53 protein-coding genes (2 of these 53 running past the window's edge) are annotated in these 56934 nt (G+C 69.9%); 35 read left to right on the top strand and 18 right to left on the bottom strand.

Going from position 1 to position 56934, the window contains the following annotated elements:
* Positions 1-1726 carry the 3' portion of a hypothetical protein gene (locus AB0B96_RS29850; protein WP_362903931.1) on the top strand. The gene continues 2024 nt to the left of window position 1, outside the view, so the window shows 1726 of its 3750 coding nt (coding positions 2025-3750); the start codon falls outside the window, past its left edge; its stop codon occupies positions 1724-1726.
* A gap of 135 nt (positions 1727-1861) precedes the next feature.
* Here AB0B96_RS29850 and AB0B96_RS29845 read toward each other — a convergent pair whose 3' ends face one another.
* The 4 genes from AB0B96_RS29845 to AB0B96_RS29830 form a co-directional block, all read right to left on the bottom strand.
* Complete coding sequence (locus AB0B96_RS29845; protein ID WP_362903929.1) at positions 1862-4273, bottom strand: GH1 family beta-glucosidase; 2412 nt, start codon at positions 4271-4273, stop codon at positions 1862-1864.
* A 355-nt stretch (positions 4274-4628) separates the two neighbouring features.
* On the bottom strand, positions 4629-5432 hold the full coding sequence (locus AB0B96_RS29840) for a hypothetical protein (protein WP_362903927.1): 804 nt from the start codon (positions 5430-5432) through the stop codon (positions 4629-4631).
* 4 nt (positions 5433-5436) lie between these two features.
* The gene (locus tag AB0B96_RS29835; RefSeq protein WP_350942321.1) at positions 5437-6078 is read right to left on the bottom strand and encodes a response regulator transcription factor; all 642 of its coding nucleotides are present in this window, start codon (positions 6076-6078) and stop codon (positions 5437-5439) included.
* Positions 6069-7307: a histidine kinase gene (locus tag AB0B96_RS29830; RefSeq protein ID WP_362903924.1), complete on the bottom strand. Its 1239-nt coding sequence runs from the start codon at positions 7305-7307 to the stop codon at positions 6069-6071. Before AB0B96_RS29830 ends, AB0B96_RS29835 begins: the two co-directional genes overlap by 10 nt.
* A 390-nt stretch (positions 7308-7697) precedes the next feature.
* Here AB0B96_RS29830 and AB0B96_RS29825 point away from each other — a divergent pair, with 390 nt between their 5' ends.
* Entirely contained in the window at positions 7698-8660 is a 963-nt protein-coding gene (locus AB0B96_RS29825; protein WP_362903961.1) for an asparaginase, read from the top strand.
* 159 nt (positions 8661-8819) lie between these two features.
* Here the strand turns inward: AB0B96_RS29825 and AB0B96_RS29820 are convergent, their stop codons facing one another.
* On the bottom strand, positions 8820-9329 hold the full coding sequence (locus AB0B96_RS29820; protein ID WP_362903922.1) for a VOC family protein: 510 nt from the start codon (positions 9327-9329) through the stop codon (positions 8820-8822).
* A gap of 72 nt (positions 9330-9401) precedes the next feature.
* Between AB0B96_RS29820 and AB0B96_RS29815 the strand changes: the two genes are divergently transcribed.
* The 10 genes from AB0B96_RS29815 to AB0B96_RS29770 all read left to right on the top strand — a co-directional run bounded on the left by AB0B96_RS29815 (position 9402) and on the right by AB0B96_RS29770 (position 15522).
* Positions 9402-9854, top strand: a complete 453-nt coding sequence (locus AB0B96_RS29815; protein WP_350942326.1) for a MarR family transcriptional regulator — start codon at positions 9402-9404, stop codon at positions 9852-9854.
* Between the two features lie 237 nt (positions 9855-10091).
* Positions 10092-10286: a DUF5999 family protein gene (locus AB0B96_RS29810; protein WP_350942327.1), complete on the top strand. Its 195-nt coding sequence runs from the start codon at positions 10092-10094 to the stop codon at positions 10284-10286.
* Positions 10270-10833, top strand: coding sequence for an ATP-binding protein (locus tag AB0B96_RS29805; RefSeq protein ID WP_362903919.1), 564 nt, complete (start codon positions 10270-10272; stop codon positions 10831-10833). Before AB0B96_RS29810 ends, AB0B96_RS29805 begins: the two co-directional genes overlap by 17 nt.
* 339 nt (positions 10834-11172) lie before the next feature.
* Entirely contained in the window at positions 11173-11403 is a 231-nt protein-coding gene (locus AB0B96_RS29800; protein WP_362903917.1) for a hypothetical protein, read from the top strand.
* A complete protein-coding gene (locus tag AB0B96_RS29795; RefSeq protein WP_362903915.1) occupies positions 11400-11822 on the top strand; it encodes a PIN domain-containing protein in 423 nt (140 codons plus the stop codon). Before AB0B96_RS29800 ends, AB0B96_RS29795 begins: the two co-directional genes overlap by 4 nt.
* Positions 11823-11964: 142 nt before the next feature.
* A complete protein-coding gene (locus AB0B96_RS29790; protein WP_362903913.1) occupies positions 11965-12567 on the top strand; it encodes a MerR family transcriptional regulator in 603 nt (200 codons plus the stop codon).
* An 847-nt stretch (positions 12568-13414) separates the two neighbouring features.
* Positions 13415-13882 (top strand): hypothetical protein, encoded by a 468-nt coding sequence (locus AB0B96_RS29785; RefSeq protein WP_350942330.1) that lies wholly within the window; start codon positions 13415-13417, stop codon positions 13880-13882.
* The gene (locus AB0B96_RS29780; protein WP_362903911.1) at positions 13879-14235 is read left to right on the top strand and encodes a hypothetical protein; all 357 of its coding nucleotides are present in this window, start codon (positions 13879-13881) and stop codon (positions 14233-14235) included. Before AB0B96_RS29785 ends, AB0B96_RS29780 begins: the two co-directional genes overlap by 4 nt.
* A 274-nt stretch (positions 14236-14509) precedes the next feature.
* Positions 14510-14965: an excisionase family DNA-binding protein gene (locus AB0B96_RS29775; protein WP_362519972.1), complete on the top strand. Its 456-nt coding sequence runs from the start codon at positions 14510-14512 to the stop codon at positions 14963-14965.
* A 2-nt stretch (positions 14966-14967) separates the two neighbouring features.
* Positions 14968-15522: a PIN domain-containing protein gene (locus tag AB0B96_RS29770; protein ID WP_362903909.1), complete on the top strand. Its 555-nt coding sequence runs from the start codon at positions 14968-14970 to the stop codon at positions 15520-15522.
* 450 nt (positions 15523-15972) lie between these two features.
* Here the strand turns inward: AB0B96_RS29770 and AB0B96_RS29765 are convergent, their stop codons facing one another.
* Positions 15973-17271, bottom strand: coding sequence for a helix-turn-helix transcriptional regulator (locus tag AB0B96_RS29765; RefSeq protein ID WP_362903907.1), 1299 nt, complete (start codon positions 17269-17271; stop codon positions 15973-15975).
* A gap of 175 nt (positions 17272-17446) precedes the next feature.
* On the opposite strand from AB0B96_RS29765, the gene AB0B96_RS29760 reads away from it, so the two are divergent.
* The 3 genes from AB0B96_RS29760 to AB0B96_RS29750 are packed head-to-tail and all read left to right on the top strand — an operon-like array spanning position 17447 to position 18841.
* On the top strand, positions 17447-18187 hold the full coding sequence (locus AB0B96_RS29760; RefSeq protein WP_362903905.1) for a hypothetical protein: 741 nt from the start codon (positions 17447-17449) through the stop codon (positions 18185-18187).
* On the top strand, positions 18184-18606 hold the full coding sequence (locus AB0B96_RS29755; protein WP_362903903.1) for a hypothetical protein: 423 nt from the start codon (positions 18184-18186) through the stop codon (positions 18604-18606). Before AB0B96_RS29760 ends, AB0B96_RS29755 begins: the two co-directional genes overlap by 4 nt.
* Positions 18590-18841, top strand: a complete 252-nt coding sequence (locus tag AB0B96_RS29750) for a hypothetical protein (RefSeq protein ID WP_350942354.1) — start codon at positions 18590-18592, stop codon at positions 18839-18841. Before AB0B96_RS29755 ends, AB0B96_RS29750 begins: the two co-directional genes overlap by 17 nt.
* Before the next feature lie 178 nt (positions 18842-19019).
* Here AB0B96_RS29750 and AB0B96_RS29745 read toward each other — a convergent pair whose 3' ends face one another.
* On the bottom strand, positions 19020-20213 hold the full coding sequence (locus tag AB0B96_RS29745) for an ROK family transcriptional regulator (protein WP_350942355.1): 1194 nt from the start codon (positions 20211-20213) through the stop codon (positions 19020-19022).
* 78 nt (positions 20214-20291) lie between these two features.
* Here AB0B96_RS29745 and xylA point away from each other — a divergent pair, with 78 nt between their 5' ends.
* The 6 genes from xylA (at position 20292) to AB0B96_RS29715 (ending at position 27271) form a co-directional block, all read left to right on the top strand.
* Positions 20292-21443 carry a xylose isomerase gene (gene xylA / locus AB0B96_RS29740; RefSeq protein ID WP_362903901.1) on the top strand — a complete coding sequence of 384 codons (1152 nt, stop codon included), beginning with the start codon at positions 20292-20294 and terminating at the stop codon, positions 21441-21443.
* Positions 21440-22822: a xylulokinase gene (gene xylB, locus AB0B96_RS29735; RefSeq protein WP_362903899.1), complete on the top strand. Its 1383-nt coding sequence runs from the start codon at positions 21440-21442 to the stop codon at positions 22820-22822. Before xylA ends, xylB begins: the two co-directional genes overlap by 4 nt.
* Before the next feature lie 396 nt (positions 22823-23218).
* On the top strand, positions 23219-23869 hold the full coding sequence (locus tag AB0B96_RS29730) for a DUF998 domain-containing protein (RefSeq protein ID WP_362903897.1): 651 nt from the start codon (positions 23219-23221) through the stop codon (positions 23867-23869).
* 139 nt (positions 23870-24008) lie between these two features.
* Positions 24009-26255 carry an ATP-binding protein gene (locus AB0B96_RS29725; RefSeq protein ID WP_362903895.1) on the top strand — a complete coding sequence of 749 codons (2247 nt, stop codon included), beginning with the start codon at positions 24009-24011 and terminating at the stop codon, positions 26253-26255.
* A gap of 258 nt (positions 26256-26513) precedes the next feature.
* Positions 26514-26903 carry a roadblock/LC7 domain-containing protein gene (locus AB0B96_RS29720; RefSeq protein WP_350942366.1) on the top strand — a complete coding sequence of 130 codons (390 nt, stop codon included), beginning with the start codon at positions 26514-26516 and terminating at the stop codon, positions 26901-26903.
* Positions 26900-27271 carry a DUF742 domain-containing protein gene (locus AB0B96_RS29715; RefSeq protein ID WP_362518451.1) on the top strand — a complete coding sequence of 124 codons (372 nt, stop codon included), beginning with the start codon at positions 26900-26902 and terminating at the stop codon, positions 27269-27271. The genes AB0B96_RS29720 and AB0B96_RS29715 overlap by 4 nt, the downstream gene beginning before the upstream one ends.
* Before the next feature lie 82 nt (positions 27272-27353).
* Here the strand turns inward: AB0B96_RS29715 and AB0B96_RS29710 are convergent, their stop codons facing one another.
* From AB0B96_RS29710 to AB0B96_RS29695, 4 genes are all read right to left on the bottom strand, one after another.
* On the bottom strand, positions 27354-27929 hold the full coding sequence (locus tag AB0B96_RS29710; protein ID WP_350942370.1) for an ATP/GTP-binding protein: 576 nt from the start codon (positions 27927-27929) through the stop codon (positions 27354-27356).
* On the bottom strand, positions 27910-28257 hold the full coding sequence (locus AB0B96_RS29705; protein WP_350942372.1) for a DUF742 domain-containing protein: 348 nt from the start codon (positions 28255-28257) through the stop codon (positions 27910-27912). The genes AB0B96_RS29710 and AB0B96_RS29705 overlap by 20 nt, the downstream gene beginning before the upstream one ends.
* A 67-nt stretch (positions 28258-28324) precedes the next feature.
* Positions 28325-28732 (bottom strand): roadblock/LC7 domain-containing protein, encoded by a 408-nt coding sequence (locus AB0B96_RS29700; RefSeq protein WP_344914882.1) that lies wholly within the window; start codon positions 28730-28732, stop codon positions 28325-28327.
* The gene (locus AB0B96_RS29695; protein ID WP_362903892.1) at positions 28729-31266 is read right to left on the bottom strand and encodes a nitrate- and nitrite sensing domain-containing protein; all 2538 of its coding nucleotides are present in this window, start codon (positions 31264-31266) and stop codon (positions 28729-28731) included. Before AB0B96_RS29695 ends, AB0B96_RS29700 begins: the two co-directional genes overlap by 4 nt.
* A 120-nt stretch (positions 31267-31386) precedes the next feature.
* Between AB0B96_RS29695 and AB0B96_RS29690 the strand changes: the two genes are divergently transcribed.
* Entirely contained in the window at positions 31387-32193 is an 807-nt protein-coding gene (locus tag AB0B96_RS29690) for an SDR family NAD(P)-dependent oxidoreductase (protein WP_350942376.1), read from the top strand.
* A 336-nt stretch (positions 32194-32529) separates the two neighbouring features.
* Positions 32530-33558: an acyltransferase family protein gene (locus tag AB0B96_RS29685; RefSeq protein ID WP_362903889.1), complete on the top strand. Its 1029-nt coding sequence runs from the start codon at positions 32530-32532 to the stop codon at positions 33556-33558.
* 139 nt (positions 33559-33697) lie between these two features.
* Here the strand turns inward: AB0B96_RS29685 and AB0B96_RS29680 are convergent, their stop codons facing one another.
* Positions 33698-35722, bottom strand: coding sequence for an NAD(P)-binding protein (locus tag AB0B96_RS29680; protein WP_362903887.1), 2025 nt, complete (start codon positions 35720-35722; stop codon positions 33698-33700).
* Between the two features lie 447 nt (positions 35723-36169).
* Between AB0B96_RS29680 and AB0B96_RS29675 the strand changes: the two genes are divergently transcribed.
* The 5 genes from AB0B96_RS29675 (at position 36170) to AB0B96_RS29655 (ending at position 40554) form a co-directional block, all read left to right on the top strand.
* The gene (locus tag AB0B96_RS29675) at positions 36170-36397 is read left to right on the top strand and encodes a hypothetical protein (protein WP_362903885.1); all 228 of its coding nucleotides are present in this window, start codon (positions 36170-36172) and stop codon (positions 36395-36397) included.
* 48 nt (positions 36398-36445) lie between these two features.
* Positions 36446-38116 (top strand): SPFH domain-containing protein, encoded by a 1671-nt coding sequence (locus AB0B96_RS29670; RefSeq protein WP_362903883.1) that lies wholly within the window; start codon positions 36446-36448, stop codon positions 38114-38116.
* Between the two features lie 380 nt (positions 38117-38496).
* Complete coding sequence (locus AB0B96_RS29665) at positions 38497-38769, top strand: GlsB/YeaQ/YmgE family stress response membrane protein (RefSeq protein ID WP_350942387.1); 273 nt, start codon at positions 38497-38499, stop codon at positions 38767-38769.
* Between the two features lie 581 nt (positions 38770-39350).
* On the top strand, positions 39351-39938 hold the full coding sequence (locus AB0B96_RS29660; protein ID WP_362903880.1) for a helix-turn-helix domain-containing protein: 588 nt from the start codon (positions 39351-39353) through the stop codon (positions 39936-39938).
* Positions 39939-39963: 25 nt separating this feature from the next.
* The gene (locus AB0B96_RS29655) at positions 39964-40554 is read left to right on the top strand and encodes a dihydrofolate reductase family protein (protein WP_362903878.1); all 591 of its coding nucleotides are present in this window, start codon (positions 39964-39966) and stop codon (positions 40552-40554) included.
* Positions 40555-40719: 165 nt separating this feature from the next.
* Here the strand turns inward: AB0B96_RS29655 and AB0B96_RS29650 are convergent, their stop codons facing one another.
* From AB0B96_RS29650 to AB0B96_RS29640, 3 genes are all read right to left on the bottom strand, one after another.
* On the bottom strand, positions 40720-41184 hold the full coding sequence (locus AB0B96_RS29650; RefSeq protein ID WP_362903876.1) for a hypothetical protein: 465 nt from the start codon (positions 41182-41184) through the stop codon (positions 40720-40722).
* 48 nt (positions 41185-41232) lie between these two features.
* The gene (locus AB0B96_RS29645; RefSeq protein WP_362903874.1) at positions 41233-42480 is read right to left on the bottom strand and encodes a DUF418 domain-containing protein; all 1248 of its coding nucleotides are present in this window, start codon (positions 42478-42480) and stop codon (positions 41233-41235) included.
* Positions 42481-42846: 366 nt separating this feature from the next.
* Positions 42847-43416, bottom strand: coding sequence for a CGNR zinc finger domain-containing protein (locus tag AB0B96_RS29640; RefSeq protein ID WP_362903872.1), 570 nt, complete (start codon positions 43414-43416; stop codon positions 42847-42849).
* Between the two features lie 72 nt (positions 43417-43488).
* On the opposite strand from AB0B96_RS29640, the gene AB0B96_RS29635 reads away from it, so the two are divergent.
* Positions 43489-44244, top strand: coding sequence for a class I SAM-dependent methyltransferase (locus AB0B96_RS29635; RefSeq protein WP_362903870.1), 756 nt, complete (start codon positions 43489-43491; stop codon positions 44242-44244).
* A gap of 602 nt (positions 44245-44846) precedes the next feature.
* Here AB0B96_RS29635 and AB0B96_RS29630 read toward each other — a convergent pair.
* Positions 44847-46904, bottom strand: coding sequence for a glycosyltransferase (locus tag AB0B96_RS29630; RefSeq protein WP_362903868.1), 2058 nt, complete (start codon positions 46902-46904; stop codon positions 44847-44849).
* Between the two features lie 63 nt (positions 46905-46967).
* Positions 46968-48137: a UDP-N-acetylglucosamine 2-epimerase (non-hydrolyzing) gene (wecB, locus tag AB0B96_RS29625; protein WP_350942396.1), complete on the bottom strand. Its 1170-nt coding sequence runs from the start codon at positions 48135-48137 to the stop codon at positions 46968-46970.
* 206 nt (positions 48138-48343) lie between these two features.
* Here wecB and AB0B96_RS29620 point away from each other — a divergent pair, with 206 nt between their 5' ends.
* From AB0B96_RS29620 to AB0B96_RS29600, 5 genes are all read left to right on the top strand, one after another.
* On the top strand, positions 48344-50359 hold the full coding sequence (locus AB0B96_RS29620; RefSeq protein WP_362903865.1) for a glycosyltransferase: 2016 nt from the start codon (positions 48344-48346) through the stop codon (positions 50357-50359).
* A 129-nt stretch (positions 50360-50488) separates the two neighbouring features.
* Positions 50489-51754, top strand: coding sequence for a nucleotide sugar dehydrogenase (locus AB0B96_RS29615; RefSeq protein ID WP_362903863.1), 1266 nt, complete (start codon positions 50489-50491; stop codon positions 51752-51754).
* 19 nt (positions 51755-51773) lie between these two features.
* Positions 51774-52862 carry a glycosyltransferase gene (locus tag AB0B96_RS29610; protein ID WP_362903861.1) on the top strand — a complete coding sequence of 363 codons (1089 nt, stop codon included), beginning with the start codon at positions 51774-51776 and terminating at the stop codon, positions 52860-52862.
* Between the two features lie 78 nt (positions 52863-52940).
* Complete coding sequence (locus tag AB0B96_RS29605; RefSeq protein ID WP_362903859.1) at positions 52941-54782, top strand: DUF4434 domain-containing protein; 1842 nt, start codon at positions 52941-52943, stop codon at positions 54780-54782.
* A gap of 19 nt (positions 54783-54801) precedes the next feature.
* Entirely contained in the window at positions 54802-55470 is a 669-nt protein-coding gene (locus AB0B96_RS29600; RefSeq protein ID WP_362903857.1) for an NUDIX domain-containing protein, read from the top strand.
* A 71-nt stretch (positions 55471-55541) separates the two neighbouring features.
* Here the strand turns inward: AB0B96_RS29600 and AB0B96_RS29595 are convergent, their stop codons facing one another.
* On the bottom strand, positions 55542-56177 hold the full coding sequence (locus tag AB0B96_RS29595; protein WP_362903854.1) for a Uma2 family endonuclease: 636 nt from the start codon (positions 56175-56177) through the stop codon (positions 55542-55544).
* 80 nt (positions 56178-56257) lie between these two features.
* On the opposite strand from AB0B96_RS29595, the gene hisC reads away from it, so the two are divergent.
* A protein-coding gene (hisC, locus tag AB0B96_RS29590) for a histidinol-phosphate transaminase (RefSeq protein ID WP_350942408.1) crosses the window boundary here: on the top strand, positions 56258-56934 show its 5' portion. Its footprint extends 385 nt past the window's final position; only the first 677 of its 1062 coding nucleotides appear in the window; the start codon lies at positions 56258-56260; the stop codon falls past the right edge of the window.

Here is a 56934-nt window from a genome sequence, read left to right as displayed (position 1 = left end):
ACACGACGGCGAGGCGTGGAACCCGGTGTTCAGCCCCGACGGACGCTACGTGGCCGCCGGGGGCGTCGACGGGACGGTGCGGGTGTGGGACCTGACGGGTGTGGAGGCGCCCGAGGTTCTGCGAGGACACGAGGGAGCGGTGTGGAACGTGTCCTTCAGCCCCGACGGGCGGCGCCTGGCCGACGCCGGCAACGACGGCACGGTGCGGGTGTGGGACCTCGCCGACGGCGGGGCGCCGAAGGTCCTGCGCGGGCACGAGGGGCGGGTCCTGGGGGTGGCGTTCAGCCCTGACGGCAGGCGCCTGGTCACCGGGGGCGGCGACGGCACGGTACGGCTGTGGGACCCGGAGGGCGAAAAGCGGCCCACGGTGCTGCGCGGACACGAGAACTCGGTGGAGAGCGTGGCGTTCAGCTCGGACGGCGACCGCCTGGCGAGCGCGAGCACCGACGGCACCGTGCGGACGTGGGAGGTGCCCGGTGCGGGCGCGGGCGGGCACGACGGCACCTCCAAGGTCCTGCGCGGGCACGACGGCACCGTCGAGGGGGTGGCGTTCGGCCGTGACGGGCGGATCGCGAGCGTCGGCAACGACGGCACGGTCCACGTCTGGGGCGCGGGCGGCTCCATCGCCCCCCTGGTGCTGAGCGGTCACCGGGGCACCGTGTGGAGCGCCGCGTTCAGCCCGGACGGCCGCACGCTCGCGAGCGCGAGCGACGACGGCACCGTACGGATGTGGGACGTGACGGCGGCGGGTGACGCCGCGATCGTGCGCGGTCACACCGGGGAGGTGTGGAGCGCCGATCTCAGCTCCGACGGGCGGCGGGTGGCGAGCGCCGGCAGCGACGGTACGGTCCGCGTCGGGAACGTCACCGGCGAGGGCGACGCGGTCGTGCTGCGTCCGAAGGGCGGGGAGGTCCTCGACGTCGCGTTCGGCTCGGACGGGCGGCGGGTGGCGGGCGCGCTGGAGGACGGCGTGGTCCGCGTCTGGGACGCCTCGGGGCGCGGGGAGCCCGTGCTCCTTCGCGGTCACCTCGGGATGGTGTGGAGCGTCGCGTTCAGCCCGGACGGGCGGCGGGTCGTCAGCGGCGGCAACGACGGCACGGCCCGCGTCTGGGACGCCTCGGGAGCAGGGGAGCCGCTCGTGCTCCGCGGCCACCGGGGAGTGGTCAGGTACGTCGCGTTCAGTCCGGACGGGCGGCGGGTCGCGAGCGCGGGTGAGGACGGCACGGTCCGGGTGTGGGACGTCTCGGGACACGATGAGCCGGTGGTGTTGCGCGGGCATCAGGGTCTGGTGTGGAGCGTGTCCTTCAGTCCCGACGGGCTGCACGTGGCGAGCGGCGGCAACGACGGCACGGTCCGGGTGTGGGACGTCTCGGGACGCGGCGAGCCGGTGGTGTTGCGCGGGCATCAGGGTCTGGTGTGGAGCGTGTCCTTCAGTCCCGACGGGCTGCACGTGGCGAGCAGTGGCAACGACAACACCGTCAGGATCTGGACGGCCGCGGGCCGAGGCGAGCCCGTGGTCTTCCAGGGGTACGGCGCCTCCGTCGAGAGCGTGGGGTTCGGGCGCGACGGCCGCCACCTGGTCACCACGCACGGCGACGCCACTGTCCGGGTCTGGCGGTGCGACGTGTGCGGCCCGATGGAGGAGGTTCTGAAGCTCGCCCGCGACCGCACCGTCCGCGAGCTCACCGCGGACGAGCGCAAGGTCCTCCTCCAGACCCCCGGCTGACCGTCGGGCCTCCCGCCCGCGTCCCTGCGCCCCCGGTCCGCGAGGCGCCCCCGGTCCGCGAGGCGCGTCCGGGGCGCGGGCCGCCGGACGCGGCTCGCGGTCAGCGCGTCGGGTACGTCCAGCGTCTCGAACAGCTCAGGTGGACTCCCGGACGACCAGCTCCGTGGGCAGGATCGTCGACGACATGGGCCCGCCGTCGATCTGGCGGAGAAGCAGGCGCACCGCCACCCGTGTCTGGTCCTTCGTGGGCACGCGCACCGTGGTGAGCGCGGGCACGGTGTAGGAGGCGGCCTCGATGTCGTCGAACCCCACGATCGCGACGTCGTGCGGCACCCGCCGTCCCGACTCGCTCAGCACCCGCAGGGCGCCGATCGCCATCAGGTCGCCCACCGCGAAGACCGCGTCGAGGGCCGGATCGTCGCGCAGGAGCTGGCGCATCGCCTCCGCGCCCGAGGCGAGGGTGAGGTCGCCGACGGCGATGATCGACCGGTGCCCGGTGTCGCGCAGCGCCTTGCGGTATCCCTCAAGCCGCTCCCCCGCGCCGATCGCGTCCGGGGGCCCGGAGATCGCGGCGATCCGCCGCCGTCCCCGGTCGAGGAGGTGCCTCACCGCCGAGGCGGCACCGCCCACGTTGTCGATGTCGGCGTACGAGATCCGCGTCTCCATCGCGGACCTGCCCAGTGACACGACGGGGACGCCCGTGCGGGCCAGCGCGGCGGGCAGCGGGTCGCTGCCCCGGGTGGACACGAGCACCACCCCGTCGACGTGCCCCGAGGCGGCGTACCGCTCCACCCGGAGCCGACCGGCCGACGAGTCGGCGAGCATGAGGGTGACGCGCTTGCCCGACTCCTCCAGTTCCCCGGTGACCGAGCGGACGATCGCGGAGAACAGCGGGTCGTCGGCCCTGACCGAGGCGGGGGAGCCGGAGACGACGAGCGCGATCGAGTCGGTGCGCCGGGTCACCAGGCTGCGGGCCGCCGAGTTGGGGACGTAGCCCAGTTCGTTCACGGCGTTCATCACGATGGCGCGGAACTCGTCGCTGACCGTGCCCTCACCGTTGATCACCCGGGAGACGGTCGACCTCGACACGCCCGCGCGGGCCGCGACCGCCTCCAGGGTGGGACGCTTGGCGCGCTCGCGGTGCAGCCCGTTGTGCCGGATCACCTCGCGGTACCACAGCGCGCTGTCCTTGGGCAGCCGACGCTGCGTCTCGAAGTCGACGTGCACGATCCCGAAGCGCTTGTGGTAGCCCTCGGCCCACTCGAAGTTGTCCATCAGCGACCAGACCAGGAAACCGCGCAGGTCGGCGCCTGCCTCGATCGCGGCGTGCGCCGCTCTCAGATGGCTCTCGAAGAACGCGGTCCTGTCGGCGTCGTGCACGCGGTCGTCCTCCACCACGTCGTCGAAGGCGGCGCCGTTCTCGGTGACGAGCAGGCCGACCTCGGGGTAGTCGCGCGAGAGCCGGGTGAGCAGCTGGGAGAGACCGGTCGGCACGATCGCCCAGCCCATTGCCGTCGTCGGGGCGTGGGCGCCGCTGAACAGGATGTCCTCGCTGCCGGGGTAGGCGGCGTTGGCGGGCTCGCCCGGCCGGGACCGTACGACGCAGGGGGTGTAGTAGTTGATCCCGAGCAGGTCGACGGGCTGGTTGATCGTTTCGAGGTCGCCGTCGCGGATGTGGTCGATCCCGCCCATGCGTTCCATGATGGCGAGCGCCGGGTCGGGATACTTCCCGCGCAGGGCGGGGTCGAGGAACTGCCGGTTGATGAGGCAGTCGATCCGCTCCACCGCCTCGGCGTCCTCGGCGGAGGGGACGAGGTCGGGGTCGTTCACCTGGCCGGGCGTCATCACCGGCGTGAGGTTCAGGGTGAGGGCGATCTCGCGGGCGCCCGCCTCGCGCAGCACCTGGGCGCCCAGTCCGTGGGCGAGCAGGAGGTGGTGGGAGGCGCGGAACGCCTCCGCCGCCGACGCGCGGCCCGGCGCGTGGATGCCGATGCCGTACCCCAGCACCGCCGACACCCACGGCTCGTTCACCGTCATCCACGTCCCGACGCGGTCACCGAGCCGGTCGTGCATGATGCGCGCGAAGTCGGCGAAGCGGTAGGCGGTGTCGCGGTCGGTCCACCCACCCCGATCCTCCAGCGCCTGGGGGAGGTCCCAGTGGTAGAGCGTCACGTAGGGCGCGATGTCGGCCGCGAGCAGCTCGTCCACCAGCCGGTCGTAGAAGTCGAGCCCGTCGGCGACGGCGGGCCCGGAGCCCGACGGCTGGATCCTGGGCCACGCGACCGAGAACCGGTAGGCGCCGAGGCCCAGCTCCGCCATCATCCGGACGTCGTCGGTGTAACGGTGGTAGTGGTCGCAGGCCACGTCGCCGGTGTGGCCGTCGGCGATCCTTCCGGGCGTGCGGGAGAACGTGTCCCAGATCGACGGGCCGCGCCCGCCCTCTCGCACGGCGCCCTCGATCTGGTAGGCGGCGGTCGCCGCCCCCCAGACGAAGCCCTGGGGAAAGGCCAGGGTCTCGCCCCGGGCCGAGATGGTCGTTGCGGTCATGCTTCGAAAACCCCCCGTCGGTTCTCGCGACTGCCGGAACGCGCGGGGTGGCGGGTCGCCGTCGTCCCGGTCGGTGGAAGCGTTCCACCGCCATCATGAGCACGGTCGCGGCCCGGCGTCGAGAGGTTCCCTCAATGCGTGGGAACGCTCCCACTCTAGGGGGAGAGGGTGGACCAGGACGGGAAGGGAGTACGGTTCGTCCCCTTCCGGCCAGGGGGGTGGATCGGAAGGGGAAGATGCGTGGCTCGTCCCCGCCGGTCAGGGGGATGGGACAGAAGGGGAGGATGCGTGGCTCGCCCCTACCCGTCAGGGCGGGAGGATGTGCGGTTCGTCCTTTTCCGGCCAGGGGGATGGGTCAGAACGGGAAGATGTGCAGCGCACCGCTCCCGGTCAGAGCGGTGATCCGACGAGGTGCGGCCGGGTCGCGCCGCACCTCGACGACCGCGTGCCCCGGGCCGGTCCGCACGTCGTAGCCCTCCCGGTACTCCTCTCCGTCCGGCACCCTCACCCTCACGTCGCCGGTCGTCCTCGCCACGGCGCCGACGTCGCCGGGCGGGACCGTGAACCCCAGGTCGACGTCTCCCGTACCGGTCTCGACGTCGGCCTTCGTGGACCCGAGGTCGATGCCGATCACGTCCCCCGTCCGCGTCCGTGCCCACAGATCGCCCTTCGTACCGTCCACGATCACGTCGCCCACGGTGGTGGAGAGGCGCAGGTCACCGTCGATGTCGCTCGCCATGAGGGTCCCGAAGCGGCGGGACTTCACCTCGACGTCGGTGGCGGCGGGTACGCGCAGGATGTAGTCGGCCTGGCAGGCGGGGTCGCCGGGACGGTCGACGCCGGGGCAGCGGACGTCGAGCCTGAGCGTCCGCCCGTCCCACTCCTCGGTGACCACGGGCCGGTCCCCGGCCCAGGAGAGCATCCGCTCCAGGTCCAGCCGCTTCACCGCTCCAGGCGCGACCGAGATGTTGACGTGACTCGCGCTCTCCACGACGATCCCCGGCGCGGTGAGCGCCCAGGACCGCGCTGTGGTCTCGGTGGTCCGGCGGGGCGCCGTGATCTCGGCCCACGCCCCTATGGCGGTGAGGGCGACGGCGAGCGCGGTGAGCGCACCGCCCGCGACCAGCCAGGCGATCCGCACGTTGTTTCGTATCGGCATGCTTTCAAACCCTCAGAAATCGCAGGACGGCGAGTACCCGGCGGTGGTCCTTGTCGGCGCCGGAGAGATCGAGCTTGGTGAAGATGTTGTTGATGTGCTTGCCGACCGCGCTCTCCGAGACCACCAGGGCCTCGGCGATCCCGGTGTTGGAGCGGCCCTCCGCGATCAGTGAGAGCACCTCGTGCTCCCTGCGAGTGAGCCGGTCCAGCGGGTCGCTGTGCCTGCGCAGCAGCAGCTGGGCGACCACCTCGGGGTCGAGGGCGGTGCCTCCGGCGGCGACCCGGCGCAGCGCGTCGAGGAACTCCTCGACGTCGGCCACCCGGTCCTTGAGGAGGTAGCCGATCCCGCTGGTCGCGGTGGACAGCAGCTGGGTGGCGTAGCGCTCCTCGACGTACTGGGAGAGCACGAGGATCGCGAGCGTCGGCCGCTGGCGGCGCAGCACGAGCGCCGCGCGCAGACCCTCGTCGGTGTGCGAGGGCGGCATCCGCACGTCGGTGACGACGAGGTCGGGGACATGCTCGTCCACGGCGCGCAGCAGCCCTTCGGCGTCGGACACCGCGGCCACGACCTCGATGCCCGCCGAGCCGAGCAGGCGGACGAGCCCCTCCCTCAGCAGCACCGAGTCCTCGGCGAGCACTACGCGCACGGCAGCTCCACTCTGATCGTCGTCGGCCCGCCGAGCGGGCTGTCGACGTACAGGATGCCGTCCACCGAGCCGACCCGGCGGGCGAGGCCGCGCAGGCCGGTCCCGGCGTCGGGGTCCGCGCCGCCGTGGCCGTCGTCGCCGACGGCGACGTGGAGGCGGTCACCGACGCGTTCGACGACGACCTCGGCGCAGGACGCCCCCGCGTGCTTGGTGATGTTGGTGAGCGACTCGGACACGACGAAGAACGCCACCGCCTCGACCGTGGGAGAGACCCGTTCGGCGATGTCGACGCTCAGCCGTACGGGGAACGGCGCCCGCACCGCGAGGCCGGACAGCGCCGCGTCCAGGCCCTGGTCGTTGAGCACGGCCGGGTGCAGCCCCCGGACGAAGTCGCGCAGCTCCTTGAGGGCCTGCTTCGCCTCCTCGTGCGCCTGCACGATCACCTCGCGTGCGGGTTCCGGCAGGTCGGTGAGGGTGGCGCGGGCCATGCCCAGGTTCATCGCGAGCGAGACCAGCCGCTGCTGGGTGCCGTCGTGCAGATCCCGCTCGATGCGGCGGCGCTCGGCGTCCGCGGCGTCGACCACCTCGGCCCGGCTCTCCTGCAACGTCTCGACCCGCTGGACGAGCTGGTCGCTCAGGCTGGGCCCGAGCAGGGCCTCGGCGGCGATCACGTCCAGCAGCGCGAACCCGCGGGCCACCCACGGCGCCGCGACGAACAGGGTCCCCGAGACGAGGACGAACGCCACGCTCCGCCAGCTCTCCTCCAGTGCCCAGTACCGCACGGCGAGCGCGGCGGTGACCAGGCCGCCCGCCCACGCCCCGACGACGGAGAAGGCGCCGATGCCGCTGATCAGCGGGGCGAGCAGGTGGTATCCGAGCCGGCGCCAGGCGCTCAGCGTCCTCGCCTCCTGAACCAGCCGCCTGAACGGGTTCATGCTCAGGGGGCGGCGCGCGACCGGGAGGATGTCGACGTCGAGGAAGGCGGCGAACCGGGACCGCTGCACCCGGGTGAGCAGCCGGACGACCACGAAGGACAGCAGCAGCGCGACCACGGGGACCACCACGGTCCACACCAGCAGCACCGACGCCGCCACCAGCGCCAGGATCGTCCACGCGCCCAGCAGGGCGATCGGTGCCCCCACCACCAGGTGCGCGGTGCGGAGCCAGGTCCGTGCGGACCAGTGGGCGCTGATCCTCTCCCAGGGGGTGGTCATCTCGATGGCGGTCATACGACCACGGTAGAGATCGGGACGGCCGGGACACAGGGGCGAGGTATCCCAGAAAAAGGTAGGGCAAACCCCACCTTCGGCGCGGCCCCTTCCGGTGCGGCTCCCTCAGCGGTTCTCTTGGCGGCCCCTTCCGGTGCGGTCCCCTCGGCGGTCCCTTCCGGTGCCGCTCCTTCAGCGGTCCCCGCCGGTGCGGCCCCTTGACGGTTTCCCGCACCGGTCTTTCTGGCGGCCCTCGTACGCCTCCGCGTCCAGCCGCCCCGAAGGCATCCGCCCCCGACGACCTCTCCTGACATCGCACGACCTCGAAGATAACCCCAATGGGGGTAGTCCTGGGTTATAAATGGAGGAGACCCGAACACGGCCCATCGAAGGGACCGCGCCTTGAAGCGTGTGCTGCTGCTGGCGACCGGCGATCTCATCGCCTACTCCTACGCGCCCGGCCGCCCGGGGTTCTCGTCCGGGGCCGAGCTCCTGCGGGCACTCCCGCCCGGCGCGATCGCCGCGGACGTCGTGGTCGAGGACGTGATGGCGGAGCCCAGCTGGGACATGTCGACCTCGACCATGCTGGACCTGGCCCGCAGGGCACGCTCGGCCGTCCTGGAGCGCGGGTTCGACGGCGTCGTGATCACGCACGGCACCGACACGCTGGAGGAGACCGCCTATCTCGTGGACCTGCTCGCGGGCCGGGCGGCGGAGCGCGGAACCATCGCGCTGACCGGGGCCACGCGCTCCCTGGACGAGCTGTCCCCGGACGGGCCGCGCAACCTCGCCTCCTCCATCACGGCCGCCGCCGACGGCGCCTTGCGCGGTGCCGGGGCCGTCGTGTGCGTGAACGACGAGATCCACGCGGCCCGCTGGGTCACCAAGGTCGACGCCACGAGCGTCGCGGCGTTCTCGTCGGGCACCTTTCCCGTGCTGGGCCGGGTGGTCGGCGGCCGGGTCGAGCCGCTGTCGGCCCCGCCGCCCCGGCCGCCCGCGTTCGTGGGGGACCCCGCGTCGGACGTGGCCCTGATCAAGACCTATCCGGGGATCGGTCCCGCGTCGCTCACCGCCGTCGTGGACGCGGGGGCACAGGGCGTCGTGCTGGAGGGAACCGGCCTGGGCAACGTACCGGTCGAGCTCTTCACGACGATCGCCGAGCTGACGGAGTGGGGGATCCCGGTGGTCGTCGCGTCGAGGTGCCGCACCCACGCGACCCCGCTCGACGAACTGCGCCTGGGCGCGGGGCTCGCCGCTCGCGTCGGGGCGATCGGCGCCCGCGGCCTGGCGCCGTCGAAGGCGCGGTACGCGCTGATGGTCGCGCTCGGGACCGGCGGGATCGACGCCGTACGCGACTGGTTCGGCAGGCTGTGACCCTCGGTGAGGGGATATACGGATAGGTAAAAAACACGAAAAAGGGGAGTATTGCCCGACTTTGCGGGCACGTCGGTGGATGCGAAGTCCGTGATCCGGTGAAGGGCTGGGGAGGCCTTCACCGGATCACCCTTCTCTTCCCCGCGCCACCAGGAGTGCTCAGGCGGGGATCGAGACCCCGAGGCCGCCACGCGTCTCGGCGCCGTACCGCTCCTTCTCCCTCGCGATGTCGAGGGGCTTGATACGGGAGCGCCCGTTCAGCGTCTCCTCGGTGAGAAGCTCGGCGGGAACGAGCCAGGAGACCTCGAACTCCAGCCCGTCGGGGTCCTTGGCGTACAGGGCCTTGGTGGTGGAGTGGTCGGAGGCGCCGACGAGGGCGTTGAGCTCGCCGAGTTTGAGGGCGATCCGCTCCAGTTCGGCGAGGGTGTCGACCTCCCAGGCGAGGTGATAGAGGCCGACCGTCGATCGCCCGGCCCCCGTGGGGCCCGCCTGCGCGCCGACCTCGAAGAGGCCGAGGTCGTGGTCGTTGCTGGATCCCGAGGCCTGAAGGAACGCGGCGCCCGGCATGCCCATGACCGTCCTGAAGCCGAGCGCCTCCTGGTAGAAGGCGACGCTGCGCTCCACGTCGCGGACGAAGAGAACGGCGTGGTTGAGTCGCTGGACCGGCATGGTTCCTCCCAAAAACTTGAACTCTCAAGTACATTACCTCCGTTTCATTGAGAGCTCAAGTAAGATGGCCCCGTGACGCGATGGCTGGACGACGACGAGCAGCGCACCTGGCGCGCCTACATGGCCGCCTCGCAGCTCGTCCTGGAGGAGCTGGACCGGCAGCTGCAGCGAGACTCGGGCATGCCACACGCCTACTACGCCGTGCTGGTGAAGCTCTCCGAGGCACCCGAGCGCATGATGCGGATGAGCGAGCTGGCGGCGGAGGTCAACTCCTCCCAGAGCCGCCTGTCCCACGCGGTGAAACGGCTGGAGGAACGCGGCTGGGTGCGACGCGAGCCGTGCGCCGCCGACAAGCGCGTGAGCTGGGCGATCCTCACCGACGAGGGCTTCGCCGCCCTCACCGCCGCCGCCCCGGGGCACGTCGAGGTCGTACGACAGACCCTCTTCGACCGCCTGACCCCCGACCAGCTCCGCCAACTACGAGAGATCTGCACCGCGATCCTCCCCGCCCAGGACCCCTCGTAGCCGAATACGCCGGTAGGGGCGGGGCTTTGCTTGGGCATTGCGGTTAGCAGGTATGCCAGGGGGGTCGTTGGCATGGGGCGGGAACGGGTGCTGCCAGCGCAGACAGCGGGCGGCGGGCGCGGCATCGTAGGGGGTGAAAGCAGCTCACCGGACCGGAAAAGCCGACGATGAACGTCAATCCGGAAGCGGTGGCTCCCGAAGACTCTCCCGCGAGAGTCAAGGATCGAGGTAACGGCCATGTGTCAGCACCAGCCTCAGTGCCCATCCGCGAACGCTCCTGACCACGACGCGGCCCGCCTGGTGGCCTTCCACCCCGAGCAGGGGTGGGGACTCCTCTGCAACGGTGTGGTGCTGTTCGAGGACAACGGCGAGCTTCTGCCCGACGGACGCAGCATCCCGGCTCACCGGGGTTCCTATGCCCAGGCGGCCTGAGCTCATGCGCCAGGGCTCCGCGACCAAGCAGACGGCACCCGGCCGGCCGGTCTCTCCGGCCCGACCGGGAAACGTCCGTCCGCCGGGATGGCGGCGCCTCCTGCGCGGGCTCGGCGAGCCGGTGATCCGAGCCGCCCGCGCGGCGCGCGTCCGGCGGGTCTCCTGGACGCTGTCGCCCGCCATCTCCTCGACGCCCCTGGCGCGGCGTCTCGTCCGAACCCAGCTCGACGACTGGGGATGCACGGGGGAGAGCGACATCGCGGAACTGCTCGTCAGCGAGCTGGTCACCAACGCCGTGCTCCACGGGCGGGGAGCACCGGTCGTCACCCTCTCCTGCCGGGAGGGCACGCTGCGCTGCGAGGTCGAGGACGAAGATCCATCCCTCCCCCAGGTGCGCGAGGAATCCGACGAGGGTGAGAACGGTCGCGGGCTGTTCCTCGTCGACACCCTGTCCCGGTCCTGGGGCACCGGCCGCACGCGCACGAGAAAGTACGGAAAGGCCGTCTGGTTCGAGCTGCCCGCCCACCAGGCGCGCCAGGCTTCCTGACCGTCCATCCGCGATGGGATGATCCCCCTAGCTTTGAGGTTCCCCATCTGTACAAGAACCCGGACAGCTACTGCGGCATCGGCGGCACCAACGTCAAGCTAGGTGACCCGTCCGAATGGGCCGCCTGCCGGACGGGCCTGGCCCCGACCGAGGAGTAGCGCCGACTTCACCGGCACGGCTCGCGCCCGGTTTCCGAGCGCGGGCTCGCTGTTGTCCCTTCGTCGATCCGGAGAGCCGACGAAGCCGATCGCTTCAGGCGACAGGACCTGAACGCATCGCTTCGGGGCAAGTGTGCTGGTAGATCGGTGCTTTCCGGCAGGGTTGGCGTAGACTCCGGCTATGACCGCTGCTCCTGAAGAGTACGAGGACATGCATCGGCTGGTCGATCGACTGACGCCGGACCAGCTCCATGAGGTGCGCGCGCATACCCTGCGTCTCGTCCACTCCGGTGAGGGTGAGCCGGGTCAGGAGTGGCCTCCTTCCTGGTTCGGATCGGTGACCACCGAGCGGGACGACATCGCCGAACGCACTGAGGATCTCCTGCGCCAGGGGTATGGTCACGAAGTGTGATCGTTGTTGACACCGGCCCCATCGTCGCCGCTGCCATCCGAAATGACCGCAGGCACGATGTCTGTGTAGAGGTGTTCAACCAGTTCCGCAGAGAACGACGCGAACTCCTCGTTCCGGCTTTCGTGGCAGGTGAGGTCTCCTACATGCTCGGCAAGATCGGCGGAGCCAAGGTGGAGGCCGGATTCCTACGCTCGCTGAGATCCGGAATCTTCGCCCTGGTCGATCTCACAGACGATGACCTCAACCGTATCGCCGACCTGGTGGAGCGCTATTCAGACCTTCCTCTCGGATCGGCGGACGCCTCGGTGGTCGCCGTCGCCGAGCGTCTTCGCATCGCCGAGGTGTTCACCCTGGACACCAGGGACTTCTCCGTGGTGCGGCCCGCGCATGTCACCGCCTTCACCCTGGTGCCCGGCTGACCGCTCCATGCCACCGGCTACATCGCGTTGGTAGGCACCAACGTCAAGCTAGGTGACCCGTCTTGCCGAAAGATCAAAGCCTGACTCCCGGTTTTGGGCCTGAAACAGGGAGTACCCTGAAGAGGGAAGGAGAACCATCCTCGTGACCGATGTCAGGCCTCGGAAGGCTTCAGCCGGAACGGCTAAGAAGCGAAAGCATCGGACGCTCCCGCCGCAGAGTGATTGTGAGACGGGTGCCACAGTGCAGGCTCCTCGCAGAAAAGAGATCGAGGAGCGGGCTGCGCTGCTCTTGTTCGAGCAGGCACAACGGCTGGACGAGGTGGCCGCCAGCACTCGTGAGACCGGCACCCGTGACACGGTCCGGGAGGTCGTCCAGGATCTGCTCGCTCACGCCGAGCCGGTGCGGGCGACGATCGCGTCGAAGATTCTCGGTGTTGACGAGAAGACGGTTCGCGCGTGGGCCAAGGAAGGGCTACTCGTCCCGGTCAGGGGAAGGCCCCGCCTGATGCTTGAAGCCGAGCGTCTGTACACCGTGGCAACGCTCGTCCAGGATCTACGCCAGGCCGGCCGCACCCGGAATCTGGTCGAGGCGGTCTGGCAGCGCCTGCAGGACCAGGAGCTTCTGGAGAACGATCAGCTGACCGACGGTCTTCGGCAGATGCAACAGGGCGAGGGCCGTCCGTGGCGAGAGATCAGGGCAGAGTGGAGTTCCAAGAATTCGGAGCTGACCGCCGGTGAAGACTGAGGTCTATCTCTCGGTTCTCGCGGAGAAGCACGCTGAGACCTTGCGCGGAGCAGATCTCAGGTCATTTGTCGCTTTTGTCGGTGATCTGGAAGTGCGCGGTTGCGCGGCCCTTGGATATCGGCTCACGGGGGAACTCCCGGTGAGTCGGCTGTGCGTCAAGCATCTGAGAGGCGCCATGCGCGTCGTGGTCGCCTTCAAAGAGCCGGGTCACGCATGGGTTCTAATGCTGGGACCCCATGATGAGCGCAACCGGACGCACGATGTCTATACCTCGTCTATACCTCGCTGTGGGAGGTGTGCGGGCTGGACGCGCCGCCGGTGGGTGAGCGTACCAAGCCCGCCTGTTGTGACGACGGCGGCGCGGATCCGAACCTGCCGGAAATAGATGATCTGGTGACTCGTTGCCGTGATCTCGCCAAGCCGCCTCGTCGGCGTAAGCGCCCAAGCTGACAAACTCCGGACTTAACGGCCGTTGCACGCCAAGCGGCACCAACGTCAAGCCAGGTGACCCATCCGAGTGGGGCGCCTGCCAGACAGACCTGGTCCCGACCGAGGAGTAACGCCGACTTCACTGGTACAGCTCGCGCCTGGCTCCTGGGAGCGGGCTGTGCCCGCTTGCGGGGCTCGCCTCTGACTTCCTGGTCGTGAGTCATGTCCGTCTGCGAGGCTTCGCCGTTGCTCCTTCATCGAGCTGGGAATGCTTTGGGGCTGCCGTACGATTCATGGCTGTTGTTCGCGCCGAGGGGCGTTTGGCGGCTCGGTCCGGTCTGCTTACCGACAGGCGATCGTGTGATGCTCCTTCTCCGGTTCACCGACTTCAGAATGTGTTCTGACTTACGATGGGAGGGTGAGCAGTAACGCCGACGCCGTCACCTTCTCGGACCTGTCGAGAAACCCCCGAGCCGTCGCCGAACGCGCCGCGCGCCTCGGACGAGTACGCGTCACTCACCGCGACGCCCCAGACTTCTACCTGACCGCCGTTGATCGTGAGGATCGGCGCGAGCAGACCCTGGCTACGGCATCCCGCCTGTTCCTCGCGCTCATCAAGCACGATCCGACCGCCCGCACACTGGTCATCGCCATGCCCGAAGTCTTCCCCTGGGTGCGCCACCTCACCTCCACCGAACTGCGTGCCTTCACCCTCGAACTGGTGGAGGCGCTCTCCGACGCCGCCGAACTCGATGTCGATGTCACCACGCAGGAAGTCATCGCGGGCTGGCGGGCGACCGCTCGAATCAAGGCCGACCCCGCCCATTACGCCCAGGCTCGCAAGGCCACAAGCGGCGACTATGGAGCGGTAGAGGTCTCAGCGTGAGCCCAAAGCGGGGTGACCGGGTCACGGTCCCGCCTCCGGATGACGAATGGGACATCCGGTTCGGTACCGGTGACGCGGTCAGGGGGTGGGAGGAGCTGTGCCGCCACGCCCTGGGCAACACACGCCGATGTTTCGAGGCGTTGCGCGCTGATCCGCGCTCACGTGCGGATCACGAGCGTCAACATCGCCTACGCGGTGACCTCGCGACTCATCGTCATAATGGCCAGGACCTGGAGCAGTGGGAGTTCGAGGTCACCAGTGGCGGGCGTGTCCGCTATGTCATCGATGACGCCACTCGCACCGTCTGGATCGTCTACGCCTCCCCCCGGCACCCGAAGGACACCGACGCCTGAAGCCTGAGGGCGGGGAGCCGATCAGGTGATCTCTTGTCCGGACCGCGACAGCCTCCCGAACCCTGGTGGCCGCTGCGGCATCGGCGGCACCAACGTCAAGCCAGGTGACCCGTCGGGGTGGGCGGCCTGCCAGACGGGCCTGGTTCCGACCGAGGAGTAGCTCCACAGCTCTCGCTGTACGGCTCGCGCTCAACTCTGAGCGCGAGCCGTATGCTGTAGGCGTCGCTTGCGTTTATTTCGTTTGTTGCGGATACTGCGAGAAGGAGGTACGGCGATGACAGATGTGCAGGCCAAGCGAGTGCAACCCGGAAGCATCGATGCTGAGATGGCCGGCCGTGCCGTGCGCCGCATCAAGGACTACCTCATGCGATCTCACGAGCAGCCGGTCATCCGTGTCGTCGGCGAACATGGTGCGGAGGACCCGCTGATCTTGCCTCGGGAAGCCGTAAGTCTGCTCGCCTTCATTCTCGCCCAGGCGGCCGAAGGGCGGGGAGTGACAGTCATCCCCTCTCACGCCGAGCTGACGACACAGCAGGCGGCGGACATGCTGAATGTCTCACGTCCCTACCTGATCAAGCTACTGGAGGAGGGGGAGATTCCCTTCCGCCTGGTTGGTAAGCACAGGCGCGTCACATGCGAAGACCTTCAGGAGTACAAGCGCCGCGATGACGCCAGGCGTCGTACGGCTGCCGATCAACTTGCCGCGCTAGGCCAGGAGCTAGGCATCTGAGCATGAGCTTTGTGGTGGTCTATGACGCGAATGTGCTTTATGGCAACACGCTTCGCGACCTGCTCATCCGCCTGGCCATGACAGGACGGCTCCAGGCCAAGTGGACCAGCAGGATTCTCGACGAAATGCAGCGCAACCTTGCGGCCAATCGTCCAGACATTCCGGAGGAGAAGCTGGGCAAGCTTCGCCTGCTCATGAACTCCGCAGTCCGAGACTGCCTGGTCGAGGGGTACGAACCCCTTGTCGAAGGGCTGAAGCTACCCGACCCGGATGACCGGCATGTGCTTGCTGCGGCGATCAAAGTAGGAGCACAGGTCATCGTCACGTCAAATCTCAGGGACTTTCCTTCGGAACACTTGGCGCCCTGGGAGATCGAGGCCAAGTCTCCCGATGACTTCGTGCTGAACCAGATCGAGTTCGATGGACGAGTGATCTGGGCCTGTATTCAGCAGATCGCGGACTCGCGGGTGAACCCGCCGGAGGCCGTGGACGATGTGCTCGACGCTTTGGAGAAAGCAGGTCTGGTCGAGTCGGTCGCCGCCCTCCGAGCTGGTTAGCGGGTCGTCGAGGCTGAGGTGACAGTGAGAATGATTTGCTGCCTGAAGCGAACCGCTACCACCGGCAAGACCTGTTTCAGGTGCCGAACGGCTACTGCGACGCCGGTGGCGCCGGTGTGAGCTGCCCCGTCGGCCTGACCTCCGGTGAGGCCTGGCCCGGATTTCACCGGCCGCCGGACACTGATGACACACCGCCGGTGTCTGGGCTAAGGGGGGAACCTCAGGGCGAGACTGCGCATGCTGGTTCGCCTGCGAAGGTCCAGTGCCCGGCCGATGTGGGTCACGGCAACGGCCGTATGTTGACCGCTATGGCGCGACAGCTCCAGGTAACGGCCTCCAATGACACCGGCTAGCTCGGCCGCGTCGAAGTAGGTGATCCAGTCGGGATCGGGATCCCCTACGCAGATCGTGCCGAATGCGTCCTCGGCAGCGGTGGTTGTCCATCGGCGACTATGTTGCGACCTTGGTGGACAGAACTTCACGGAACTCGCCGACGGCCGGGCGGTCCTGCTGGTCGAGCGGGATGGCGCGCAGCAGCATTCGTCCGGTCTCGATGATGTGGTTGCTGCAGTAGGCGACAGGGAGAGGATCTATCACCGTCGCTGCTCGGCGGACCCCCTCGTCGATCGCGCCCTGGACGACCGTGCAGAGCGCCTCGTGCAGAGCGATGTTGGCCCGGTACTGGTAATTGCAGGTCAACCTGAGCACGTTCTCCCGGGCTGTGCCCGCCCTGGCCTCGTCGCCCGCACCGGCATAGACCCAGCTCTGTGTGAAGTAGATCTGGTTCTCTTTCCAGAAGCCGAGCGAATCCCCGCGGTCCCCCTTCTCCGTCAGCTCGACAACGGCGTCCAACGTCTCACGCGCCTCGGCATGTCTGCCGAGCAGCGAGAGGGCCTTCGCCCGGGTGGTCAGCAAGTCGACGGAGAGACCGCCGGCGACCTGCTCCGCGTTGCCGACGAGGCGCATGACCGTCTCCGGGGCGCGCTGCCCATAGAGCCCGTGCCCGGCCTCCTCTGAGCGGACCAGGAGACGCACCTCCCGGTCCCCGGAGACATCGGCCGCGCTCCGTCCGGTACGCCACCAACGGACAGCGGCTCCATGGTCGCCCAGTCGGGTCAGCGCGTTGGCGTGAATGCTGGACAGCACGGCCAGGGTCCGCTGCAGCTCGATCACCTCGGCGGGAGATGACACCTCCATCTGCCGCCGTACCGTGAGCAGGTCGATGATGAGATCGGCCGCCACCTGTGCGGGCGGCCTGGTGCGGAGCGCGTGCAGGTGGTCGGCGGCGGATATCTCCCACTCCTCGCCGCTTCGGAAACCATGGTCGAGGGACAGTTCGAGGAGTTGGCGAACCGGCTCACCGGAGACGCCAAATATCCCAATTCCGGCACTGGCCGCGGCAATCTGTAAAAGCCTTCGACGTTCCATGTCGTCTCCATCTGGTGCCTTCCGGATGAAAATACCCTCGGATGGCATCACCAATTCATCGGCATTCGGTGGATTTGCGAACAACTCCCTCTCGGGAACCTCGAAGATCTGAGCGAGCAGCGCAGGATAGGGCTCGTTCGGCCGATGCTTACCGGCTTCCCAGGCGCGGACCATGCGGGTCAATGATTCTTGAGTCGGCAGGTGTTCCCTGGTACGGCCGCCGGCGGCGTCGATCAACCGCCGAGCCATGTCCTTCAAGGACCATTCGCGCGACTGCCGCTCTTCGCGCAATCGAACGGCCCACACAGGAAGATCGTTCATGTGCGCACCTCAAAGGCACAGGGGATGAGGGGGGGATATCCCCCCCTCATCCGAAGTATCCTCTGTTGCTGAGTGGTCACGGAGCGTTTTCATGGAGCCCCCATGAAAAGGCGGAGCCCGCCCATGGCACTGCACGCCAGGACGGGCTTCTTGATCAGGAAATGAGTCCTGCCCCGTGAACAACTTTAATGCTCCGGTTCTCGACCGGACTGCGGCGAACGACTGCCGCTGCTTCGCCGACGTGCCGCCGCTGCCGATGGGCTGCGCCGAGTGCGGACACGCCCCCTACGCCCACGGCTGCCCCGGCCGACCCAGCGATCACGAGTACGCGCAGCCGACCGGTGCGCTGATGGCGATGCGTCTGGAGGCGCGCCGCACCGGCACGCGACCCTTCCCTCTCGTCGAGCGGCCCGTCACCACGGCGCCCGCCGAGGTCATCCCCCTGGTGCCCGCGCCCCGCCACTCCACCTCACCCGCCTCCATCCCGGACGTTCCCGCCGCGCCCGCGCCACCGCCCATTCGGACACCACACCCCACCCCTCGCCCAACCGCGCGGCCCGCTGCCGCACCACCCCGCCGCGACGACGCCCGTGTCGCCCGGCGTCCCGCACCCCGGCCGGTCGAGTCCGGACAGGACCGCGCGACCCGCCTCGCGCTCGCCCGCGACCCCCTCGCCCGCCGCCGAGCCCGCATCGCGGCCCGCGCCCACGAGCACAGCACTCCACCCCCGACCATGAGCCAACCGCCCACCCGGCCGCCGCTCACCCTGCTGCCGGCCCCTCCCGACCACCAACACCAAACCTCCTGGCCCAATCCCGCCCTCACTTCCGGCCAAGTCCGCTACTTCCCAAACGCCCCCGCACCCAGCCCTCACGAGCCCAGTTGTCACGAGCGCCGACAGCAGGTCGCGGCATGAACACCACCCCACGCGACCCCATGAGCAGGCGCGGCGGCGCGGCTCCTTCCCACATCCCCGCCGCCGCGCCACCACCCCACACCCAGGCCGTAGCACGAGCCCAAGACCTCGCCACCATCCTCAACGAGGTGCACGGCGTCTCAGCCGACATCCACCACCTGCGCTCCGGCAACGCCATCGTCTCCGTCTTCCTCGGCCTGCTCGCCTACAGCGACGGCGAGAGATTCTGGTGGACCAGCCCCGTACTCGACCGATTCGGCGACCACCTGCTCAGCGCCGCCTCAGACCCGGCCACAGCCGCCGAACGCCTCGCCGCGCACTACCGGATCCTGCGCGTCCGCCCCGCCGCCAGCCTCCTGGAGAGCGAACTACCACTACTCACCGACACGACCCCGGCAGAGCATGTTGTCCCGCGCTGACGCCGACGCCGCACGCGCCGCCCGGCAAGTACAGGATCACGCCCCCACCTGGTGCGTCATCTGGAGCCTGCGCTTTCGCCGGTTCGAAGCCTGGGAGTGCACCGACCCGGCCCAGTGCCGCACGGTCCACGCCACCAGCGCCGCCGAACTGTGGGACCGGATGCAACAGATAGACCTCGACCTGTGGCGTACCCGGCCCCGAGGTGACCGGACCGAGCCGACCACGGCTCCATGAACGGCGCGGCGGCACGGCGACCAGCCTCCCGTGCCGTCGCGCTCCCCACCTCCTGCGGGCGGTGGCGCACAACCAGGGGTCGCCCGCAGGGTCGGACACGACCAGGCGGCTCATCAGGGCGCGGATGGTCTTTCTCAACGAGGGGAGACGAGGGAAACGCGGGGAAGGGGAAAAGTGCTCAACCGCGAGGTGCGCGGGAGTCGAGGTCGGGGGCGGGGGTGGCGAGGTGGATCCAGGGGTCGGCGATGACCCGGTGGATGACCTGGCCCGCGGCGCCCAGGGTGGCGGCGTCGCCGCCGAGGCGGGAGACGGTCAGCTCGGGGACGGCGCGGCGCATCACGCCCAGTCGCGAGGTCATCGTCTCGTGCGTGGTGCCTCGGATCCATGGGAACAGGGGGGCGAACACCCCGCCCAGCACGATGGTCCCCGGGTCCATCAGGTGCACCGCGGAGGTGAGGGCGACGCCGAGCGCCTGGCCGGCGCGTTCGCAGGCCTCCAGCGAGGCGGGCTCGCCCGCTTGGAGGCGCCCCAGCAGGGTGGTCACCCCGTCGGGGACCCCGGCGAGTCCGGCGGCCCTCAGCAGCGCGTCCTGTCCGGCGTACTGCTCCAGGCATCCCCGGCCGCCGCAACGGCAGGCGGGGCCTTCGGGGGAGACGACCACGTGGCCCAGTTCCCCGGCGAGGCCGCTGGCGCCGCGGAACAGGGTCCCGCCGACCACCAGGCCCGCGCCGATGCCGATCTCCCCCGACACGTGCAGGAAGTCGCCGGGGACGGAGCCGAACCAGCGCTCGCCCAGGGCGGCGAGGTTGGCCTCGTTGTCCAGCGTGACGGGGAAGTTCAGCAGTTCGGAGACGCGGACGTCGTGCCAGCCGAGGTTGGGGGCCGTGTGGACGAGCCCGTCCTCCACAGGGCCGGGGACCGCGAGGGTCGATCCGGCGATGGTGAGGCCCTCCGCGCGAGCTTCGTCCACAGCCCTGTGGGCAAGTTGTTCCAGGTGGGACAGGGTTTCCACAGGCGAGACACTGCGGTTGTCCACAGCCTGTGTATATCTGAGCCGCACCGCGAGGGTGAGATCGACCACACAGGCGGACAGATAGTCGACGTTGATCTCCAGGCCGAGCGCGGCGACCCGCTGCCCGCTGAGCGCGACGGCCGTGCCGGGCCGTCCCCGCTCGCCGTCCCTGAGCGCGCCGGACTCGGCGACCATGCCCGCCTCGATCAGGTCGCCGACCATCTTCGACACCGTGGTCTTGGTCAGCCCGGTGATCTCGGCCAGTGCGGCCCGGCTGATCGGACCGCTCCTGCGTACCTCGCTGAGGACCACACCCAGGTTGCGGGCGCGCATCGAATTGTGGCGTACAGCCTGTGTCATGGAGCATCCACCTCTTGACGATCCCACCACCTCGATCCATATTAAGTCCATAAAGTGGATTAAATCGGAGGAACGCAGATGAGCGCCTACACCCCCAAGCCCGAAGACCGCTTCACTTTCGGGCTGTGGACCGTCGGCTGGCAGGCCCGCGACCCCTTCGGGGACGCGTCCAGGGCCCCGTTGGACCCGGTGGAGAGCGTCCACCGGCTCGCCGAGCTCGGCGCGTACGGCGTCACCTTCCACGACGACGACCTCCTCGCCGTCGAGCCCGACCGTGACAGGGCCATCGCGAACTTCAAGAAGGCGCTGGCCGAGACCGGGCTCAAGGTTCCGATGGCCACCACGAACCTGTTCACCCACCCCGTCTTCAAGGACGGCGGATTCACCAGCAACGACCGCGACGTCCGCCGCTACGCGCTGCGCAAGGTCATCCGCAACGTCGACCTCGCCGCCGAGCTCGGCGCGACCACCTACGTCTGCTGGGGCGGGCGCGAGGGCGCCGAGTCCGGGGCCGCCAAGGACATCAAGGCCGCGCTCAGCCGCTACAAGGAGGGCATGGACCTGCTCACCTCGTACGTGATCGAGCAGGGCTACGACATCAGGTTCGCCATCGAGCCCAAGCCGAACGAGCCCCGGGGCGACATCCTGCTCCCGACCATCGGCCACGCCCTCGCGTTCATCAACGAGCTTGAGCACTCCGAGCGCGTCGGCCTCAACCCCGAGGTGGGCCACGAGGAGATGGCCGGGCTCAACTTCGCGCACGGCATCGCGCAGGCGCTCTGGCACGGCAAGCTCTTCCACATCGACCTGAACGGCCAGCACGGTCCCCGCTACGACCAGGACCTGATCTTCGGCCACGGCGACGTGAAGAACGCCTTCTTCCTGGTCGACCTGCTGGAGAACGGCGGCTACGACGGCCCCAGGCACTTCGACTACAAGCCGCTGCGCACCGAGGACTCCGAGGACGTCTGGGTCTCCGCCGCGGCCAACATGCGCACGTACCTGATCCTGAAGGAGAAGGTGGCGGCGTTCCGCGCCGACCCCGAGGTCGCCGAGGCGCTCGCCGCGAGCAAGGTCGCCGAGCTCTCCGAGCCGACGCTCGCCCCCGGCGAGACGATCGCCGACCTGAACCGCGACGAGTTCGACCTCGACGCGGTGGCGGCGCGCGGCTTCCACTTCACGCGCCTCAACCAGCTCGCGATGGACTACCTCCTCGGAGTCCGCGGATGACACTGGTGGCCGGGGTCGACTCGTCGACCCAGAGCTGCAAGGTGGTGATCAGGGACGCCCGCACGGGCGCCCTGGTCCGCCAGGGACGCGCGACCCACCCCGAGGGCACCGAGGTCGACCCCGAGGCGTGGTGGCAGGCGCTCCAGGAGGCGCTGGCACAGGCGGGCGGGCTGGACGGCGTCGAGGCGATGAGCATCGGCGCGCAGCAGCACGGCATGGTCTGCCTGGACGAGTCCGGCGAGGTCGTCAGGAAGGCGCTGCTGTGGAACGACACCCGTTCCGCCGGAGCCGCCGCCGACCTGGTGAAGGAGCTGGGCGGCCCCGAGGTCTGGGCCGAGGCGGTCGGCAGCGTGCCGGTCGCGTCGTTCACGGTGACCAAGCTCCGCTGGCTGGCCGAGCACGAGCCGGAGTCCGCCCACCGTACGGCGAGGGTGTGCCTGCCGCACGACTGGCTCACCTGGCGGCTGGGCGGGGAGTTCGTCACCGACAGAGGTGACGCGTCGGGCACCGGCTACTGGTCGCCCGCGACCGGCGCCTACCGGACCGACCTCCTCCAGGGGGCCTTCGGCACCCTACCGGGCCTGCCCGAGGTGCTGGGTCCCCGCGACTCCGCGGGCGAGGTACGGCCCGCGGCCGGTGTCCCCGGTGCGAACGCGGTGCGGCTCGCGCCGGGTACGGGCGACAACATGGCGGCGGCCCTCGGGGTCGGCGCCCTGCCCGGGGACGTGGTGGTGTCGATCGGGACGTCCGGGACGGCCTTCGCGGTCGCCGAGAGCCCGATCGCCGACCCGACCGGTTCCGTGGCCGGGTTCGCCGACGCCACGGGGCGGTTCCTCCCGCTGGTGGCCACGCTCAACGCCGCCAGGGTGCTCGACGCCGCCGCGCGGGTGCTCGGAGTCGGTCTGGACGAGCTCGGCAGGCTGGCGCTCGAAGCGCCCTCGGGGGCCGGAGGACTTGTCCACGTCCCCTACCTGGAGGGCGAGCGCACCCCGAACCTGCCCACCGCCACGGGCTCGCTGCACGGGCTGACGCTGGCCACCTCCACCCCGGCGCACCTCGCCAGGGCGGCGGTGGAGGGCATGCTCTGCCATCTCGCCGACGCCTTCGACGCCCTCGGGCTCGACCCGGCCAGGGTGCTGCTCATCGGCGGAGGCGCGAAGTCCGAGGCCGTACGGCGGATCGCCCCCGCGGTCTTCGGGCGGCCGGTGGTCGTCCCCGAGCCGGGGGAGTACGTCGCCGACGGTGCGGCGAGGCAGGCCGCCTGGCTGCTCGGCGGCGACGAGCCGCCGGCCTGGGAGGCGGGCAAGGTCGAGCACTACGAGGCCGATCCCGCGCCCGAGGTCAGGGCACGCTACGCCGAGGTCCGCGGCCTCGGCTGAGACACGGACACGGCGACCACACGGTCGTGGCCCCCACCACACGACCGTGACTGCTCCCACCGCGCGGATCCGCGGTGGAGCAGCCGATACGGGTACGCGGTTCGCGCCGCGTACCGCGAGGATCCACGGCCGCGTAGCCGGACACGGGGCACGCGGCCGTGGTTCACACCGCGAGGATCCGCGAGGATCCGCGAGGATCCGCGAGGATCCGCGACAGTGCGGCCGGATGCGGGCGCACCGACGCGGTTCGCACGGGACGGTTCGCCGCCTCCGAACAGGAGGCGGCGAACCGCGTACCGGGACCGTTTCGGGGCGAGGGCTCTCAGGGGCGCCTCAGGGTCGGATCAGGGATGCCGCCGGATGTCTGAAACATCCTCTGGCGGACAGTCTTAGCGCATGCTCGCGTCGAAGAGGCTCTACCCCCTGATCGCATGTGCCGCGATCGTCGTCGCCGTCGTGGCCGCCGTCACGGGACTGACCGAACCGGTCCTCTCCCCGAACCCGCTCGATCTGACGATCGGTGAGTACGCCGCCCTGGACCGCACCGGAGCCGCCGGGCTCGCGATGGCGGCGCTGGGGATCGCGGCCTTCGCGGTGGTCGCCGGGCTGCGGGCCGTGGGGGCGCCGGTGGACGCCTTGGCCGAGCGGCTGATGCTGGCCTGGGGTGCGGGGCTCGTCGTCCTCGCGGTGCTGCCCGCCGCGCTTCCCGCCACGGGGACGGACCTGATCGCCCAGACGTACCGCTACCTGTCGGTCGCCGTGCTGGCGGCGGTGCCCGCGGCGGGTGGCCTGACGGTGGCGCGGTTCGCCGAGGACGAGCGGTGGCGGCCGACGGCCAGGCCGGTGGAGTGGCTCACGCTGGCCGGGGGTTTCGGGCTGCTGGCGCTCGTCTACGTGATGCTTCCCGGGCAGGGGATGTTCGTCGGTCTCGTCGAGTGGTCGCTGCTCGGCGCCGAGGTCGCGCTGGTCGGAGTGCTCGCCGTCCGGCTCGCGCGGCTGACGTGGGCGCGGGGCGCCGCTCACGCCTCACGCGCCGCCCTCGGCTGACTCATTCACTTCTGGAAACTCTTTCATCACATGTCACGAATAGGCTACAAATAGGGGGAGCCGCCAGTGCTATTGTCGTCGGCGATCTAGAGATTGCCCGGTCTCCCCGGGCGCTCCGAGAGCAAGCCGTTGAGGTGACATGGCAGCGAGCAGGTCCATCCGGTTCAAGGTCTCGGTGCTGTTGGTCATCCCCCTCGTCTCACTGGTCGGGGTGTGGGGCTTCGCGGCGGCCGTGACGGTCGGCGACTCGATGAGCCTGCTCTCCCTCAGCACGCTGTACGACTCCGTGGGCAAGCCCGCCGGAGAGCTCGGCGCGGCGGTCCAGCGTGAGCACCTCCTGTCGGCCGACTACCTGGCCACCCGCTCCGCCGCGGACCGCGACACCCTCGCGAGCCAGCGCCTCGTCACCGACCAGGCCCGTGACCGCCTGCGCCGGCAGACGACAGTCGGGGTGGCGCAGACGGCGATGTCCGACGAGATGAAGGCGCGTCACGCCGAGCTGATGCGCCAGGTGGACGGGCTCGACGCGATCCGCGCCAGGATCGACACCGGGCGGATCGGCCCGGTGGGCCTCACCGAGGAGTTCGGCCGGGTGCCCGACGCCCTGCGCCGGCTCTTCAACACCCTGAGCCTCAGCAACGACCTCCCGCTCTACCGCCAGTCGCGGGGCATCACGATGATCAACCAGGCCGTGGACGTGCTCAACCGCGAGCGGGCGCTCGTCGCGGGCCCGCTCGTGCTCGGAACCCCGATGACGGCGAGCGAGACGAGGCTGTTCGCCAAGCTCGCCGGAAACCGGGCCTTCCTCATGGAACAGGCGCTCCCCGACCTCTCCCCCGAGCTGCGCGCCCCCTTCTCCGAGCTGATCGCCTCCTCGGCGTACGCCCGCTTCACCGACCTGGAGAACCGCCTGCTCTCCGGCGTCTCCGAGGTGTCGTCCGCCGCCTGGCGCTCCGTCGGGGACGAGGTGGACGCCTCCTACCGGCGCTCCCTCGCGGCGGCCGTCCCCCTGCTGGTCGAGCAGGCCACGCCCGTGGCCGTCGGCGTCTTCGTCCGAGCCGGCGTCGTCGGGGTGCTCGGCCTCATCGCGGTCATCGCGTCGGTGCTGGTCTCGTACCGGATCGGCAGCGGGATCACCAGGGAGCTCGCCGACGTGCGGCGGGCCGCCGCCGACCTGGCGCAGGTGCGGCTCCCGAGGGTGATGGAGAAGCTGCGCCGCGGCGACAGGGTGGACGTGGAGGCGGAGGCGCCCGCGCTGAAGCCGTCGGGCAGCACGACGGAGGTCCACGACGTCGCCGCCGCCTTCAACAGCGTCCAGCGCAGCGCCCTGGACGCCGCGGTGGAGCAGGCCAGGCTGCGCGAGGGCGTCTCGCAGGCGTTCCGCAACCTCGCCCGCCGGAGCCAGTCGCTGCTGCAGCGCCAGCTCAAGCTGCTCGACGGCATGCAGAAGCAGGCCGAGGATCCCATCGCGCTGGACAACCTCTTCAGGCTCGACCACCTCACCACCCGCATGCGCCGCCACGCCGAGGGCCTGGTGATCCTGTCCGGCGGGGCGGCGGGCCGCAAGTGGCGCTCGGCGGTGCCGATGGAGGACGTGCTGCGCGGGGCGGCCGCCCAGGTCGAGGACTACACCCGGGTGCTGATCTACCCGACGGGCGGCACCACCCTGATCGGCAACGCCGCCGCGGACATGATGCACCTGTTCGCCGAGATCCTGGAGAACGCCACCGTCTTCTCCCCGCCGGCCAGCCCGGTCTCGGTACGGGGCGAGCTCGTCGCGCGAGGCTTCGCGGTCGAGATCGAGGACAGGGGACTCGGGCTGACCGACGAGAAGCTCGCCGCGATCAACGAGCGCCTGGCCAGCCCGCCGGAGTTCGACCCCGCCGACACCGACCGGCTGGGCTTCGCGGTGGTCGGCCTGCTGGCCGCCAGGTACGGGGTCGAGGTGACGCTGCGCGCCTCGCCGTACGGCGGCACGGGGGTGGTCGTCCTCATTCCCGAGAATCTGCTCGGCGACCCCGAGCCCGTCGAGGAGCCGCCGGTTCTCACCGTCATCGGCGCCCGGCCCGAGTCGGCGGAGCGGCGCTCGGAGATCGTCGTGGAGCGGGTGGACCGGACCGGTGACTCCGGCGAGGTCCCGATCCCCGCGGACCTGTGGCAGCCGGGGCGGCGCGGTGCCGACGGCCTGCCCCGCCGGGTGCGGCAGGCGAACATGCCGCCGCGCCAGGTGCGGGAGTCCCGCCCGTCGGAGAGCGCGCCCGGCTCGGCGTCCGGCTCGGAGGTCGAGGAACGGTCGCCCGAGGAGGCGAGGGCGCTGATGAGCGCCCTGCAGTCCGGCTGGCAGCGCGGACGCGCCGACGACGAGGACGGCGGTGCCGATCGATGAGGCGGGAGCGCGGGAGCGGAGCCGCGGGATCGGGTTCGCGGAGCCCCGCCCGGAGGTCTCGGGCGCGTCAGGGCGACGCCGGTGTGAGTGAAGTCGCGCCGGTTCGAATGCTTGGGAGTCACGCCGGTGTGAGCGAAGTCGCGCCGGTTCGGGTGCTTCGGAGTCACGCCGGTGGGAACGGATCGGCGGGAACGGATTTACCGAGCCGGTGGGGGCCGGCGGCAGGCGAGACCATCGCAGGGGAAGGGGTTTGACCACGTGCCGGGTGAGCTTCATTGGCTTCTGGATGACTTCGTCACGAGTGTGGCGGATGTCTCGCACGCACTGATCCTGTCCAACGACGGGTTGATGATGGCCTCGTCCCGAGCGTTGAGCAAGGAGGACGCCGAGCACCTGTCCGCGGTCGCCTCCGGCTTCCAGAGCCTCGCCAAGGGCACCAGCCTGCAGTTCGGCGGGGGCAGCGTGCGCCAGACGATGGTGGAGATGGACTCCGCGTTCCTGTTCGTCACCTCCGCGGGCCAGGGGAGCTGTCTCTCGGTCCTGACCACCGGTGCCGCGGATGTGGGTCTGGTCGCCTACGAGATGGCCCGCCTGGTCACCCGCGTCGGCCAACATCTGGCCACAAGCCCCCGGGTGGGGGGCCTGTGAAGGACGACGTCGAGTGGGTCGACGAGGAGGCGGGTCCCGTCGTCCGCCCCTACGCGATGACCGGCGGACGCACCCGGGCGTCGTCCTCCTCGCTCGACATGCTCGCGGTGGCGGTGGCGACGGGAGCGCCGGTCGCCTCGGGGGCGAACCTGGGCTCCGAGCACCGGCGGCTGCTCAACCTGGTCAAACGGGCACGCCCGATCGTGGAGATCGCCTCGGACGCGGGCCTGCCCATCGGCGTGATCAGGGTTCTCCTGGGCGACCTGCTGGACCAGGGCCTGATCCTGGTACGGTCGCCGCTTCCCGCCGCCTCCATGCCCCCGGAGAACCTCCTGAGGGAGCTGATCAGCGGCCTGCGCGCCCTGTGACGCCCTCCGCCCTCCGGCCCTGAGCGCCCGAGCCGGCGCCCGGCCCCGCCACGGGGGCCGGGTTGCACCTCGTCCGGCTTTCTCAGCTCTGGCTGGCCGTCAGCACCCTCAGCGAGTGCTCCACGAGCGTCACGAGCACCGTCTTCGCCGAGACGCGGCGCCGCACGTCGCAGAGCAGCACCGGCACGTCCACGTCGAGGTCCAGGGCGACGCGCACCTCCTCCGCGTCGTGCCGCTCGGCGCCGTCGAAGCAGTTGACGGCCACGATGAACGGCGTGCCGCGCTGTTCGAAGTAGTCGATCGAGGGGAAGCAGTCGGTCAGCCGCCGGGTGTCGGCGAGCACCACGGCACCCAGCGCGCCGTAGGACAGCTCGTCCCACATGAACCAGAAACGCTCCTGGCCGGGGGTGCCGAACAGGTAGACGACCAGCCCCTCCCTGATCGTGATGCGGCCGAAGTCCATCGCGACCGTGGTGGTGGTCTTGCCCTCGACGCCGTCGACGTCGTCGATGCCGATACCGCGGTCGGAGAGGACCTCCTCGGTGCGGAGCGGCCGGATCTCGCTGATGGCGCCCACGAGCGTGGTCTTGCCAACTCCGAAGCCACCCGCGATGAGTATCTTGAGGGCGACGGGTTCGTCAGAGGGCCCGAAGTCCATTGATCACTTCCTTGAGAATGCGCTCGCTCGCGGAGGCGCGCCCGATCGAGATGAGCTTGTGGTCCTGCAGGTCGCCGAGCAGGACCCGCACCACGCCGAGCGGCAGGTTGAGGTCCGAGGCGACGTCGGCGACCGAGGTCGGAGTGGTGACCATGGCGAGGATGCGTTCCTGTTCGGGGCTTGGGACGAACCCCCCGGTAGGAGCGCCACGGGTCGAGGTGACCATCGCGACCAGGTCCAGCTTGTCACCGGAGGAACGGGTGCGACCCCCGATGAGGGCGTACGGCCGGACGATGGGCCCGGCGTCCTCGTCCATCCAGTGGGTCATCCAGGCCTCCGGTACCGGGCTCGGGGATCCAGCGGTCCGCTGAAGACGCGGCTGACCGCTCCCCCCCTCATGAGAGACCTTGGCGTGGGTTGGTGGAGATGTGCTGGCCGACCCGCTTGACCAGCATCGCCATCTCGTACGCGATGTGACCGACGTCGGCGTCGGAACTGCTCAGCACGGCCAGGCAGGTGCCCTGCCCGGCGGCGGTGACGAACAGGAACGCCGACTCCATCTCCACGATGGTCTGGCGCACATCGCCTCCGCCGAAGTGACGTCCCGCCCCGCGCGCCAGGCTCTGGAACCCGGCGGCGACCGCGGACAGATGCTCGGCGTCCTCGCGCAGGAGCCCCTTCGAGAATCCGACGGCGAGCCCGTCGGTGGAGAGGATCACCGCCTGGCGCACCGCACCCACCCTGGTGGTCAAGTCGTCGAGGAGCCAGTTCAGCTCGCCGGTGTTGGTCAATTTTCCGGTCACTTGTCCCCCTTATCGCCTGTCGTATGGTGCGCGAAGTCATTGTCCTGCTCCTCGCGACCGCGTCGAGACCCCGCCTGGAAGGCGGAGAACAACGCGCGGGCCTCCTCCGGCGAACGCTCCTCGTTCGGTTCCGCGCTCGGCTCGGGTTCGGCGGGCCCGGTGGACTCCGTCTCCTGGCGGAGCTGAGGCGCCAGGTTCGCCTGCCGGATCCTGCGGGGCAGGCCGCCCGGCCCCTTGGGGGCCTGTGCGGCCGTCTGGCGCGTCGGACTGCCGTTGCCGCCCTTTTCCCCGGCGGGGGCCTCCCGGGGCGTCTCGTGGGACTCACGGGGCTCCTGAGGTGCCCCTCGGGGCGACGCCGTGGGAGGCGTCTCGCGTGAGGCTGTGTCCCATCCCGTGTCCCAGCCCGTCTCCCATCCGGGCTCCGGGCCCGCGGGTGGGGACGGTGTGCGGTCGGGCAGGTCCGACACCACGCTGAGAGAGGGGGCCGCGGGCTGCTCGGGCTGGGGCGGCCTCGGGGAGGTCTGCCTGTTCCTGCGCGGGAGTCCGTTGCCGCCGGCCGGAGGTGCGAGCGCTCCCGGCTGGGCGGGGACGTACGGCTCCGCCTGGCGCCCGGTGCCGCGCTCGGCGGGGGACGTCCGCTCCGCGGTGAGGGCGAGCGGCGGGTCCTGCTGGGCGATCACCGAGCGGGGGATGAGGACGATGGCCGTGGTACCGCCGAACGGCGAGCCGCGCAGGATTACCTGGATGCCGTGCCGCGAGGCGAGCTGGCCCACCACGAACAGGCCGAGCCTGTCGCTGTCCGCCAGGTCGAACTCCGGCGGGTTGGCGAGCCGCTCGTTGATCGCCTCGTACTCCGCGATGCTCAGGCCCAGGCCACGGTCCTCGACCTCGACGGCGAATCCGTTGGCCACGACGTCGCCGCGCACGGTCACCGCGGTCTGCGGCGGCGAGAAGATCGTGGCGTTCTCGATCAGTTCGGCCACCAGGTGGGTGATGTCGGCGACCGCGGCCCCGTCGAGCGAGATGTCGGGCACCGGCGTCACGCTGACCCGGGTGTAGTCCTCGACCTCGGCGATCGCGGCCCGCAGTACGTCGATCACCGGTACCGGCTTGCGCCACGACCGGCCGGGGGCGGCGCCGGACAGGATGATCAGGCCCTCCGCGTGCCGCCGCATGCGGGTGGTGAGGTGGTCCAGCCGGAACAGGTCCTGAAGGCTGTCGGGGTCGGTCGCCCGGCGCTGCATGCTGTCGAGCAGGGTGAGCTGGCGGTGCAGCAGGCTCTGCTTGCGCCTGGCCAGGTTCACGAAGACCTGGCTGACACCGCGCCGCAGGTTGGCCTGGCCGACGGCGGCCTCCACGGCGGTGCGCTGCACCGAGCCGAACGCGTGGGCCACGTCGTGCACCTCGGTCGAGCCGCCCGCCTGGATCGGCGGCGCCTCGGCACGTACGTCGACCTCCTCGCCGCGCCGCAGGCGGTCCACGACGTGGGGGAGCCGTACCTCCGCCAGATCCAGGGCGGCCGAACGGAGCCCGGCCAGCTCGGCGGCGAGGCGGCGGCCGAAGCGGACCGAGATGATGATCGACGCGACCACCGCGATCAGGCCGACGCCACCGGCGATCACGATCCGGGCCAGGACACCGGTGGCGACCCCCTGCGCCCGGTCCGCCAGGGCTTCGGCGGCGGCGAGGTTGACCTTGTCGAGCCAGGTCGTGAGCGCGTTCGTGGTCGCCTTCCACGCGCTCGCCTCCGGGGGAAGCCGGTCGCCGGCCGAGGAGATGATGACCTTCTCCAGGTCGGTGAACTTCTCGAAGGTGGCGGAGGCGAAGGTGTCGCGGTACTGCGTGCCCAGCTCGGGATCCAGCGCGGCCGCGCCCCGGTTGTGCAGGAAGCGCCGGGTGGCGACGTACTCGCCGAAGGCCCTGCGCTCCTCCTCCGACAGCCGCTTGTCGATCAGCGCCCCGCTGATCAGCGCGTTCTCCCTCGCGATCATCTCGTAGGCGTTGCCCATCCCCTGCATGGCCGAGGCCTGCTGGAAGATCGAGAGATCGGGCAGCGCGACCATCTGGTCGTACACCAGGAAGACCGAGTCGAGGATCTGGTTGTAGTTCGACAGCGCGCCCAGCCGCGTGTGCTGTCCGCTGTCGACGCCCGAGCGGATGCTGGGGAGCCTTTCGAGCCTGCGGACCAGCTCGCTCAGTGAGTTGTTCAGTTCCGGGTTGCCGGAATCCTCGGCCGCGGCCGCCTTGAACGCGCCGACCGCCTGGTCGGTGCGGGCGCGCTGCTCACCCATCCCGCTCGTGAGGACCCGGGAGCTGATCGCCACCGACGCCAGCGTCCGCTCGGCCTGGAGCTGCAGGCCCAGGTCCGTGGAGGTGACGCCCACCGTCTGGTACACGGTGTTCGACCTCAGCAGCGCGAGGCCGTCACCGACGGTGAGGTTGAGCACGAAGCCCCACAGCGCGCTCAACGACAACAGAGGCAGGAGCAGCAGCGAGAAAATCTTGAACCGAATCGAGCGGTTTCTAGAGCCCATGTCCACTCGTCCCAACCTCTGAGCGTGTGGAGGCCCGTGCCGCATTAGGGGTGATTACGCCTCCGGAAGATCGCACAGGAGACTAGCACCGAATAGGGTTTTTGCGCAGTGGAGGATCCGATGATTAGTGTGATTACCGGGGCTAGTGCCGGAATTGGTGCTGCTGCCGCGGTGGAGCTCGCGAGGCGCGGGCAGACCGTAGTTCTGGTCGGCCGTAATCCCGACAAGACGGCTCGGGTGGCAGAAAGGGTGCGGGAGGTCTCCGGGGTGCTCCCGGATACGTTTACCTGCGATTACACCCTTTTGGATGATGTGCGTAGTTTGGCAGCCGAACTGCTCTCCCGCTACGACCGGATTGACATCCTCGTCAACAACGCGGGGGTCATGACGACCGAGCGCACGTTCACGCGCGACGGCCACGAGACGATGATCCAGGTCAACCACCTCGCCCCCTTCCTGCTGACGAACCTGCTGCTCGAACGGGTCACCGGGCGGGTGATCACGACCAGTTCCCGCGCGGGCAAGACCGGGGGACTCGATCCCTCCGACCTCAACCGCGAACGGCGGCGCTGGAGCGGCTGGCTCCAGTACGGGGACACCAAACAGGCGGGAGCCCTGTTCACCGTGGAACTCGCCCGCCGCCTCCAGGACACCGAGGTGACCGCGACCTGCTTCCACCCCGGCGTGATCAAGACCGAGTTCGCCCCGTCGACGTTCATGATGTGGATGGTGAAGAACATCCCCGGCATGGGGCAGACCGTCGAGGAGGGGGCGAGCACCATGGTCCACCTCGCCACCCATCCGGACGGCGCCGCCCACCCCGGCCGCTACTTCGCCAAGAGCGCCCCCGCCGCCGTTCCGAAGAGGATGAGCGACCCCGCACTGGCCCGCGCCCTCTGGGACGCCAGCGCCGCCGCCGTCGCGTAACCGCCCACCCCCACGCGGCCCTCCCGACGGGCGGCCGCGCCACGCCCCACGACGTCGCGACCTGACCTCGCGACGGGCGTGCCCACGATGCGCTCTCGCGACCTGACCTCGCGACGGGCGTGCCCACGACGTACGTCCCCGCGACGGGCGCTTCACGCCCCAAGGTGTCGCGCGGGCGTGCCCACGACGTACGTCCTCGCGTGCACGGCGGGGATGTGGTCGAGGGAAGAACGGCAAGACGGTGGGCCGCACGTCCTCACGTACGCGGCGGGGATTTCCCCGCGCGTCACCGGGCGTTCGCCGGGTGTTGGGCGGGTCCGGTTACGGTCCCGGGCTGTGAGCGTCGCAACCCCGCTGCGGGCCGCCCTCCCGCCCGCCACGGCGAGGGACCCGTTCTTCGACAACGCCAAGTTTCTCGCGATCACCCTGGTCGTGTCCGGCCACCTGATCGAGGACCTGCGGGACGTTCCGGTCGCGCATGCCGCCTACTTCTTCGTGTACACGTTCCACATGCCGCTGTTCATCGTGCTGAGCGGCTACCTGTCACGAAATTTCACCTTCTCGTCCGGCAAGGCGCGCAAGCTGATCAGCACCCTCGCCGTCCCGTACGTGATCTTCGAGCTGCTCTACTCACTGCCGCGCCTCTTCCTGTACGGCAAGCTCGACATCAGCCTCCTCGACCCGTACTACCTGACCTGGTTCCTGATGTCGCTGTTCCTGTGGCGGCTGTCCACACCGGTCTGGCAGCAACTGCGATGGCCGCTCGTGGTCGCGGTCGGGCTGTCGCTGCTGTCGGGGATGAGCAGGCTCCCCGACGAGCTGTCGATGAACCGCACCCTCGGCCTGCTCCCGTTCTACGTACTCGGGCTCATGCTGCGGCCCGAGCACTTCGAGTGGCTCAGGAGGCGGTGGGTCCGGGTCGCGGGCGCGGTCACCCTCGCCGCAGGCGCGGCGCTCGCGCTCGCCACGCACACCGTGGTGAAGACCGAGTGGATCCGCTGGCGGCACGCCAACGACGCGATCGGGGTGGACGACCTCACCGGCAGCCTGATCCGCCTGGGCATGCTGGCGGCGGGGGCGGTGCTCGTGGCGGCGTTCCTCGCGGTCACCCCCTCCGTGCGCACCTGGTACTCGGGGCTCGGCATGGCGACCATGTACGCCTACCTTCTCCACGGCCTGGTGGTGAAGGTCGCCGAACGGTTCTACGGCGACTGGGCGCAGACCGTGCCCGGGGTGACGGCCGTGGCGCTCTTCGGGGTCGGGATCGCCGCCCTGCTGTGTACGGCGCCGGTGCGGCGCGTCACTCACTGGGCGGTCGAGCCCAGCATGAGCTGGGCCTTCACCAAACTGAGAAAGCCGGGCTGAGCGGCCCTTCCGATCGAAACCGACCGAGCACGAACCGCGACCGACCACGACCATGACCGCGACCGACCGACCATGACCGCGACCGATTGAGACCAACCACGACCGACCGACCCCCGAGGTCGGAGCGGGGACGCCGGAGTCAGGTCAGGAGCGGTCCGGAGGAAGGGCCGGAAGGGTGCGAAGGGCGCGAGGGCCCGTCCTGCAGCTCCGCGACCGCGCGGTAGGCGGCGGTGACGGCCGCGTCGGCGCGGGCGGCCGGAACGGAGTCGGAGTTGGCGATCGCGATCCGGCCGTGTGTCCTGCGGGCGACGGCCGCAGGAGGGGTTCCGTCGGGGTAGAAGTCGAGGTCCCACGGGGTGGCGTACTCCGGCGCGTAGCCGTGTCCCCACCGGTTGACCGTGATCGCCTCGATGTCACGGGCCGCGTCGAAGCCACCGGGCCCCAGCAACCGGGTGAGCTGGTCGCGGATGCTGTACTCCAGGTGCTCGTACGGCGTCTCGATCAGGGCGTACCGCCCGGCCACCGAGCCCTGCGCGGGGGACACACCGGGTGTGACGGGGGTGCCGACCAGGTGCGCGGTGATCGGCTCCTCGGGCCTCCTCGGGCATCTGTAGGCGCCGACGTCCGCCGGGTCGTCGAGCTCGGCCACGCACCAGCGGGCGCCGGTGAACCGGGCGCGCCTGATCCCCATTCTCCGCCAGGCCCGCCAGTCGCGGAGCTGGACCGTCGCGTACAGCAGGGGCACCTTGACCGCCCGCCCCAGGGCCGTCCGCTGCTCGGGCGGGAGGTCGTCGACCAGGTAGGGGATCATCGAGTTCCAGCAGGCCATGATCACACCGCCCGCCCGTACGGTTCTCACCCGCTCGCCGTCGAAGTAGCCGACCGTGGCGCCGCCGGCCGTGTCGGCGGGGCCGTCGTTGGCGGCGGAGACGACCGGGCTGGACAACCGTACGCGGACCCGGTTGCCCGGCCGGTCGAGCACGCCGTAGTCGAAGCTCGCGGTGGTGATGTCCTTCACGCCGAAGGCCGTCGCGAAGCCGGGGATCATGCGGGCGGCCATCATCCTGACGATCGCCTGGTTGCCCTCCGGGAAGCGCCAGGCGCGCGGTGCGCCCGCGTCCCACTCCTTGATCACGGTCGGGGAGTTGTACCTGGACGGCTTGGACCTGTCGAGCCCGAGCCCCTGGAACCCCGGGTACCGGTGTTCGTCGGCGCTGCCCCAGGCGTCGATCGCGCCGAAGGCGTCGGAGCCGTAGGCCCACTCGTCGCTCGGCATGGTCCTGACGAACGCCAGCACGTCCGGGTGGACGCCGCAGACGTCCCTGAGGAAGCCCGAGTAGGTCAGCCGGGCCAGCCGCGCCTGTTTCTCCTCGGCGGACAGGCCGGGAAACCAGTCGGGCGGATCGCCGTACAGCATGAGCAGGTCCCGTCTGGCCCGCTCGGCGACGGGCAGCTCGGCGATCCACTCGGGAGCGCTCCTGCCGGGCCCGAGCACGACGAGCCTCTCCGCGCCTCCGGCGGGGAACGCCTCCCGGTCGCAGAAGACGCCGTCGTGCATCCCCAGGCTCGCGTACGGCTCCCGGCCCGAGGGTTCCCCGAGCCCTTCCGGGTGGACGCCCAGTTTGGCGAGCAGGTCCTTGCCCTCGGGAGTCCACGCCGACGGGTGCTGCATCGACCGCGAGCCGCCGTACGCGACCAGCGGCCCCTTCCTGGCCGCCGGGCGGAACTCGTTGCGCAGGGCGTGCCCGCCGATGTCGTCGTGGTTGTCGAGGATGAGGATCCGCGCGCCGGGCTCGCGCTCCAGCCATCGGTGGGCCGCGCTGAGGCCGCTGATCCCCGCGCCGACCACGACCAGGTCGTAGTGCTCGCCGGTGGGTTCCGGGGGGCCGACGTACGGCCAGAAGCGCCGGTCGCGGAGGGCGTGGGGCACGCTCAGCGCCTCTGCGGTGTCGCCGCGCAACCCCGTGAGGGACGGCGGACAGGAGAGCTCCAGATCCTCCGGAAGCGCGGAGTGGGTCTCTTCCCGACCGGTCCCGGGCAGCGAGCACGCCGCCGCGACACCGGTGGCCGTGATCACCCCATCGAAGAAGTCCCGGCGGGAGATGAGCCGGTCCATGCCGAGTTCCAGGGCCTTACGTGGATTGATCTCGTGAGGATCTGTCATGGGGCGATCATCACGATGTGAATGGATCGGTGGGGTCGCCTCGCTGCGTTTTCGGGAAGTTTTTACCCGGGCCATTAACGCGCTGTCGCGACATGTCCCACATGAGAGTCATGTCGTGGCGGCCGGGAATTAAGCGGGGAGATGGGGTCTTGGCCGATCCGATCCGGGAAAAGCCGCGAGTGACCCGGTACGCGCCCCACGCCGTCACCGCCGATCCCGCTCATTCTCGCTGCTCCGCGCCCTCCGAGGGTGCTCCGGGCGCCCTCCCGACGACTCCGCGAGGCAGCGAAGGCATGCCATCCGGATTGTCGGATAATCCATAACCATATGGCCATTCGACTTGTTACTCGGATAAAGTGAAGCGAGGGATCCGGCGCCTCCATGTCGCCGGGTGGCGAGGCGCGGCACGCGGGGGCGGCCTCCGTGCCTTCATATTCGCTTTTCCCTTTGACCGATGTCGCGGGGGAGTATCACGTGGTCGGTAAGCACGGAAGAGTCACGGGACGGATCGGCCCCGGCCTGGTCGGGGAGGTGATGGTGGAGGTCCGCGGGGGCGTCGAGGCGTTCTACGCCCACCCGACGGTCCCGGACGAGGAGATCGCCCCGTCGTCGATCGTGGTGGTCGTCGAGTTCTTCCCGCCGCGCACGATCTATGTCGCCCGCGCGCTCCCCTGATCCGCCCCGCTCCCCGAATCTGATCTCCCCCACACCGCGGAGGCCGAGATGCCCACGGAGTACCTCGTCATAGGGGGCCTCGCCCTCGTCGCCCTTCTCGTCATCACCCTGCTCTTCAAATCCGTCTGGCGGGTGGCGGAGCCCAACGAGGCGCTGATCATCTCCGGCCTCGGCGCCCGGGGAAACTCCACGGTCGCCGACAGTCTCGGATTCAAGATCGTCACCGGCAAGGGCACCGCCGTGCTCCCCGGCTTCCAGACCGCGCGCCGCCTGCGCCTGGACAGCCGCGCCACCAACCTCCAGGTCTCCTGCGTCACCCAGCAGGGCATCCCGGTGGTCGTACGAGGCGTCGTCATCTACAAGGTCGGCGACGACCTGCACTCGATCGCCAACTCGGCCCGGCGCTTCCTGGACCAGCAGGATTCGATGAACGGTGCCATCCACGAGCTGTTCACCGGCCACCTGCGCTCGATCATCGGCAACCTCACGGTGGAGGACCTCATCCTCAACCGCGAACGGCTGACCGGCGAGACCCGCGCCTCGGCCGCCGACGAGATGATCAGGCTCGGTCTGATCGTCGACTCCCTGCAGATCCAGGAGATCGAGGACGGGACGGGCTACATCACCAACCTCGGCAAACCGCACGCCGCCAGCATCGCCGCCGCGGCCCGCATCGCCGAGGCGCAGCGCGACCAGGAGGCCACCCAGGCCGAGCAGATCGCCGCGGCCAACAAGGCCGCGGCCTGGCGAGACGCGAAGATCAAGCAGGCGGTCTACCAGGCCGAGATCGACGAGGCCCAGGCCAGGTCCCGCCAGGCGGGGCCGCTCTCCGAGGCGTCCGCCCGGCAGGAGGTCGTCGTCCAGGAGACCCGGGCGGCCGAGCTTGAGGCCGCACTGGCCGAGCAACGGCTCCAGGCCCAGATCCGCAAACCCGCGGACGCCAGGGCGTACGAGACCGTGACGGTCTCCCGGGCCGAGCGCGACGCCCGCATCGCCCAGGCCGAGGCCGAGGCGCGCGAGACCGAACTCCGCGCCGCCGCGCAGGCGTCGCAGGTCAAGCAGGCCGCCGCGGCCGAGGCCGAGTCCGTGCGGCTGCGCGGTATCGCCACCGCGGAGGCGACGAAGGTCACCGGCTTCGGCGAGGCGGAGTCCGCGAGGGCCCGCGGCCTGGCCGCCGCCGACGCCTCCAAGGCGCAGGGGCTCGCGGAGGCCGAGGCCGCCAGGGCGAAAGGGCTGGCCGTCGCCGACGCGATCCGGGCCCGCGCCGAGGCGCTCGCCGAGAACCAGGAGGCGGTCATCGCCCAGCAGCTCGCCGAGAAGTGGCCCCAGATCGTCGAGGCGGGCGCGAAGGCCTTCGGCAACGTCGACCACATGGTCGTACTCAACGGCGCCCAGGGCGTCGAGGAGATGCTCGCCAAGGCCCTCACCCTCGGCGGCGCCGGCCTCGGCCTCGCCCGCTCCCTCCTGAGCACCGTCACCCCCACCGCCCCCCTCGAAGCCGCCCCTCCCTCCGCCACGGCCACTCTCACCGGAACCACCGGAACCACCGAGGCCACAGAAACCGACGAAACCGATAGGGCCACGGCAACCGATGGGGCCACGGCAACCGGTAGGGCCACCGCAACCGATGGGGCCACGACGACCGATGGGGCCGCCCCCTCGGAAAGATCGGAAAGAGGAGCCACGCCCCCGGAAAAACCTGCCGCCCTCGCCCCCTGACTCTCGGCGTCACGGCTCTTCGATGCCGAAGACGAGCGTCCCCCGCACCATCGAAGAGCCGACTTCACCCTCTCCGAACCCCCTCTCCGAACCCCTCGCTTCGCCCCCTCTCCCCGATTTCTTCGACGGATTTCCCCGGCCGATCCCCACGGATGACAGATTTTTTCCGGGGATCCCCGTAGAAGACGGATGGGGGCCGTGTGGCTTTCGTGGCAGGTGAAGCCGGGTCTCCTCCGGGCGAATCGGGGGGCACGACCTGCCTGAGACCTCCGCGCAACGGATTCGTGACCCGCGGCCATTAATTCGGGGCACCCCGTTATGTGTTGTTCCTTTTTCCTAGGGCATACGCCTGGCAGCTGAGCAGACAGGGAGAGTGGAACATGACAGTCACCGGCATCATCACCGCCATTGTTATCGGCGCCATCATCGGTGCCCTGGGTCGGCTCGTCGTGCCCGGCAAGCAGTCCATCCCGATCTGGCTGACCATCGTCATCGGTATCGTCGCGGCCCTCATCGGTACCGCGATCGCCGGCGCGCTCGGGGTCGCTGCCACCTCAGGTATCGACTGGATCGAGCTGATGATCCAGGTCGCCCTTGCCGCGGTCGGCGTCATCCTGACGGTAAGCCTCTACGGCAGGCGAGGCGTCCGGTAATCCGTGATCCGGGGCGGCCGGATCTCCACGGGGAGACCCCGAGGAGATCCGGAGACCACCACCCCGGACACCCCCGACGGCCCCGCCCCAGATCTTTCCGGGGCGGGGCCGTTGCTGTCCGCCCGAGCCCACCGATTCCTGGAATTCGCGACATCATGCTCATACGCTTCCAGCGCCGCCCGTACGGAGATCAAACCGCGGCCCGCGACCCCGGTTTCTCCCGCGCCCGTACACGGGAGGGCGACCGTGCGCGGCCAGGGGGGCAGCCGAAGGAGACCCGCCCCCGTACACGGGAGGCGACCGGGCGAGGGGCTCCGGTGAACGAGTACGAGGAGCCCGCGCTCGCACGCGGGAGGGCAACCGGTGAATAGGGAAAGGGGCCCGCGGGCAAGAAGCGAGGCCCGAGGAACCGAGGCGGATCCGAGCCCCGAAGAACCGAGCCCCGAAGAACCGAGGCGGATCCGAGCCCCGAAGAACCGAGCCCCGAAGAACCGAGGCGGACCCGAGCCCTCCGACCCCCCGATATCCCGGAAAAATGGGGCTTCCTTGACAATATAATTTGTCGGGGATAGTCTGCGGACATGCAGGACATCGCCGTGATCGAGGACTCCGCCGCCGCCGAGGTCTCGCTGGACCCCATCCGGGCCCGGTTGCTGGCCGAGCTGAGCGAGCCAGGCTCCGCGACCATGCTGGCGGCCAAGGTCGGCCTGCCCCGGCAGAAGGTCAACTACCACCTGAAGACGCTTGAGGCGCACGGGCTCGTCGAGATGATCGAGGAGCGGCGCAAGGGCAACGTCAACGAGCGCATCATGCGGGCGACCGCGGCCTCGTACGTGATCTCCCCGACCGCGCTCTCATCCGTCGAGCCAGACCCGGCGCGCTCACCCGACCAGCTCTCGGCGAGCTGGCTGCTGGCCGTCGCGGCCAGGCTGGTCCGCGACGTCGGGGCGCTCATCACCGGCGCCGCCAAAGCACGCAAGCGCGTCGCGACCTTCGCGATCGACGGCGAGGTGCGTTTCGCCTCGGCCGCCGACCGGGCCGAGTTCGCCAGGGAGCTCGCCGGGGCCGTCACAGCCCTGGTGTCCAAATATCACGACGAGTCCGCAGAGAAAGGCCGCGACCATCGGATCGTCGTCGCCCTTCACCCGAGCGTGAAGGAAACCCGTTGAGCCACCCCCTTCAAGGAGCGAATCCATGCGTGTCGTGATCGTCGAGTTCATGAGCCTGGACGGCGTCGTGCAGGCGCCGGGTGGCCCCGAGGAGGACACCGACGGCGGCTTCGCCCACGGTGGCTGGTCCCACCCGTTCTTCGACCCCGAGGTGGTCGGCGGTGCCTTCGACGGCGCGCTGAGCGGAGCCGGGGCGCTGCTGTTCGGGCGCCGGACGTGGCAGACCATGGCCGCGGCGTGGCCGGGGCGAGCCGGTGACCCGTTCGCCGACCGGATGAACGCCATCCCGAAGTACGTCGTGTCCCTGACACTGGGCGACGACCAGCTGACGTGGAACAACACCACCCGAATCCCCGGTGACGAGGCCGTCGCCCACATCAGGAAACTGCGCGAGACCGAGGGCGGCGACCTGGTGCTCATGGGAAGCCCCACCCTCGCCCGCACCCTCCTGAGCGAGGACCTGGTCGACGAGCTCCGGCTCATCGTCATGCCGGTGATCCTCGGCGGAGGTAAGACGATCTTCCCCGACGACGGCGGCCTGCACACGTTCGAGCTGGTCTCCACGGTCACCAGCAGGGCGGGCACGAACGTGTGCGTCTACCGCCCGGCCGGCTGAATCCCCGGGACATCCCGGCGACCGGAAGGTGACCGGTGTTCGTCAGTGAGGATCGGCGAGCGGGGGCCCGGGCATCTGTGCCCTTCCCCGTGGGCGACACGAACCCGTGGCCGACACGAGTTTCCGAGAGGGGAAACCCAGGGAGGCGGAAGCGCCGGGGCTCGGTCAGGTGGCCTCGTCCAACTGTTCGGCCAGTCGCTGCAGACCACCCTTGATGAGCTGCCCGTACTCGTCGTCACCGAGCGCGCCGATCGTGTCCCGCGCCTGCTGGAGGTGCTTGCGGGCGAGGTCGAGGTCGCCCAGCTTGCGATAACAGTCGCTCAGGTTGAGGTGCAACGACGGATACAGACCGGCCACGGAAATCGCCACCCCGGCCTGGGCCGCCTGCTCGTCGGTGACCAGGTCGGCGGCGGCGAGCGCTCGCAGATCCCACATCAGCTCCTCGCGCACGTCGTCCTGCACGTCGGCCATCGAGTGGGCGAGGACGCAGACATGCAGAGGTTCGCCTTTCTCGCCGCCGATGTCGTCCCAGATCTGCGCGAACAGCTCGCGAGCGGCGTCACGTTGACCTTTGTGGTGATGTAACTCCACCCCCTGGCCGATCCGGGTGAGCGTTGGGTCGGTGATCACGAGCGACTCCTTCACAGGCGAGCACAGGCGAGGCGGTGGAGTGCAAGCCTAATCGCCCGACACCGCCTGACGATCTTCGATTTTCCAACCCGTTCGGTACGTCAGCCGACGCAGGAGAACCTCGGCGGGTCCTCGCCTGCCGCGACGCTCCAGGCCGTAGGCCACGACCACGGTGATCAGCCAGACGCCGAGCGCGTAGCCGGCCACGGAGGCGCTGTGCAGGTGAGCCCCGACCCCGAGACCCCATGCGGCCAGCACCGGGGCGCAGAGCAGCGACTGGGCGAGGTAGGCCGAGAGTGACCGCCTGCCCAGCGCGACCACCGCCGTGGACGCGAGGCCGGGGCGTCGCCGACGTCCGAGCCGGTGCCCGACGAGCCCGAACGCCGCCGCGTAACCCAGCCCGGCGGGCAGGCCGGTAACCGTCTGGGACATCTCGAAAACGAACATCGACTCTTCCGGGACCCTCAGCACCCCCATGACCGCCGCCGCGTGCGGGAGCCCACCCAGCCATCCGATGGCGATGCCGACGGCGGCGACGCGGCCCAACAGTGGCAGGTGCTCGCCGGGCTGTTCCAGGATCCGCCGCCGGGCCGCCCAGAAACCGAGGACGATCGCGACGGGCACGACGAGTCCCAGCAGGCCCTGGCCGACCACGACCATCGGCCAGAAGGCGAGGCGTCCCGACGCCGCGGCGAGCGGATCGCTCTCGGCACTGCCCGCAGCTCCCAAAGACAGATAACCGAAGATCTCAGGGGACGACTCCAAGCAGGCCCCCACCACACTGAGCAGGGTCTCCAGTATGAGGATGCCCGTGCCGATCGCGGCCCAGACGAGCAGCGTGCGATCCCTCCTGCGCAGGAACAGCCAGGACAGGAGAAACCCGGTCAGGCCGTACGCGCCAAGGATGTCCCCCTGCCACAGCAACGCCGCGTGCACGAACCCGAACAGGAACAACCACAGGCTGCGGCGGCGCAGCAGTGCCGACACGGCCGACTCCGAGTGCCCGGCGGCCTGCTGGCGTGACAGGAGCTGCACCATGCCGTAGCCGAACAGGAACGCGAACATCGGATAGACCCGGAAGTCCACCCCGACGATGGCGACCACCTGGACGATCCGGTCCAGCGCCGAGCCTCCGGGCGGATGGATCGTGGTGGCCCGGATCTCTCGGCTCCACAGATACCAGGGAGTGTTCGCCACGGCGATGAGCAACAGCATGAAGCCACGGGCGAGATCGGGGGCGAGTGCGCGCTCGCCGTTCCGCACCGGACCGCGGATCGGGGCGCTCCTAGTCGCCATGAGGGAGCGGACCTCCCGCCGCGCCGCCGTGACCGAGCGGGAGCCGTTGCTCCCGCCGAGCCGGCAACCGTGCCGAACGGGCTGCTTCACCGGCAGCACGCACACATTCGACGAGCGAGCACCAGGATGTCTGCGATTCTGTGATCACACAAAGTTACGATACAGAGACAGACAGTAGGAAGAGGTGTGATTCGTGAGACTGGACGCCTCCTGAGCGGCCCTACCTCTGAACGACGGCCGACAAGCGTTCCGCCTGTCGACGACGATCGGTGATGCTGCCGGGGCCACCATGGCCGGTCTCCGGTCCGCTCCCAGAGAGCCGCATCTTCGTGCCGACCGGCTGGAGGGCCGGTCTCCGACCCGCCCTCACGAAACCCTGCCCCTGGCCCGAAAGGCCGTGGTCTTGACGCGGTTCTGGCAGGCGGTGCCACAGAACCGGCGGGTGCCGTTGCGGGAGACGTCCACATAGACCCGGTCGCAGTGCGGTGCCGTACACACGCCGAGACGGTCGTGGTGCTCGCTCCCCAGCACGATCGCGAGCCCGGTGGCACAACTCGCCGCCCAGTCGCCGGTCATGGTGCCGCCGGGGCCGTGGAAGTGCAGGTGCCACGGCTCTCCGTCGTGTCGTTCGAGCATCGGCCGGGCCCTGGTCTTCTCAAGAAGATCGTTGACCCGCAGGGCAGCGGCGTCGACGTCTCCTTTCGCGACGGCGTCGAAGACCACGCGCAGCCGGCCGGCGATCTCGGCGAGCTCGCCGGCCTCCACCTCGGTGACCTCCCGATGGCCCGGGTAGCCGGTGCGCAGGCCCTCCGTGGCGGCGGGAGCGAGATCGCGCGGCGGCGAGAAGTCGCGGCCCCGCCTCTCTCCCGGCGTCAGTTCGTTGACCAACCCCACCGCCACGCGGACGATCGAATCGGTGTGACTGTTGAAATCCACTTGACCAGTCACATCCTCACGTTCTAGCTTGTAACTGTCATAAGCTTAGACGGCAGTCACAAGGAGACTATGGTGCTCACCCACGATGCCGCACTCGAGTGGATCGCACGCTGGGATCGTCAGCAGGAGGGCTACCTGCCCGACCGCGAAGAGCGCTTCACCGCGCTGATCGACGCCGTCGAGGCGGCGGGCCGTCCCGATCCGCTCGTCATCGACCTCGGATGTGGACCGGGCTCGCTCTCCGCCCGTCTCCTGGAGCGGCTGCCCCAGGCGACGGTGATCGCGGTCGACGCCGACCCCCTGCTGCTCGGCCTCGGCCGGGCCGCCTACCCGCACCTCACCTTCCTCTCCCTCGACCTGCGCACCCCCGGATGGACCGGATCCCTCGGCCTGGACAGGCCGGCCGACGTCGCGGTGAGCACCACCGCACTGCACTGGATCTCCGGGCCCGACCTCCAGAAGATGTACGCCGAACTGGCGACCGTGCTGCGCCCGGGCGGGCTCCTGCTCAACGGCGACCACATGGAGACCGACGACACCACCCCGGCCATCGCCCGTCTCGAACGCGCCGTACAGGACCGGGAGACCCGGCGCGTGTTCGCCGACGGCCACCCCGAGGACTGGCGCCAGTGGTGGGATGCGATCGCCGCCGACCCCGCCTTCGCCGAACTCAACACCGCACGCACCACAGCGGGAGCCGACCACCACGGCTCGGAGTCCTCCCTGCTCTCCGAGCACGTCGACGCCCTGCGCGATGCCGGATTCGCCGAGATCGGCACCCTCTGGCAGCGCGGCAACAACCGCCTCCTCTGCGCAGTCCGCCACTGACCCGACCCGACGCCCTCACGGCCGAGGGGGAAGAACGAGTGGCGAGCCAAGAGGACGAACCACGACGAGCCCGATGGACTCACGGCGAGCCCGCTGCGCTCCTTTCCGCACCGGCGCTTCAGCTACGGCGACGGACCCCGTACGACCCCGTACGGATTGCTTCAGCGTCCCAGCGCACACCGGGCGGCCGGTAAGAAAGCGACTACGGCCCGCACCACTTACGGGGAGACGGGCCGTGTGCGGAGGTGGGCGGGTGTTCCGGGCGGCTTATAAAAATCCGCAACCAGCGCGCCCGCCAGGCCGGAGGCCTGACCCACCAGACGACCACCAACGACGGCCGCCCGGAGCACCCGCCCACCGGAGCGCGCACCCACCTTGAACAGCGGCCGGACCCCCAGACCTGTCACCAACGACGGCCGCCCGCCGGAGCGCGCACCCACCTTGAACAGCGGCCGGACCCCCAGACCTGTCACCAACGACGGCCGCCCACCGGAACACCCACCCACCGGAGCGCGCACCCATCTGACACGCCGGCCCCCGGTCGTCGTGCCCATGCCGCAGGAAAACCTTCGGGAACCGCCCCACCAACGCCGAAACCGAAGTCAGATCATGACGTGCGCTTCCGGATGCCCGGCGAAGGAGAACTGCGCGTTGCGGGTGAGCTTGATGTCGTCGGCCTGCCAGGTGTGCAGGGACTTGTCGCCACTGCGCCAGTAGACGAAGTTGAACCGGTCGGCGGAGTAGATCTTGACGCGGTCCTCCTTGAGCCGGCGGACCAGGCGGGTGTCCTCACCCCGGGTCACGTCCTCGAACCCGTAGTGCCGGAACATGTCGGCCTTGCCGAGGAAGGTGCCGCCCTGCACCAGGAAGGCGTACCGGTGCTCCAACCCCGGCAGCCGGAGCATCGTGGTGTTGCCGCCCTCGAAGTACGCGTAGTGCGCGCCCTTGCCGACGAGCTCGGCGTCGGAGTAGTCGAAGGCGCGGGCCAGGTCCGACAGGTAGTGCTCGCCGTAGAGGTTGTCGTCGTCCATTTTGGCGATCAACTCGCCCTCGGCGGCGGCGATGCCCATGTTGAGGCAGGCGCCCAGCGACAGTGACGAGTCGGCGGGCAGCACCACGACATCGGTGATCCCGGCCATCCGCGCCTTGTCCGCCACCACCACGGGGTCGATGGCGAGCCCGTGCAGGACCATGACGAGCTGAACCGGACGGTGGATCTGCTTGGCCACCGAGGAGATCGCGTGCTCGATCTGGGAGGCGCGGTTGGTGGGCAGGACCACCGAGATCGAGCGGGTCCGCGGCTGCACCGGCCGGCCGAGGATCCCCAGGATCTGGTCCACGCGGTGCGAGAAGAGGTGCTTGTCGAAGACTTCGCGCATGGCGAGGTGCCCCTGGCGGGCGCGCAGCTCGGGGCTGTTGATCAGGTGCAGGACCTGGTTGTACGACTCCAGCTCGTCGCGGGCGATCGGGATCAGCGACCCGAAGGTCTCCTCGATGGCCCGGGACCAGCCGGAGACCACCGACGTCGAGCAGGCCGAGAGCTCGAAGACGCGGCGGGCGCACATGGTCGGTGAGTCGAGCACCGAGTTCACGTTGAGGAAGACCTTGTACATCTTGTACGCGGCCAGCATCCGGTCGTACGGCAGCTCGCCCACGATGTGCGGGACGTACTCCTTCGGCCAGGCGTACTTCTCGTCGACGGTGCCGTTGCGGGCGAAGATGTGCAGCCCGAGCTCGCGGATCGGGGCGAGGACGGTTTCCATCTGCTCGCGGCGCTCGGGGTGCTTGTCCCTGAAGTACATGCCCGCGAAGACCACGTCGTTGACGCGCCCCTGCTTCTCCTGGATGGGATTGTGCACCCGGGGCTGCGCGGCGAACTGCAGGACGTCGACCCGGTCGTGACCCAGCACCTCGCGGTAGCGGGGGACCATGTCGCCGTCGCAGGTGAAGACGTAGTCGAACAGCTTGGCCGTGTCGATGAAGAAGTCGAAGTTCGGCGGGTCCTCCTTGTTCCAGAAGACCGTGGGAATCCCCTCGGCGCGGCACCAGTCGATCAGGGCGATCAGCTCAGGCTTGGGGGCCTTCGTCCCGGTCATCTGGTAGCGCCAGCGGCCCTGGTTGCCGTGCCAGGCCGACTCCACGAACAGCAGCTCGGGACGACGCTCGGCGAAGATCTCCGGCCAGTCGCGGAGCCCGAACTCGATCTGGTCCCACTCGTACTTGAACGCCATCCGGGAGAAGTCGTCCAGGATGACCGCGACCTTCATATCAGGGCGGACGATCGGACCGGCGGGCCACTTGACCTGCGGTACGTTGACCACGGGCCCCTGCCGGTCGAGTTCCTCGACCACCTCGGCCACCGGACGGGGCGGCTTGGGGCCCTTGCGTGCCTGCATCGCGGAGCGCAGCTTGCCCGGCAGCGCGGTGACCCCCGGCCCCTTGGCGGACGTCAGTGCCTCGGCCACCCGGTAGGGGCGCTGCACCTTGGTGGACTCCAGCTTCCACTGCGCGTAGTCGGCCCGCGCCTCGGCGATGGCGAGCCGCCGCTCCAGGTCGTGGACGCGCTCCTCAAGGCGTTCGACGACCTTGCGTTCCTCGGGCAGCCAGTTGATCGGTCCGAGACGCTGGAACTTCGGCTCTTCTGGGGTCTCATCGCTCATGGGGAATCGCCTTTGTCAGAGGTCGTGCCAGCGTACGACCAAAGTCGTAGCCAAATGGCCGTTTTAAAGGGATTTGGGCGATACGGATTGACCGGCCGGTGAGAGGTTGCCGCCGCGCAGCCAGCTCTCGATCACCCGGGCGATCCGGGGACCGGCCTTGCCGTCCCAGAGCGGGGGCAGCTCGCCCGACGGCGTTCCCGAGCCCTCGGCCAGTGCCCGGTCGGCGGCGGCGGGCAGCTGCGCGGGGGTGACGAGCCGGTTGGTGCCGTGCGTGATGGTGATCGGACGTTCGGTGTTGGGCCGCACCGTGAGGCAGGGCACACCCAGCATGGTCGTCTCCTCCTGCACGCCGCCGGAGTCGGTGACGACCAGCGTCGCGCCTCGCACCAGCGACAGGAAGTCCACGTAGCCCAGCGGGTCGACGATGAGGAGGTTGTCGCCGTTCACCAGTCCGGCCTCCGCCAGACGGGTCCGGCCGCGCGGGTGCAGTGGCACCACGACCGGCAGGCGCTCGCTCACCGAGAGCACGGCGTCGACGAGCTCCTTGGCCGAGGCCGGGTCGTCGACGTTGCCGGGACGGTGCAGGGTGGCGACCGCGTACCGCTCGGGAAGGCCGAGCCGGGAGCGGACCGGGGCGGGGTCGAGGTGGTCCAGCGCGGAGAACAGGCTGTCGATCATCGGGTTGCCGACGAGGTGCACCCTGGCCGGGTCGACGCCCTCGGCGGCGAGGTGGGAGAGCGCGTCCGGCGAGGTGGCGAAGAGGATGTCGGACAGGCCGTCGGTGACGACCCGGTTCACCTCCTCGGGCATCTCCCGGTCGAAGGAACGCAGGCCCGCCTCCACGTGCGCGGTCGGCACGTGGAGCTTGGCGCAGACGAGGATCGCGGCGAGCGTCGAGTTCACGTCGCCGTAGACGACGACCAGGGTGGGACGGTGTTCGAGCACCACGTCCTCCAGGCCGACGAGCAGGGCCGCCGTCTGACGGGCGTGCGAGCCGGAACCGACGCCGAGGTTGGCGATCGGCTCGGGAAGACCGAGGTCGGCGAAGAAGACGTCCGACATGAGCGCGTCATAGTGCTGACCGGTGTGAACGATGCCCTGTCGCACCCCGAGCTCGGTGAGGGCGCGCACCACGGGAGCGGCCTTCACGAAGTTCGGACGCGCGCCGAGCACGTGCAGGACGAGGGGATCATCGGGGCTCTGAGCAGCGCCCGGACGGGCAAAGTCCCTCATTGACCTCGCCTTTCATGCGGCAGTGGGGCAAACGTTGCCTATGGTACGGTCACGGCGTGGTATCCGATGCCAACAGGCCAGACTCCCCCTCGGTTCCAGCGAAGGTTTCGGCGAAGGATCCGGTGAAGTCCCCGGATCCGGTGACGCCCTCGGTTCCGGCGACCCCCTCTCCCTCGGTGACGCCCCCGGCCGTTGAGACCCCCGCAGTGGACACGCCCACGGAGCCGCCGCCCCCGCCGAGCGCGGAGACGCCCTCGCCCGTGGACGCGGCCCCGGTCTCCGACGTGGACGCGACGCGGAAACCCAACGCGAACCCGACGCGGAAACCCGACGCGGACGGCACCACGGAACCGGACAACAAGCCGACGGAGACAGCGGACACACCCCCGGATACGCCCTCCGCCCCGGACACCCCCTCCGTCCCGGACAAGCCTTCCGCCTCGGACACGCCCCCCGTCTCCGACATGCCCACCGTCACGGCGAGGCCCTCGGACGAGGACGAGGAGAAGGTCCCCGCGTCGCTCCCCGCCTCCCCGGACTCCCCGACGCCCACCGGTTCCCCTGCATCCCCGGACTCTCCCGTCTCCCCGGTCTCGGCGAAGTCGGCCAGGGCCGGGCTGCGCGGCCTCATCAAGGGCTTCGTCCAGCACCCGGTCATCGTCTCCCGCGTCGTCGCGACCAAGGTGAAGTCCGACCCGGTACGCGTGGCGCAGGCGGCGGCCGAGACGCTCCCGCCGAGTGTCCGTCCCGTGGTCGGCCGGTTCGCCTGGCCCGTCGCGCGCCGCGCCAAGATCGTCGTACGCAAGCTCGGCATGCGCCTGGTGAAGGGCCCGTGGAGCGAGGCGAAGGAACACTTCGACTCCGGCCGGATGAGCGAGGCCGCCGCGGTGCTGCAGGGTCACACGCGCTACCCCTTCATCAAGCGCCGGCACGCCTACTACGCGGGAGAGCTGGCCGCGATCCAGCCGAACCCGATCCCGCCCAAGGCGAAGGTGATCGTGGGCGAGCGGTTCCCCGGCAGGGTGCTGCACTGCGTGACGAACGCGCTGCCGTACACGCAGGCCGGATACACCGTCCGCACGCACCGCATCGTCACCTCGCAGAAGGCCGCGGGGCTCGACCCGCACGTCGTGACCAGCTGGGGCTGGCCGATGATGCAGGGGCACGCCGACGCGACGCCGTACGAGGAGATCGACGGCATCCCCTACCACCGGCTGATCCCGAGCGGCGAGGTGCCGTTCGAGAGCCAGGGGCGGATGATCCGCGGCGCCGGAGAGGTGACCGAGCTGGTCAGGACCCTGCGACCGCAGGTGCTGCACGCCGCGACCGACCATCGCAACGGATCGGTGGCGCTCGCGGTGCGCGAGCGTACCGGCACGCCGATGGTCTACGAGGTGCGGGGCTTCCTCGAGGAGACCTGGGCCTCCCGCGACCCCAAGCGCATCGGCAGCCAGCGACACGTGCTCCAGCGCGACCGCGAGGCGTTCATCATGCGTTCCGCCGACGCCGTGGTCACCCTCGCGGAGACCATGGCCACCGAGATCGTCGAACGCGGGGTGCCGAGGGAGAGGATCTATCTCGCGCCGAACGCGGTGGACGACTCGCTGCTCAGCGCCGAGTACGACGGTGCGGGCTTCCGCGCCGCGTACGGCATCGAGCCCGGCGAGATCGTGATGGGCTCGGTGTCGAGCATCGTGGCCTACGAGGGTTTCGCCACCATGATCAACGCGGCCGCGCTGCTGCGGGACGAGGGCGCGCCGGTGAAGGTGCTGCTCGTCGGCGACGGCGTGGAGCGGGCGGCGCTGCTCGAACAGGTCGAGGAGCTGGGCCTGGGCGACATCGCGATCCTGCCGGGACGTGTCGGTCCCGACGAGGCCCTGCAGGCGCAGGCGGCGATCGACATCTTCGTCTGCCCTCGCGAGGACCTGCGCGTCTGCCGGCTCGTCACGCCGTTGAAGCCCGTCGAGGCGATGGCTCTCGGCAAGCCGGTCGTGCTGAGCGACCTGCCGGCGCTCTCCGAGCTCGTGGGTTCGGAGGGGGCGGGGCTTCTGGTGCCCCCGGGAGATCCCGAGGCGCTGGCCAAGGCGATCGCCGGGCTGCGTGACGATCCCGAGCGAAGGGCCGGGATGGGTGAGGCGGGACGGGCCGAGGTGGCGGCGAAGCGTACGTGGAGCCGTATCGCGGAGACTTACCGTGATATTTACCGATCGATTGCTGGATGATGGTCTCGTGTTGGTAACAGGGAGACCAGCCGTTTGCGATGCGTTCAATCGCATTAGGCGTAGCTCGTTCGGACTTGAGATAGCCTTTGCGACCATGAAGTGTTGTTTCCGGCGTTCCAAGGTCATCCAGTGACTGCCTACGACCTGGCCATCATCGGTCTGGGCTACGTCGGCATGCCCCTGGCCAAGGAGGCCACCGCGGCCGGTCTGCGGGTCGTCGGCTTCGAGGTGGACGCGGCGAAGGTCGAGGCCCTCAACGCGGGCACGTCCTACATCGACGACCTGACCGACGCCGACCTCGAGCACATGCTGGCGGGAGGCTTTACCGCCACGCTGGACGAATCCGTCCTGGCGGACAGCCGGACCGTCGTCATCTGCGTGCCGACCCCGCTGGACGAGGACCACCGCCCCGACCTGTCGTCGGTCGAGGGCGCCACCGCCACCGTCGCACGCAACCTGCGCGCCGGCACGCTGGTGGTCCTGGAGTCCACCACCTGGCCCGGCACCACCGACGAGGTCGCCCGCCCCATCCTGGAGAAGGGCTCGGGCCTCGCCGCGGGCACCGACTTCCACCTCGCCTTCTCGCCCGAGCGCATCGACCCGGGCAACCCCAAGTACGGCCTGCGCAACACCCCGAAGGTCGTCGGCGGTTACACCCCGGCCTGCAAGGACCGCGCGGTCGGGTTCTACGCCCAGTTCATCGAGCAGGTCGTGCCGGTGAGCGGCACCCGCGAGGCCGAGATGGCCAAGCTCCTGGAGAACACCTACCGCCACGTCAACATCGCCCTCGTCAACGAGATGGCGATCTTCTGCGACGAGCTCGGTGTCGACCTGTGGGAGTCGATCGAGGCCGCGGCGACCAAGCCGTTCGGGTTCCAGAAGTTCCTTCCAGGACCCGGCGTCGGCGGGCACTGCATCCCCGTCGACCCGTCCTACCTCTCCTACACGGTGCGCAAGCTGGGCTACCCGTTCCGCTTCGTCGAGCTGGCGCAGGAGATCAACGAGCGGATGCCGTCCTACGTGGTGGCCCGCGTGCAACGACTGCTCAACCGGCAGCGGAAGCCCGTCAACGGCTCCAGGGTGCTGCTGCTCGGTGTCACGTACAAGCCCGACATCGCCGACGAGCGCGAGACCCCGGCCCTGCCGGTCGCGCGGGCGCTGCTCGAGCTGGGGGCGGAGCTCGTCTTCGCCGATCCGTACGTCAAGGAGTGGCGGGTCGACGACGTCGACGTGCCACGTGAGGAAGACCTCGCCAAGGCGGTGGCCGAAGCCGACGTGACGCTGTTGCTCCAGCAGCACGCCGCCTTCGACCTGTCGACGGTCGAGGACCATGGCAAGCTCGTGCTCGACACCCGAGGCGTGCTCGCCGAGGGTGAACGCGTCGAGCGGCTCTAGCGACGGAGGGCTGCGCGAAGTGCACGTGCTCGTCATGACGGTGGTGCATCACCCCGAGGACGCCCGGATCCTGCACCGGCAGATCCGCGCGCTCGTGGACGCCGGTCATGAGGTCACGTACGCGGCCCCGTACACGGCGCGGGGCGTGATGGCCCGCTCCTGGGTGAACGGCGTCGACCTCCCCCGCGCCGCCGAGCGCAAGCGGTTCGCCGCGGTGCGCGCCGCGCGCAAGGTGTTCAAGCGCATGCGCGGCGAGGTCGACCTCGTGGTCATCCACGACCCCGAGCTGCTGCTCGCGGTGGCGGGGATGCGCAAGCGGCCGCCGGTGGTCTGGGACGTCCACGAGGACACTCCCGCGACGCTGTCGCTGAAGCCCTGGCTGCCCGCGTTCCTGCGCCCGCCGGTGCGGTTCCTGGCCCGCCTGCTCGAAGGCACGGCCGAGCGGCACCTGCACCTGCTGCTGGCCGAGACCGCGTACGCGGGAAGGTTCCGCCAGGCGCACCTGGTGGTGCCGAACGAGACCTGGGTGCCCGACGAGGTGACGCCGCCGGGCGACGACCGCGTCGTCTACCTCGGCTGGCTGTCGGGAGCGCGCGGGGTGCACGAGGCGATCGAGGTGGCCCGGCTGCTCCAGCCGTACCGGGTCGCGGTCGAGCTGATCGGCTACGCCGACCCGCAGTCGCGGCCGACGCTGAACGAGGCGGTGGCGGAGGGCGTGCTGGAATGGCGCGACTTCATGCCGAACGACGAGGCGCTCAAGCGGCTCGACGGCGCGCTCGCCGGGCTCTCCCTGCTGCACGACGAGCCCAACTACCGGCACTCCATGCCCACGAAGATCGTGGAGTACATGGCGCACGGCATCCCGGTGATCACCACTCCCTCGCCCCGCGCGGTGGAACTGGTCGAGCGCTACGACAGCGGCATGGTCGTGCCCTGGCAGGATCCCAAGGCGGTGGCCCAGGCCGTGCTCTTCCTGCGAGACGACGCCAGGGAACGGTATGCCAGGGGTGCCCGAGGGTATGCGGCGGCTCGTGCGAACCACCACTGGCCCAACTCGGCCCGCCGTTTCGTCGCTCAGCTGGAGGCGTGGGCGGGCGTCAAGAGCTGATCGTCGATACGGCGAGGCCCGCGGTGTCCGTCCGGCTCCTTATGTCTGCCTGATCACGAGAACGGTAGTGTCCTGAACGTGCGCTGGCTCATCGCTTTCCTGGGCGTGGCGATCCTCGCGGGTGTGGCGACGTTCGTGGTGACCACGCCCACCGGGAACGGCTCCCCGACGGCGGGCGGCTCGTCGCTCACGGCCTCGCCCTCCACCCCCACCTCCACCTCCGCCACCCCCTCGGTGCCGGTGCCGGAGGTGACCGAGTTCACCGACCCGTGCGGAACGTTCGACACGACGATGCGCTGGCCGTACGCGGTCACCGGCTACTGGCTGGTGCCGACCAGCGACCACTGCACCTGGCGCCGGCAGTTCGGCGCCATCCACGAGGTGGGCGGCGACACGGTGATCCGGATCGGCTGGGGCCTGCAGGCGCGCCGCCTCGACAACGACGGCCGGATCCTCGACGGCCAGGGGGACGTCGACGCCCGCTACGAGCCGTGCGAGGAGAACGGGGTCCCGTGCGCGCTGGCGGCGGAGAACGACCTCAAGGCCGCCAACCCCGGCAACCGGGTGAGCTGGACGTTCGTCTACCGCACCGACGAGGCGTTCGGCCCGGACCTGTTCCGCTGCCCCGAGTTCGAGCGGAAGATCGTCACCGACAAGACCGTCTTCTACCGGATCGTCGCCCCCGACGACGGCACCGACGACCCGAGCTGCGAGAACATCCGGTCCAAGGGACGCGGCTATCACGTGATCCTGGTCGCGGCCGCGCACGAGGACAGCCTCGCCGAGTTGCTCGACCTCGGTGACCGGTTCGGCGTGAAGGTCTACCCGGCGCTGCCGCTCGCTCCCCGAGACCCGGCGCAGAAGACCCAGGCCGCCAAGCAGGGCACGGACACGCTCACCACCCTCACCCGCCGGATCATGCAGGACTACGGGGCGCGCTTCCAGGACCGGGCCTCGCTGGGCGGTTTCTACCAGCCGTTCGAGCTGCAGATGCGCGAGATGAAGTACGTCGGCGACTCCGACTCCGACCACCCGACGCTCAGGGTCTACGCCTCGCAGCACGAGATCGTCGAGCAGGAGATGCCCGGCAGGCCCGTGCTCGTCAGCCCCTACCTCGACGCCCGCAAGGAACGGCCGTTCAGCGCCACTCCCAAGCAGGTCGCCAAGGGCTTCGAGGCCCTCGTCAGGACCGGTGTCGGGATCATCGCCCCGCAGGACAGCCGGGGTACCGGCAAGGTCGGGCTGTTCTGGGCCGACCAGCGCGAGGAGAAGATCGACGAGCGGCTGAGCCCGGTCGTCAAGAAGAAGACCAACGGCGAGGCGTACCACGGCTCGACCCGCGACTACTACCGCGAGATGTCCCTCGCCAGGACCAGGATGATCGAGCAGGGCTTCAACGTGCAGCTCTGGGCCAACGTCGAGGCCTTCGAGCCCTCGGGCGAGGAGCCGTGCGCCGCGGGGTCCGACCGGGGACGCACCGACAAGGAGCGGCTCGACACGGCCGTGGCGCAGGTCGGACGCTACGTCTCCAAGGTCGTCTCCTACATGTGGAGCGACTTCTACACCTGCGGCTCCCCGTCCCTCGCCGAGGAGATCGCCCGCGACTACAACCGGCCCATCGCCGCCGACGCGGTCCGCATGCAGCGCGACATCCAGGACGGCATGGAGATCCGCGGCTACAACATCCCGATGGGCTCCAAGGTGACGATCACCTGGGAGGGCCAGGAGGAGCCCCGCGTCGTCGACGTGGCCGGGGTGAACCTGACCGAGCCGCCGCCGGACCTGCCGGTACGGATGGAAACGGCGTGGATCCCGTTCGACTGGACCCGGGTGCCCGAGGACACCTGGGTCAGGGTCTCGGTCGCGGCGGCCGACGGACGCGCCGCCACCGAGACGTTGCACGTCCGCGTGCGGGTCTGACCGGTGTAACGTGCCTGCCATGGTGCCGCGCATTCCCGTCAGCGTGGACCTTGTCGTCCTCACGGTGCGCCGCCAGGTGCTGAGCGCGCTCGTCTGGCGGCGCGACAAGCCGCCGTACGAGGGACGCTGGGCCCTGTCAGGCGGTTTCATCCAGCTCGACGAGGACCTGCCCGCGGCCGCCGCCCGCGTCCTCGCGGAACGGGCGGGCCTGCCGGGCGCCCCCGTGCACCTGGAACAGCTGCAGACCTACGGCTACCCCGACCGCGACCCGCGCCAGCGCGTGCTGAGCGTGGCCTATCTCGGCCTCGCCCCGCACCTGCCGACCTCCACCGAGGCGCACATGAGCTGGCAGCCGGTCTCCTCGCTGCTGCGCGAGATGGCCTTCGACCACCGGCGCATCATGATCGACGGGATCGAGCGGGCCCGCGCCAAGCTCGAATACACCCCGCTGGGCGCGGCCTTCTGCCCGCCGGAGTTCACCGTCGCCGAGCTGCGCCGGGTCTACGAGATCGTCTGGGGCCGAGCCCTCGACCCGCGCAACTTCCACCGCAAGGTCACCAAGGCCGAGGGCTTCCTGGTGCCCACCGGCGGCACCACCACCCGCGACGGCGGACGCCCCGCCAAGCTGTATCGCCGCGGCCCCGCCGTGGCGCTGCACCCTCCGATGCTCCGCTCCCTCAAGGAGTGACCGGAGCCCTCTGTCGCCTGAGTTCCGTTGCCTGAGCCCCGTAGTGGTTAGCCGTGGAGCCCTGCCGACGATCAGAGGCCGTCGATCTCCGTCAGGTCGACGTCGACGTCGAACGGGACGCTGACCTTCAGCCGGTCGTGGTGGATCCCCATGAGCGCGTAGGCCTTGGTGCCCGGGTCCAGCTCGTAGACGTAGACGACCGGGCGGCCGTCCTTCTCCTCGACCCGCCAGAAATGGTCGATGCCCGCCTGGGCGTACAGGACCGGCTTGCGCTCCCGGTCGCGGATCTCCGACTCGGCGGAGACGACTTCGACGGCGAGAACGACGTCGGCCGGCTGGTAGGTGGTCTGCTTCAGATCCAGGTCGCCATCGGCTCGGGTCACCACGAGATCGGGCTCGGGGCGTTGGCGCTTGCCGAGTGTCACCGTCATCTCCCTGCGAACACGCAGTCCAGACGGAACTGCTTGACGCAGCGTGTAAATCAGGAGATCCACGATGAGTGAGTGGAAACGGGTCTGGGGGCTCACGAAGACGAGAGTGCCATCGATGAGTTCCGTGTGGGGAGGGATCCCTCGAAGCCGGTCGAGGTCCTCAGCCGAGAAGCCCTCTTTGGGAGGGAACACCCACTGGGGCAGCGGCTCCAGCTCGGGCGACCCTGTCTTGTCCACCTCGGCGCTCGGCCTGTCGGCCAGCGATGCGATGCTCATGTCGTCCTCCCGGTCGGGCACGCCTCTCACCTCCAGTGTTACAGGATGCCCCATCCGCCCGCTGCTCATAAGGTAAGGCCATGCCTCGTTTCCGCGCGATCCTGGACACGATGCCCGCCTACCGGGCGGGCAAGGCCGTGGTGTCCGCCGACGGCCGGTCCTACAAGCTCTCCTCGAACGAATCCCCCTACGAGCCGCTGCCCTCGGTCGTCGAGGCGGTCGCCAGGGCGGCGACCCAGATGCACCGCTATCCCGATCCGGCGGCCACCGAGCTGACCGCGGCGATCGCCGAGAAGTACGGCGTCCCGGCCGAGCACATCGCGCTCGGCGCCGGCTCGGTGACGGTGGCCCAGCAGCTCTTCGAGACCGTGAGCGAGCCGGGCGCCGAAGTGATCTACGCGTGGCGGTCCTTCGAGGCGTACCCGCTGCTGGCCGACCTGGCGGGGGCGACCTCGGTGCGGGTCCCGCTGCTGGGCGAGACGCACCATCTGGAGGCGATGGCCGACGCGATCACCCCGCACACCCGCATGATCTTCGTCTGCAACCCGAACAACCCCACGGGCACCGTCGTCCACGCGGCCGAGCTCGCGGCGTTCCTCGACCGGGTGCCGGAGAACGTGCTCGTCGTGCTCGACGAGGCCTACCGCGAGTATGTCAGGGACACCGGGGTCACCGACGGGCTCACCGTCTACGGCGACCGGCCGAACGTCGCCGTCCTGCGCACCTTCTCCAAGGCGTACGGCCTGGCCGGACTCCG

It is taken from the genome of Streptosporangium sp. NPDC049046 (assembly GCF_040649155.1).
Classification (GTDB): domain Bacteria; phylum Actinomycetota; class Actinomycetes; order Streptosporangiales; family Streptosporangiaceae; genus Streptosporangium.
This window is presented reverse-complemented; position numbering and strand designations above follow the sequence as displayed.

What these genes read in the sequence shown, in the direction of transcription:
- AB0B96_RS29845 (WP_362903929.1), bottom strand. Translation starts at nt 4,273, where the DNA reads ATGACCGCAACGACCATCTCGGCCCGGGGCGAGACCCTGGCCTTTCCC.
- AB0B96_RS29840 (WP_362903927.1), bottom strand. Translation starts at nt 5,432, where the DNA reads ATGCCGATACGAAACAACGTGCGGATCGCCTGGCTGGTCGCGGGCGGT.
- AB0B96_RS29830 (WP_362903924.1), bottom strand. Translation starts at nt 7,307, where the DNA reads ATGACCGCCATCGAGATGACCACCCCCTGGGAGAGGATCAGCGCCCAC.
- AB0B96_RS29820 (WP_362903922.1), bottom strand. Translation starts at nt 9,329, where the DNA reads ATGCCGGTCCAGCGACTCAACCACGCCGTTCTCTTCGTCCGCGACGTG.
- AB0B96_RS29810 (WP_350942327.1), top strand. Translation starts at nt 10,092, where the DNA reads ATGTGTCAGCACCAGCCTCAGTGCCCATCCGCGAACGCTCCTGACCAC.
- AB0B96_RS29805 (WP_362903919.1), top strand. Translation starts at nt 10,270, where the DNA reads ATGCCCAGGCGGCCTGAGCTCATGCGCCAGGGCTCCGCGACCAAGCAG.
- AB0B96_RS29800 (WP_362903917.1), top strand. Translation starts at nt 11,173, where the DNA reads ATGACCGCTGCTCCTGAAGAGTACGAGGACATGCATCGGCTGGTCGAT.
- AB0B96_RS29775 (WP_362519972.1), top strand. Translation starts at nt 14,510, where the DNA reads ATGACAGATGTGCAGGCCAAGCGAGTGCAACCCGGAAGCATCGATGCT.
- AB0B96_RS29770 (WP_362903909.1), top strand. Translation starts at nt 14,968, where the DNA reads ATGAGCTTTGTGGTGGTCTATGACGCGAATGTGCTTTATGGCAACACG.
- AB0B96_RS29765 (WP_362903907.1), bottom strand. Translation starts at nt 17,271, where the DNA reads ATGAACGATCTTCCTGTGTGGGCCGTTCGATTGCGCGAAGAGCGGCAG.
- AB0B96_RS29755 (WP_362903903.1), top strand. Translation starts at nt 18,184, where the DNA reads ATGAACACCACCCCACGCGACCCCATGAGCAGGCGCGGCGGCGCGGCT.
- AB0B96_RS29750 (WP_350942354.1), top strand. Translation starts at nt 18,590, where the DNA reads ATGTTGTCCCGCGCTGACGCCGACGCCGCACGCGCCGCCCGGCAAGTA.
- AB0B96_RS29745 (WP_350942355.1), bottom strand. Translation starts at nt 20,213, where the DNA reads ATGACACAGGCTGTACGCCACAATTCGATGCGCGCCCGCAACCTGGGT.
- xylA (WP_362903901.1), top strand. Translation starts at nt 20,292, where the DNA reads ATGAGCGCCTACACCCCCAAGCCCGAAGACCGCTTCACTTTCGGGCTG.
- xylB (WP_362903899.1), top strand. Translation starts at nt 21,440, where the DNA reads ATGACACTGGTGGCCGGGGTCGACTCGTCGACCCAGAGCTGCAAGGTG.
- AB0B96_RS29730 (WP_362903897.1), top strand. Translation starts at nt 23,219, where the DNA reads ATGCTCGCGTCGAAGAGGCTCTACCCCCTGATCGCATGTGCCGCGATC.
- AB0B96_RS29725 (WP_362903895.1), top strand. Translation starts at nt 24,009, where the DNA reads ATGGCAGCGAGCAGGTCCATCCGGTTCAAGGTCTCGGTGCTGTTGGTC.
- AB0B96_RS29710 (WP_350942370.1), bottom strand. Translation starts at nt 27,929, where the DNA reads ATGGACTTCGGGCCCTCTGACGAACCCGTCGCCCTCAAGATACTCATC.
- AB0B96_RS29705 (WP_350942372.1), bottom strand. Translation starts at nt 28,257, where the DNA reads ATGACCCACTGGATGGACGAGGACGCCGGGCCCATCGTCCGGCCGTAC.
- AB0B96_RS29695 (WP_362903892.1), bottom strand. Translation starts at nt 31,266, where the DNA reads ATGGGCTCTAGAAACCGCTCGATTCGGTTCAAGATTTTCTCGCTGCTG.
- AB0B96_RS29690 (WP_350942376.1), top strand. Translation starts at nt 31,387, where the DNA reads ATGATTAGTGTGATTACCGGGGCTAGTGCCGGAATTGGTGCTGCTGCC.
- AB0B96_RS29680 (WP_362903887.1), bottom strand. Translation starts at nt 35,722, where the DNA reads ATGACAGATCCTCACGAGATCAATCCACGTAAGGCCCTGGAACTCGGC.
- AB0B96_RS29670 (WP_362903883.1), top strand. Translation starts at nt 36,446, where the DNA reads ATGCCCACGGAGTACCTCGTCATAGGGGGCCTCGCCCTCGTCGCCCTT.
- AB0B96_RS29665 (WP_350942387.1), top strand. Translation starts at nt 38,497, where the DNA reads ATGACAGTCACCGGCATCATCACCGCCATTGTTATCGGCGCCATCATC.
- AB0B96_RS29660 (WP_362903880.1), top strand. Translation starts at nt 39,351, where the DNA reads ATGCAGGACATCGCCGTGATCGAGGACTCCGCCGCCGCCGAGGTCTCG.
- AB0B96_RS29655 (WP_362903878.1), top strand. Translation starts at nt 39,964, where the DNA reads ATGCGTGTCGTGATCGTCGAGTTCATGAGCCTGGACGGCGTCGTGCAG.
- AB0B96_RS29645 (WP_362903874.1), bottom strand. Translation starts at nt 42,480, where the DNA reads ATGGCGACTAGGAGCGCCCCGATCCGCGGTCCGGTGCGGAACGGCGAG.
- AB0B96_RS29630 (WP_362903868.1), bottom strand. Translation starts at nt 46,904, where the DNA reads ATGAGCGATGAGACCCCAGAAGAGCCGAAGTTCCAGCGTCTCGGACCG.
- wecB (WP_350942396.1), bottom strand. Translation starts at nt 48,137, where the DNA reads ATGAGGGACTTTGCCCGTCCGGGCGCTGCTCAGAGCCCCGATGATCCC.
- AB0B96_RS29600 (WP_362903857.1), top strand. Translation starts at nt 54,802, where the DNA reads ATGGTGCCGCGCATTCCCGTCAGCGTGGACCTTGTCGTCCTCACGGTG.
- AB0B96_RS29595 (WP_362903854.1), bottom strand. Translation starts at nt 56,177, where the DNA reads ATGAGCATCGCATCGCTGGCCGACAGGCCGAGCGCCGAGGTGGACAAG.